The organism is Shewanella sp. Koi 1 (assembly GCF_052907445.1).
Window position 1 is genome coordinate 978,049 of the sequence record NZ_JBREJM010000001.1, and the last position, 57,671, is coordinate 1,035,719.

The following is a 57,671-nucleotide window of genomic DNA, read 5'->3' on the forward strand; positions in this document are numbered from 1 at the left end:
CTTGGCCAACATGAGCCATGAGATCCGTACGCCAATGAATGCCATCATCGGCTTTAGCGATATTCTGTTGGAGTCGGTATTAGATGTTGAGCAGCAAAAACAGCTCTCCACCATCAATCGCTCCGCTAAATCCTTGCTGCATCTACTCAACGATGTGCTCGACAGCGCCAAGCTCGACAAGGGCAAACTCGAGTTAGAAAACCGTGTGTTTTGCTTAACCGATGAAATCGATACTGTGATTTCAACCCTCTGGTTGCAGGCGAAAAAACAGCGCTTATCCCTCGAGGTTAATATTGCGCCGACGATGGCGGCGAACTTTATTGGCTCGCCGGAGCGCATCCGCCAAGTGCTGATCAACTTAATTGGTAATGCGGTTAAATTTACCTGTGAAGGCAAGGTCACGGTCAACGTCTTTCCGCAGGATGAGTCTCTGGTTAGCTTCGAGATTGTCGATACCGGAATTGGTATGTCACCCGAGCAGCTAAATCGGGTCTTTGAGGCATTTGCCCAGGCCGATGTGTCCATGAGCCGAAAATACGGCGGCACAGGGCTTGGCACGACCATCAGTAAACAGTTGGTTGAGTTGATGGGCGGTAAGATTGAGGCGAAAAGTGCCCTCGGCCAAGGCAGTACATTCCGCTTTACTATTCCCTTGCAACCTAGCTTTGAGCCGCTATCGAGCCAGCACGACGATAATTGGTCATTGCCGCCACTGACGATGTTAGTAGTCGATGATATTCAGCAGAATATCGATCTCCTGTCTGTATGGTTAACCCGTCAAGGGCATAAAGTGATCACCGCCCGCGATGGTGAACAGGCGCTGCTGCGGATGCAAAAAGCAGACATCGATATCACGCTGATGGATCTGCAAATGCCAGTCATGGATGGTCTGACGGCGGCGAAGATGCGCCGCGAGCAAGAGGTCGCATCTCAATTACCCCGTATGCCAATCATTGCGTTAACCGCGAGTGTACTCGAACAAGATAAGAGCGCCGCCGAGCAAGCCGGTATGGATGGCTTTGCCAATAAGCCCATCGATTTTGTGCTGCTGACGCGGGAAATTGCCAGAGTGTTGCAGCTTAATCTGCCTCAGGCCGAGTTTGTCTCTTCGCAGCCTGCTAGCACGCTATTAGTCGATGAAGCCAAGGGCGTGAAATTGTGGGGCTCTAAACCGCAATTTATCAAAGAGTTGATGAAGTTTATTGCCCAATGGCCAGAGAAAAATCAAGCGCTACAACAGGCGATAAATACCCAAGATACGGTGACCATTAAGCTCTTAAGCCATAGTTTGAAAGGCGTCAGTGGGAATTTGGGTCTATTGCAGTGGATGGCGCACTTTGGACAGTTAGAGCAGTTAGCGCAAGCTGAGTCGCCCTCGCGTGAAGCCATGGAGGCCATAGTTGCTAAAGTAAGCGACTCCCTCGTCGAGATTGGGGATTATATCGAGGGCACCACAATGCCAACGGCCAGCGCCTCCGCCGCCGTCCATGTGGGGACAAGCGATCCCGCAGAATTATTAGCACATATTGATGCCTTGCTGGCATCGATTGCGCACCATAGTTTTGAAGAGTCTGATCTTGAGGCGCTCACGGCTCGTATTGATGAGCATCTGCGCCTTCATGTGGCCATGATTACCGAAGCCTTAGACAACTTTGATTTTGATATTGTCCATAACGAATTGACCGAGTTACGGCGTTCTATCACCGCGAATAAGGAGTAGCAATGCAGTCTACATCTGAACATAAGAAAACCTTATTGTTGGTGGATGATGAACCCGTTAACTTACGGGTGCTCAAGCAAGTTTTGCATCAGGATTACCATCTTATCTTTGCCAAAAGTGGCGAAGAGGCCCTGCGCCTCGCGCAAACTGAGCTGCCATCGCTGATCCTACTCGATATTATGATGCCCAATATGACGGGGCTAGAAGTCTGTCAGTTGCTGAAAAATATCCCTGAGACCCAGTCGATCCCTGTGATTTTTGTCACCGCTTTGAATGATGAGCATGATGAAGCTGCGGGCTTTGCCGTGGGCGGGGTCGATTATATTGTAAAGCCGATTTCGGCCACCGTAGTCAAAGCGCGAGTGAAAACCCATTTATCCTTAGTGCAGGCCGATGAATTGCGCCGCACTCGCTTGCAAGTGATCCAACGTTTAGGTCGCGCCGCCGAATATAAAGATAATGAAACCGGTACCCATGTGCTGCGCATGAGCCATTATTCTAAAATTTTGGCCTTGGCCTACGGCTTGAGTGAGGCACAGGCGGATGATTTATTACACGCGGCGCCCATGCACGACATAGGTAAAATCGGTATTCCCGATAGCATTATGCTCAAACCGGGTAAGTTGACCGATGAAGAGTTTGCCATTATGAAAACCCATCCCCATATTGGCGCCGAAATTATCGGTGAGGCGGATTCTGAGCTGCTACGGTTAGCGAAATCCGTGTCTTTAACTCACCACGAGAAATGGAACGGCACTGGTTATCCTAATGGATTGAAAGGCGAAGCCATTCCCTTAGAAGGACGCATAGTTGCCCTCGCCGATGTGTTTGACGCCCTGACCAGTAAACGCCCCTATAAAGAGGCTTGGTCAGTCGAGAAGACCATGGACTATATCCATGAGCAGAGCGGGGTGCATTTCGATCCTGAGTTGGTGCGCTTATTTAGCGATAACTTAGATAAAGTGCTAGAGATTAAAAATAAATGGGTAGATAGCTGATATTAGATTAGCGACAAAAGATAAGGCTCTTGCTATGAGCCTTATCACTCGTTTGAATTACAGTTTTAGATAAAAATCTTTTGTCAGGGCAATCATTTTCTCGGTGTAGCGGCCATCTTCCCGGCGTAGAGTGAGCTCTGTGTATTGACGGGATTCATCGTGACTTTTAGTCTGCGCAGTCTTAGCCAACAGCAGTAACACGCGATTGGCGACCTTATTCTCCACACTGCTAACCCTCACTTCCTGCACAAGATAAAGTTCAGTCTGATCTAGGCAAGCCTTAAAGCGCGTCAGGCTTTGGATGGGCAAAATAAGGCTGGCATAACCCTCAAGCGATAGGCACTGATTTATCGCCTCGAGTAAGGGCGTAAAGCCTAAGGTATCAGTGTGGCGCGCCATCGCCCTATGTTGCTCGTTTGCCTTGGGGCCATGCTCAAAGTAGGGCGGGTTGCAGATGATATGGTCGAAATGCCCTTGATACTCAGGTTGTTGGCAAACGTGCTGAATATCGCCATGTATAAGCTGGCAGCGCTGCGCCCACGGACTTTGCGTCATATTGTATCTACAGGCCGCTGCGGCTTTTTCTTCTAATTCGACAGCGGTGATCTGCCCTTGGCTACGCTGCGCCGCCATTAAACTTAACAATCCACTTCCCGCACCAATATCGAGAATATGCTTAGCCTGCGACAGGGGAGCCCATGCGCCTAATATTACGCCGTCGGTGCTGACGGGCATGCCGCAATTAAGGTCGTCAATGTGGAATTGTTTAAAGGTAAATGCCATGGGAATTACATCATTAAGTGAATAATAAAGATATCGCCCATAAGGGCTAGCGTTATTTTAAAGGGCATAACGCATATTCGCTAAGATTTTTGTGCCTGATACAAATAAGTTCATTCTTCCATTTAGATCTAGTTTTTGTGTTTTTTATGCTGTTTTGAGTCGAAGTTCACTTAATTAACGGTTTAATTTATTACCCCGGTAACGCATTGTTAGCAGTTAATTAGCATTGAAGGGCTTTTTTAGGTGAAAACAATCTTGTCTGTTGTATTGGTTTTTAAATTCTGATATTAGTTTCGCCCCCATTTTTAATCAATTTTATGATTAACGGATAGGTGAACGGGTTTTTAGGTGAATAAATCGGCAGTGAAGCCAATTTTTAGTTCATTTTTGTTTATAAACTCAGCAGATATCGCACATATTTACCACGGAATTGTGTAAACATAGATTTGCACTCCGGATGGGCTTTGTTTTAGCTATGGCTAATCGACACATAATCACTTAAGTTTATTAAAAACAATAAGACAAGATGGGGCTTTCCGTGCAAGACAATCAGATGAGTATCGGGGATACATTAGGCTTAGGTTTTATGACCTTCGCATTTTTTTTGGGGGCGGGTAACTTAATTTTTCCACCCTTTGCGGGCATGTTGGCCGGGGAGAATATGCCCCTTGCTATGTTAGGTTTTCTCATCACTGCCGTAGGTTTACCTTTAGTCGGGCTCATTGCTGTTGCTAAGGCTCAAGGTAAGGTTATGGCTATGCTACCAGTGTTTGCGGCAACCGCATTGGCCATCGCGATTTATATCATTATTGGGCCTGCGTTTGCGGCGCCACGTACGGGCCTTGTGGCCTATGAAATCGGCGCTAAGCCCTTTATCGACAACACTAGCGCGACCGTTATGCTCGGCAGTTTGTCGCTTAATTTGTCGCAACTTATCTATACCCTGTGCTTCTTTACTGTGACTATGCTGCTGGCATTGTTCCCCGGTAAATTACTCGACAGCGTCGGTAAAGTATTAACGCCTATCTTGTTGTTATTGCTGGTGGGTTTAGCCCTGTCTGTGGTGTTTTTGCCCGCTGCAGAAGTTGGCGTGGCCGTGGGTGACTACCAAAACCATCCGCTAACCAAAGGTATCCTCGAAGGCTACAACACCATGGATACCCTAGCATCTTTGATGTTTGGTATGTTGATTATCGATCTGCTGCGTAAAAAGGGGATCGACCAACCTAGCGCGCAGACTAAATACTTGATCCGCGCAGCCTTTATTGCGGCGGCAGGTCTGGCATTTGTTTATGTTTCTTTGTTCTTTTTAGGTGCGACGGCGGGTGATATTGCCGTAGGTGCTAAAAACGGTGGCGAGATTTTAACTAACTATGTGACTCGTGAGTTTGGCAGTTTAGGCACGGTATTACTGTCTACCGTTGTGACCTTAGCCTGCTTAACCACGGCGGTCGGTTTAGTGAGTGCCTGCTCTGAGTTTTTCAATGAGCTGATGCCAAAGCTGTCTTACCGTTTCTTAGTGGTTCTGCTGAGTGCCATCTGTGCCTTGATCGCAAACGTGGGCTTGTCTCAGTTAATTGCTATCAGTATTCCAGTGTTAATGGCGGTTTACCCTGTGGCGATTGCCTTAGTGGCGGTGACCTTCTTGACCGAGCACTTCCCGCGTCCACAGTTTGCACACCGTGCAGCACTGTCTGTAGCCCTGCTGTTTGGTATTTTCGATGGCATGAAAGTCGCAGCGAAAGGCCTCACTGGTGAAGACGGTAAAGGCATCACCGAAGCGGCGCAGAGCTTTATCGATCTCGTTAGCGGTATGTCTCCGACACTGTCAATCCTGCCACTGTACGAAGAAGGCATGGCGTGGTTACTGCCCACCTTAGTCGTGATCGTGCTGTGTTTATTGTTTGGCCGCGGCGGTGCGAAAGCGGTCAGCGCGGCATAAACAAGACGCTGCCACAAGCAGAACAATTGAGTTAATATCAACGGCGTATCCTTAGAATACGCCGTTTTTTTATGGAGTTTTTGTGGCTAAAACCTATCAGTGCGATCCGCTTATTGATGCCTTTCTCGATGATCTTTGGTCCAGTAAGGGCTTAAGTGATAACACCTTGAGTGCCTATCGCACCGATTTACGCCATTTTGACCGCTATCAACAGAGCCAAGGCCTGCGGTTAATCGAGGTGGGGCAAGCCGATGTGCGTGCCTATTTAGCCTACCGAGTCGAACAACAATTTGCCCGCACCAGTAGCGCACGCCTACTTAGCAGTTTACGGCGCTTTTACACTTATTTATTGCAGACCAAACAGATTGCTGGCGATCCTATGGCGCTGATCGAATCGCCCAAATTGAGTCGGCAGTTGCCAGACTCCTTAAGTGAGTCACAGGTCGATAGACTGCTGGCCGAGCCTAATGTGGACGACCCCGTCGAGTGCCGTGATAAAGCCATGCTTGAACTCTTATACGCCACAGGATTGCGGGTGAGTGAGCTGGTTGGGCTTACCCTGGAGCAGATGAGTTTGCGCCAAGGTTTAGTGCGGATTGTGGGTAAGGGCGGTAAAGAGCGGTTAGTGCCCATGGGCGAGCTGGCCATTACCGAGGTTGAACGCTACTTAAGCTTTGCGCGTCACGAACTCTTGGGCAATATCCAGTCCGATGTGGTATTTCCTTCGAAGCGAGCACAGATGATGACGAGGCAAACCTTTTGGCATCGGATCAAGCTCTACGCGAGCCGCGCTGGCATCGAAACCGAACTTTCACCCCATACCCTGCGTCATGCCTTTGCCACCCACTTACTCAACCATGGCGCCGACCTTAGGGTGGTACAATTACTCTTAGGTCACAGTGACTTATCGACGACTCAAATTTATACCCATGTGGCGCGAGCGAGATTACAAGAGTTGCACCAACAGCATCATCCTCGTGGTTAAGTTGTAACCTTCACAAAACCGCGAATGGTTGAATTTAGTTACAGTATAAATTTGCATTCTATCTAGCTTGTCTGTAACTTTTTGCCCCCATACAGGGTCTAATAAGATGACCCATATGTCGCAGTAGCGATTTACTTAATAGGAAGTCCCATGAAGTTGACCCGAGCATTATCTTTAGTTTTCGCGCTTGTTGTTGCGCCTCTGGCCAGCGCCGCTACGGCGACCACTCCCGACACCGCTGCGATTAAGCAAAAACTCAGCGAGATGTTAGACGTTGAAGTGATTTCAATGCAGGATTCACCGATCGAAGGTTTATATCAAGCCATGACCAACCGTGGCGTGCTCTATATCAGCCGCGATGGCTCAAAACTGTTCCACGGTAATTTATACGATATTGATAAGGGCATGAAAAACCTGACGGAAGCGGCGCTTGCTGGCCCTCGTCTGGCGATGATGAAGCCGCTTGAAGATCATATGTTGGTATATAAAGCCAAGGATGAAAAACACGTTGTGACTGTGTTTACCGATGTGAGCTGTGGCTACTGCCGTAAGTTACATAGCCAAATGGCCGACTACAACAAGCTTGGCATTACCGTGCGTTACTTAGCCTTCCCACGTGCTGGTGTACCATCTGCCAATGCCGATGAGATGCAGGCTATTTGGTGTGCTAAGGATCCATTAAAGGCCATGACAGAAGCCAAGGCGGGCAAAAAAGTGTCTGCCGCGACTTGTGATGCCAAGATTGCCGAGCAGTATGAGCTAGGTACCAGCTTTGGCGTTAACGGCACGCCTGCAATTGTATTGGAAGACGGTAATATGATCCCCGGATATCAACCACCTGCCGATCTACTGCGTACCTTAGAAGCTCGCAAATAATCCATTTCGGATAAATTTATCCCATTAAAGGTGAGCTTAAGGCTCACCTTTTTGTTATCTTAGCCCCATGATTGCTTAAGAGTTTGCTCCCTTGATCCATAAGATAGTCCGTCGTCCAACCGTTGATGATAGCCATTTACCCGCTCACCTTCCGCCGTTATTAAGACAGCTTTACGCCCGCCGTGGTGTTATGCCCAACGAATGCGAACTGGTGCTCAAAGGCCTGTTAAGACCCGATACAATGAAGGGCTTAGAACAAGCAGCTAAGCTAATTGCCGATGCGATGCAGCAGGATAAGTCGATACTGATCGTCGGCGATTTTGATGCCGACGGCGCTACCTCGACCAGTGTGTGTTTGCTAGCGCTGCGGATGATGGGCGCGAGCAAGGTCGATTATCTGATCCCCAATCGTTTCGATTACGGTTATGGCCTAAGCCCTGAGATTGTCGCCGTGGCGGCATCCAAACAGGCAGAATTACTGATTACTGTTGATAACGGTATTTCCTCTATTGAGGGTGTAGCCGCCGCCAAAGCCTTTGGCATGCAGGTGGTGATAACCGACCATCACTTACCCGGCCATGAGTTACCGGCGGCCGATGCCATAGTGAATCCCAATCAGCCCGGTTGTCAGTTTGCCAGTAAATCGATTGCTGGCGTCGGGGTTGCCTTTTATCTGATGACGGCGCTTAGGGCAGAGCTGCGCGCTCGTCATTGGTATCAAGCCCGCGGTATTGCCGAGCCCAACCTCGGCACTCTGCTGGATATTGTTGCCCTTGGCACTGTGGCCGACGTGGTGTCGCTCGATGCCAACAATCGTATTCTAGTCGAGGCGGGATTGCAGCGGGTACGCAGTGGTCGATGCCGTGTGGGCATTACCGCCTTACTCGAAGTGGCCAAACGTAATCCAGCTCGCATTGTTGCCTCGGACTTTGGCTTTGCCGTAGGGCCAAGGCTTAATGCCGCCGGCAGGCTGGATGAAATGGCGCTTGGCGTTGAAACCCTGTTGTGCGAAGACATCATGTATGCAAGGCGGATGGCGGCAGAACTCGATAGCCTCAACCAAGAGCGACGTGAGCTTGAGGTCGGAATGCAGCAAGAGGCGCTGAAAAGCCTTGAATATCTAAAGCTTAATGAAGAGCAACTTCCGTGGGGTATTGCCCTCTTTCAAGAGGATTGGCACCAAGGGGTTATAGGTATTCTTGCTTCGCGGATTAAAGATAAATACCACAGACCCGTTATCGCCTTTGCCGACGCGGGTAATGGTGAAATTAAAGGCTCGGCGCGTTCTATCAAAGGCTTGCATATGCGCGATCTGCTGGAGTTGGTTAACTCTCGCCATCCTGGGCTTATCAGCAAATTTGGCGGTCATGCAATGGCGGCGGGCTTAACTTTAAAGTCTGGTGGCTTCGCAACCTTTGCTAAAGCCTATGATGATGCGGTGCGTGAACTGTTAAAGCCTGAGCAGCTCACGGGTGAGCTTTGGTCCGATGGCGAATTAACTCCGACGGAACTTACCCTCGAAATCGCCCAGTTACTGCGTAATGCGGGACCTTGGGGTCAGTCCTTCGAGGAGCCATTATTCGATGGTTATTTTAAGATTATCCAGCAGCGGATTGTGGGGGAGCGCCACCTTAAATTAGTGCTTGAAACCCCATGCAGTACCGTGATGTTAGATGCGATTGCCTTTAATGTGGATTTACACACTTGGCCCGATGCGACGATTCAACATGCGCGCATCGTTTATAAGCTGGATGTGAACGAATATCGCGGTAATTTCACCCTGCAGTTGATGGTCGAGCAAATCGAGCCAATGTAGTCAGTGATTGCGTGGAAGTAAGATGAAAAGGAGTTCAGTTGAAGCCGTTATCGGATAAAAAAATTCGTCAGTTACTCAAGCGTTTTGCCTGGATATATGCGGCATGTTTGAGTATTCCCTTTCTGTCAGCACTTTTGACAACCAAGGAACAGGGCCAAATGCTGATTATCGGCATTTGGCCTGCCGCTTCACTGCTTTACTTTTTGGCTTATCGTCATCTCGCCCATTTATTTAAATATGAAATCAATCGCCACTTGGCATTTACTAACCATGGCGGTGGCACTCTGGCGGGAGCCTTGTATTCATTAGCTAAATTAGTGTTATTTGCCATGGCTTTCATGTTATTGGTAAGCGTCAACAACAGCTAAATCGAGGCGAGTGATGGAATACCGGGTCAGCACAGCGCAAACGGAAATGGATTTTGAGCTTATCCATGGTTTTATTTCCAACAGTTATTGGGCGCAGGGTATGCCGCCAGAACTCTTGCGAAAGGCGCTTAGTAACAGTTTATGTTTTGGGGTGTTTGATAAGGATAATCAGCAGCTTGCCTTTGCGCGACTGATTACCGATAAAGCCACCTTTGCCTACCTTGCCGATGTGTTTGTCCTCGAATCTCACCGCGGCTTAGGTTTAAGTAAGATGATGATGGCAGCAATTATGGAACATCCTGATCTACAAGGATTAAGACGCATAATGCTCGCTACCCGCGATGCCCATGGACTCTATGCGCAATTTGGTTTTAAAGCGGTCGATACACCAGAAACCCTAATGCAAATAAGGCTTGAGAACCCATACCCAGATTTATCCAGTAAATAGGCATGGTACTCAATAAATGATTTCCTAGGGGATGTGACGAAGTGGAATGTCCATTTGATAAGTATGGGTGAATCAAGGTGAAAGGATTAAGAGCTTTTATAAGGGTTGCTTATTTATCATTCTTGTATGTCATTTACCTGACTTTAGGGGGCATTCTTTTTGCGCTGCTTCGAACTGTGATGAGTGAGTTTGGAAATTTCACTGAGTTCATTCATATTTTTCTCACTATGACTATCGTAATAGTGATTCCTTTTTGCTTATTCGGTTTGGTTTTAGACTTCTTTAGGATCAGAGCATATTGTGTTTTGGTTCGGAGGTTAAAGATGAAATACAGTTATTTCTTATCTCTGGACACTAAAGAGCAAGAAGCATTAGCGCGTTCTTTGTGAAGAGTGTTATTTCTCTAAGACAGCAAAAAGCCAGCATCAGCTGGCTTTTTAGTGAGGGGATTAATCGTTAACGATTAAGCCGCTTTAGTCGCTGTGGTTTCGGTACTGTCATCGCTATGGCGAATTAAGTAATCAAATGCACCTAGTGAGGCATTGGCACCGCTACCCATGGCGATGATGATTTGCTTGTAAGGTGAGTTCGTCACGTCACCGGCGGCAAATACGCCCGGTACTGAGGTTTGGCCGCGCTCATCGACGATGATTTCGCCGCGAGGAGTCAAATCCACAGTGCCTTTTAACCATTCGGCATTGGGCACTAAACCGATTTGTACGAAGATACCAGCCAACGCGATATGGTGGCTTTCACCTGTTGCACGGTCGGTATAGTTCAAGCCGTTAACACGCGTACCATCACCAGTCACTTCAGTGGTCATCGCCTGAGTAATGATTTTGATGTTACCCATAGAGGCCGCTTTACGTTGCAGCACATCATCGGCGCGCAGTTTGCTATCAAACTCGAGTACTGTGACGTGTTCAACTATGTTCGCTAAGTCGATTGCCGCTTCGATACCTGAGTTACCGCCACCGATTACCGCTACACGTTTACCTTTAAATAATGGACCGTCGCAGTGTGGGCAGTATGCAACGCCTTTACCACGGTATTCTTTCTCGCCAGGGACGTTCATTTCGCGCCAGCGAGCACCGGTTGCCAGTAGTATGGTACGGCTGCGCAGTGTAGCGCCGCTTGCCAGTTCGAGTTCGAACAAGCCATCGCTTGCCAGTTTAACGGCTTTTTGGTTATCCATGATATCGACTTCATAGTCACGTACATGGGCTTCAAGGTTTGCCACCAATTTTGGACCTTCAGTTGCTTTTACCGAAATAAAGTTTTCGATACCAACAGTTTCGGCGACTTGGCCACCGAATTTATCGGCCACCACACCAGTGCGCAGACCTTTACGGGCGGCATAAATCGCTGCCGCAGCACCAGCTGGGCCACCACCGGCGACTAAGACTTCGTATGGGGCTTTTGGGCTGAGTTCTTCGGCTTTACGGCTGGCCGCGCCAGTATCGAGTTTATTTAAGATCTCACCAATGCTGATGCGACCCGCGGCAAAGACTTCACCGTTCAAGTACACAGACGGTACGGCCATGATATTACGGCTGGCAACTTCATCTTGGAACAGGGCACCGTCGATCATCACGTTGGTGATGTTCGGGTTAATCGCCGCCATCATATTCAGCGCCTGAATCACATCAGGGCAGTTTTGGCAGGTGAGTGACACATAGGTTTCAAACTCATATTTGCCTGGCAGATTACGGATCTGCTCAATGACTTCGTCGCTGAGTTTGATAGGGTGTCCACCCGTGTGCAGCAGAGCTAACACGAGTGAGGTAAATTCGTGACCCATAGGCAGACCAGCAAAGCTAATCTGAGTATTGAGTTCTGGGTTAACCACTGTCATCGCTGGCGTGCGGGGGCCTTGAGCTTCTTTGAGGCTCACTAATGTTGAAAGGCTAACGATGTCATTGGCTAAGCTTTTTAATTCTTGAGACTTTCTGCTTTCATCTGCTGACACGACAAGTTCAACTGGTCTCTTGAGGTTTTGCAGATAGGTTTGCAGTTGATTTTTTAAATTCGCATCTAACATGATGACTCCAAAATCAGTATAAAAAATTGAAAAGAGAGAAAAACGCGAGGGTGCCAACCTAGAACCTTGCAGGGGGCGGTTATCTCTTCCTATTTGGCACCGCAGTTGCGTTGGCTGCATTTACTCACCCCAATCACTTAGATACTAAGCTCATGGGGATGCGTGCAATTGCCGTCTTACTGCGCTGCCAACTAGCTTGAGATACTAGGTTGGCGGGGTTGACCTTTAGGCTAGATTAGATTTTGCCTACTAGGTCTAAAGATGGTGCTAAGGTTTCGTCACCTGGTTGCCATTTAGCTGGGCAAACTTCGCCATCGTGAGTTGCAACGTACTGAGCGGCTTGGATCTTACGAACCAGTTCAGACGCGCTACGGCCGATGCCTAGGTCATGGATTTCAGCAACTTTCACTTGGCCTTCAGGGTTGATAACGAAAGTACCACGCAGTGCTAAACCTTCTTCTTCGATCATCACACCGAAGTTACGGCTGATTACGCCAGTAGGGTCAGCCAGCATTGGGAAGTTGATCTTCTTGATGGTGTCAGAAGTATCGTGCCATGCTTTGTGAGTGAAGTGAGTGTCAGTCGATACTGAGTAAACTTCAACGCCCATAGATTGTAACTTAGCGTAGTGATCCGCCATGTCGCCTAATTCAGTTGGGCAAACGAAAGTGAAGTCTGCTGGATAGAAGAATACAACTGACCATTTACCTAACAGATCTTGTTCAGTTACAGGAACGAACTCACCATTGTGGTAAGCAGTGGCTTTGAATGGTTTGATTGTGCTGTTGATAATTGACTGAGTCATTTTATGCTTCCATTTAGTTGATTATGGTGAATTAAGTACGAGTCACTTAACTTGTGTCCCGTTGATGTGAAGCATATTACCCAGTCCAGAATGATAAATATAACGCATAAAAACTATCATCCTAATCGATTTTGTCGAATTTGAAAGATTTGAGAGAGTGGGTTAATCGATTTTGCAGTACTGGCGCGTGTTAGCGGCTAATTGATTGTTTACTTTGGTTAAGTAGACATAAGAAAGGCAATAAAAAAGGGATATCGACGATATCCCTTCAAACATCAAAACGATTACAACAAGCTACTGAGGTTCTAGGTTCTAGGTTCTAGGTTCTAGGTTCTAGGTTCTAGGTTCTAGGTTCTAGGTTCTAGGTTCTAGGTTCTAGTTTTGCGCCTTAGGCTGAGTTAACCAAGTGCTGAGTAGGCGCACACCATAGCCAGTGGCGCCAGCTGGCACCACGGCAGTATCGGTGGCGGTTAAGGCATTGCCAGCGATATCGAGGTGAGCCCAAGGTTGCTCACCCGCAAAGTGTTTGAGGAACATGGCGGCAGATGATGCTCCCGCGCTGCCTTCTTTACCGGTATTCTTCAAATCGGCGATGGTGGATTTCAGCTCATCGTCGTAGGCTTGATCTAACGGCAAGCGCCAAACTTTTTCTCCCACCTGTTGACCCGCAAAGGTGAGCTGCTGCACTAGCGGCTCTGAATCGGTAAATAATCCCGCATACACACTACCCAGCGCGCCCACTTTCGAGCCTGTGAGGGTCGCCACATCGACGATAATCGAAGGACGATAGTTCTCACGGGCATACCAAAGACCGTCGGCTAACACTAAGCGGCCTTCTGCATCGGTGTTGAGCACTTCAACCGTGAGGCCTTGGGCGGTTTTAATCACATCGCCTGGGATCATTGCATGTCCCGATACCATGTTTTCCGCCATCGGCATAATCGCAACTAGGTTTACCGGCGCCTTTTGAATAGCCATGGCCTTGACTGTGCCGAGCACGGTCGCTGCGCCCGCCATATCGGACTTCATTCGCGCGATAGAGGTGCCTGTGGCCTTGATATTGTAGCCGCCAGAGTCGAAGGTAATGCCTTTACCCACCAGAGCAATAGGGGCTTCTTTGCTGCCGGGCCAATGGGCGACAACCAGCTTAGGTGGACGCTCACTGCCTTTACCTACCGCGGCTAACGCACCTAGGTTTAAACGTTCAATATCTTTGGCTTCGAGCACTGTGACTTTTACGCCGAGGGACTTAAGTTTACGCGCCTCGTTGGCGAAGCTTTCGGGATACATAATGCCTGCTGGCGCATTGGTGAGGTCCCGCGCTAAAAACACACCCGCTTCAATAGCTTGCAGATTCTTATGGTGTTTTTGGTTTAGGCTTAAGTCATCAACCCCGATTTGATAGTTCTTCTCAGCGCGATTGCTGGCTTTAAATTGAGTGTAGCGGTAGCTGCGCAGCTCAATGCCATGGGCTAATTCGGAGCCAAACAGCGGCGCGTTACTTAAGCCTTGGGTTAGCACACGCACAGTGGCTTGAGGCACGGTTTCAAGCTTGGCGGCAATATTGCCCCCTAAGATGTTGATTTCACCGGGTGTTAAGGTCTTAGCATCACCAATTCCAACTAATAAAACCCGCTTAGCATCGATTTCGCTCGGGACTAGGATTTCTAAGATTTCACCGCGTTTACCCGAAAAACTGTTGTCGGCGACCGCAAGGTTGAGTTGGTCTTGAGTCGATTGGGGTAAAAAATCGAGACTATAGGTTGTCGAATCAGCGCTTTGGAACAGCACTAATGTGTCGGAATTGAGTGAGTTACGAGTGTCAAAACTAAAGGTTTCGGCGTTAGCATTGAGAGAGTTAAGGCACGCCAGCGCCATAACGCTTAACAAAAATTTATTCTTATTTTTCATGGTGACAACTCAAATCGGTAGAGAGTGAGAAGCATAGCAAAGCTGAGTCTTAGGGTTAACTAATTTAAGTCATTTGACTGAGATTAATCTTAATTCCAAGGGCCAAAGCGTGTCAGTGAACGCTCAAGGGCAAAATCCAGTTGCTGTGACAGGGTTTGCGCCTGACTCTTTAGTGCCGACGCGCCCAAAGATTGCGGTGTTTGGCTGGCAAAAATCACCCAATTGCCACCGCTGGTGAGGCAGGCATGCACGTGGGCAAAATGGCGTTGCAGATCGGCGAGTAACTCGCGATTTTGGCTGTGTTCCTTCCAGCAGTTCAACACTAAATAGCCATTGGGTTTAATGAGTTGTGTGCATTGCTCAAGGAAGATAGGCGAGAGTTGCCCCGTATCGACCCCTTTGGCACTGTAGATATCAGCAAAAATCACATCGACCTTTTTATGCTCAGCCGATGCCATAAAGGCGACGGCATCTTGGTTGATTAGATTAAGCTTTTTGCCAATCGGTAATTGAAAGTAACGCTTGGCAAGTTCAATCACGGCCGGGCGAAGTTCAACTGCGGTAAGTTTAATTGCGGCATCGAAGCGGCGCAGGGCATGTATGAGGGCGCCGCCGCCAAGGCCGAGTACGATGGCGCTTTTGGGTTGGCAAAATAACAACACCAGTAGCATGCCTTGCACATAGGTATGTTGTGGGATGTGCGGGGCGGTTTTAAGAATTTTGCTCTGCTCATCGTTGTCGCCAAAGGACAGCACGCGGGTATCACCATAGTCGAGCACGCGGATTGGCCCTAGGGCATCTTGGGTTTCGTGTAGCAAAGTGGCGTCGGCCATGACTTATTACTCTATTTGCGTTGGGCTGATCTGGGACTCTATAACTGCTGGTGCAAAAAAGTTAGAATTCAGCTGGTTTCGTTTTTTAAGTGGCTATTATGACAAATCAAATCCTGCTTGCCTGTATTTATCTTGCGGTGTTTATCTTTTTGCAGCGTGCTTTAACCCAATGGGTGAAAAAACTCTCACTAATGAAGCAGGTGAGTGCGGCGCGTACCAGCCTTGTTACTCGGTTTATTTCCTATGTGATGTTTTTTATCACTCTGTCTTTGATGGCGGTGTCCCTCGGCTTGGGTTATCAGGACGTGTCGCTGTTTGTCTCATCTGCGTTTGCGGTGATGGGCGTCGCTTTAGTCGCTCAATGGTCGATACTAAGTAATTTAACCGCAGGCGTGCTGATTTTCTTTGTGTTTCCGTATCGGATTGGTGAGCGTATTCGGGTAGTAGATAAGGATGAAGATATTAGTGGCGTGATTATCGAAATCGCGCTGTTTCATGTACTTATCCTTAGGGACAATGGCGATACCATCACCTATCCCAACAATTTGATGCTGCAAAAGGCTGTGTTGAAGCTGGCGGATCAGGCGCCCCTCGCCGAGCGCCAAGCGTTGCTGGATGGCAAAAAGAAACTCGACCTAGAGTAACTATTCTCCTTTATGTGCGCCGCAGCAGTACATTTATTAGCAAACTGTTGTCGGCGCCTCATGAACTGATTAGATTTATTATCTTCCCGTGAGCTTTACTTGCTTGAAGTGTTTTTCATAACAAAATCAGCGTATTTGCTTACATCCATTCCCTTTTCTTTACCTTGGTTTGTGTCACGTCGCACGGTTTAGCTCAGTCTAGTACTTAGAATTCGTGTTTTTGTTTTTACCAAGGGAACGAATCGAATGAAATCTAAACTCTTAGCCGTGACGATTAGCGCGCTGTTAACCACACAACTAACAGGTTGTATGGGACAAATGGGTCTGAGCCAAATGGTGACTAAGGGCAACTTAAGCGCGGTAGATAACCGTTATGGCCGTGCGGGCTTATTTATTCTGTTAAGTCCTGTGTATGGTTTGGCGGCAACGGGCGATCTCTTTATCGTTAACACTATTGAGTTTTGGACGGGTAAGAACCCGATCACCGATAAATCCCCTGCGGTCGTTGATATGCCTGTGGACTCGATTTTTAAGGTGAATCCCCATGTGAGTGATGAGCTGAAATCGGCGCCCGTTAAACTGACTCAGGCACAAATTGCCTATCCCGATGAGCACACTGTGACTATGACCTTAGCCTACGAAGATGGCAGCTCTCAGTTACTGTCGGGCCGTAAATCGGGGGATGATGTGGACTTCTTCCTCGACGAGACTTTTATTGCCCGCGTGAGCAACCAAGAGCTGGTGGCCTATAGCCAAAGCCGTTTAAGAGATTTTTAAATCAACTACTTAAGTTGCTTGAATATGATGTGTGTATTACCACTGTATAATGCCATGGCAGCTTAAGATTGAGATTGGTGCGAAAGAAATGAAGGGCTTAAAGAGTTAAGCCCTTCATTTTTTCATCTTTAGGTGCGCAATATTATTGATAGTTACCTTTAGAGAAGGTGTGTACGCTAAAATTTTTAACTTGTTATCGCTCAATAATTTGAGTGACATCATCTTGTTTTATCATCACTTCTCGTCCATCTTCATCATAATAAAGATACATCCCCGTGGTTTTATCCAGTTTAGGCTTGCTATCGGAGGTGATCATTTTGCCATCCTTAGTACTCATAATGTACTGTGAGCTGCAACCAACGAGTCCCAGTAAACAAGCTAGAAGTAATATGGTTTTGTTCATCTTTTCTTCCCTAGTCTTCATTCTCACCGCGAGAATGCCTAATTAAGCCTAGTTGAAGCCTAATCTTTTCGACAGGGCAGCCAGATTTTTTCTATCGCTGAAGATTAAAGTTGCGATGTTCAGAACCTTATGTTTTCAACAGAACTTAGTATAGATGATGTTAACTATCTGAGGACTCTGCTAAAAAATGCGATTGCTTGCTGATACATTTGCAGCGCCAGTGCGGGATCGTAGCGCTCACCTTCATCACGCATAAAGGCATGCTGAGCATTAACCTCTAACCAACTGAAACTGCGGTTTTTAGCCATCAATTGTTGGTGGATCAATACCCGACCTTCGGGCGATACATGGGGATCTTGCTTGCCAAACACTAACACTAATTCCCCTTGAATATCGCCGCTGCGACTCAGTGAATCATTGCCGTAGGCGCAGGGCAGGGTATTGGAATGAATGTCGGTCGGATATAGGCAAAAGGCGCCTAAAATCTCGGGATTGAGTGCAGCGCGGTAGGCTAAGTGGCCGCCAATACACACGCCCATACTGCCGACCTTACCCGTGCAATAACTCTGCTGACGGGCAAAATCGATAAGGGCTTGGGTGTCGCTGTCGTGTTGCTCTAAGGGTTTGGCAAATTTATCGGCATTGCCTTTATCTTTACCCGCATCATCATAGGCTAGTACAGTGCCTATCGGATTTAGCTCATGGAAGACTTCTGGCACTAACACCACAAAACCATGGCCTGCGAGGATAGTCGCGGTGCGGGCAATGGGCGCGGTTTGCTGAAAAATCTCAGAATAGAAGAGGATACAAGGGAATTGCCCTGGGGCATCTGGGCGATAGACATAAGTGCGCATCGGCCCTGTGGGCGTGTTGATATCCTGAGTTTGCTGAGTCACTAACATATTTAGTTTCCTCTGTGAGGCTTCAATGTTGAAGCCTCACTTTAGCAGTCAGGTATGGTTCTGTCAGTTAAAACAGTTCGTTACCAGAGCGCTCACCCGCGAGTACCGCTTTGACATTGCTCAGGGTTGTGTGGGCAATCGCGCCCAGCGCTTCTTCGGTGAGGAAGGCTTGGTGACCGGTAAAAATCACGTTGTGGCAGGCGGATAAGCGACGGAACACATCGTCTTGAATGATTTGGTTCGACTTGTCCTCGAAAAACAATTCTTTTTCGTTTTCATACACATCAAGCCCTAAGGAGCCAATCTGGCCAAGCTTTAAGGCTTCCATCGCATCGAAGGCGTTGAGCAGACCGCCGCGGCTGGTGTTGATCACCATGACGCCGGGTTTCATCTTGGCAAAGCTTTCTTTATTCAGCAGATGGTGGTTATCGGCGGTTAATGGGCAATGCAGGCTGATAATATCGCTGTTGGCATAAATGGTATCCAGATCCTGATATTCCACATTGAGCGCTTCTACTGCAGGATTTGGGTAGGGGTCAAAGGCAATCACTTTACAGCCAAAACCGAGCAATACCTTAATTGTGGCGACCCCAATCTTACCTGTGCCTATTACGCCGACAGTTTTGCCAAACATATTAAACCCGACCAAGCCTTCGAGGGAGAAGTTCGCATCACGGGTGCGCTGGTAGGCTTTATGGATTTTACGGTTTAAGGTCAGCATTAAGGCGACAGTATGCTCGGCCACAGATTCGGGGGAATAAGCGGGTACGTTGACCACTTGCATGCCTAGGCGTTTGGCGGCGACTAAGTCGACATTGTTAAAACCCGCGCAGCGCATGGCAATGATTTTCGTGCCACCTTTGGCAAGCTCGACCAACACTTCTTCACAGAGGGAGTCGTTAACAAAGGCGCACACCACCTCAAAACCTTCGGCAAGCTTAACGGTTTGCATGCAGAGGCGATAATCGAAATACTCAATTTGCGCACCAAATGCGGCATTTGTACGGTTAAAATGCTGCATGTCATAGTGTTTTGCGCTAAAAAATCCAATTCTCATTTCAATCACCTAAAGGTTACATTGTTACTGGCACTGAGTGTATGTGACTCGGCGACGTTTGTCCTCTGGTGATGAATTTACCCCGTAAAAAGAGTGAGCTTTGTCATCAATTGCACAAAAAATCATAAAAAAAGCGAGCCCCTGACGGCTCGCTTGTACTGATAAGCTTGAAGATTCAAGCTGGGCTCAAATGGGTCGTGCTATGTGAGCCTTAGGTTAGTCCCTTAACCTAGAAACGTTTGATACTAGTGATCTTTCGCGTATTTCGCGGCAGATGCACCCGCGATACGGCCGTAGGTCACGATATCAGAGATGGCGTTACCACCTAAACGGTTAGCACCGTGAACACCACCAGTCACTTCACCTGCAGCGTATAAACCGCTGATAGGTTTACCGGTTTTTTCACTCTTCACTTCGGCTTGAGTATCGATAACGATACCACCCATAGTGTGGTGAACCGCTGGTGCGATTTCTAAGGCATAGAAAGGCGCAGTGGCGATTTCACGTGGCAGGTTTGGACGCTCGAATTGCGTGTCTTTACCTGATTTCACAAAACCGTTGTAAGAAGTGACGGTTTTCGCCAGTTCAGCGGCAGGCACATCGAGTTGTTTCGCTAAATCTTCGATGGTTTTGCCTTCTTTAACGATGTTCAAGTGAACATAGCCTTCGATGGCTTTTAAGCTCTTACGGATAGAGTCATCGAATACGAGGTAAGCGCTTTCGCCTTTCTGTTGGAGAATCGCTGCAGACGCTTTATCACGGGTCGTGATTTCGTTCATGAAGCGGTTACCGTCACGGTTAACCACGATAGCACCGTTACCACGTACCGCTTCGGTGATCATCACACCACCGGCTGGTGAGTAAGTTGGGTGAGCTTGGATGTATTCTAAGTCACGAGTTGCTGCGCCCGCTTGCAGCGCAACGTCTAAGCCGTCACCGGTTGCACCTGGGTGGTTAGTCGCTTTAAAGCCTTTTAACTTAGGATCGTACTTAGCAACGCGGTCGTTGTTTTTCGCAAAACCACCGGCAGCAATCACGACGGCATCGGCCTTGATCACATAGTAGCCAGTGTATTCACCTTTCACTAAAACACCGGTCACTTTGCCGCTTGCATCTTCAAGGATGCGGACAACACGGCTGTTTAAACGAATGTCAGTACCACGTTTAACGGCGTTGTCCCACAGCACTTGAGCAACGTGTGCACCCACACCCGCACCACCGGTTGGACGGTGACTACGGTTCACGCTTGCGCCACCCATACGGCCCACGTCAGTCATGTCGGCACCCATAGAGGTTAACCAATCGATAGAGTCTGAAGAGTTGTTGGCCAGGACTTTCACTAATTCAGGATCGTTAATGTTACGACCACCTTTCATGGTGTCGTCGATCATGATTTGTTTCTTATCTTGGATACCTAACTTAGCTTGTGGCTTAGTTTCTGCGGCGTTCATACCACCAGCAGCCAGTTTAGTGTTACCACCTGGGATATGTTCTTTTTCTAACAGGATCACTTTTGCGCCAGCGTCACGGGCTGAAACGGCGGCAGCAAGACCTGCACCACCCGAACCGATAACTACGACGTCTGTGGTTTCTTTCACGCCAGCGGCAATGGCTTTATCTTGAGCCGCTTTGTCTGCATCAACAGGCACAAACTTACGTTCCCACTTGCCGCCAAATGGCATATCGAAGCCGAAGCTGTGGCAAGCGTCACAGTAAGTCACTGATTTTTCGTGGCCTTTGTGGCAGCTGGTACAAGCGATTTCACCGATTAAGTGAGATTTGTGCGGAGAAACTTTATCTTTTGGCGTTGCAGCAGCCAGTTCTTTTAAATCACCGTGGCAGCTAACGCATTGGGCATTTTCATGGGTCAGGTTGTCGTTAGTCACGCCACCTTTGTCTGATACGTGGCAGCTATCGCAGCCACCCATTTCACCGTGAAAATCGGCTAGTACTTCTGGTGCGGCATAGGCTGTGCCTGCCATTGCACCAGAGATCAGCATGGCTAGTGCTGTTTTTTGAATCTTTCTTGTGAACATAATCGTTCCTCCGCCGTACATTTCATCTACTTAATAAGGGTTATTCATCATGGCGTGATATTTATATTTTACGTGGCTCACGCGCTTTTAGAGTATTCTCCATGAACAAAGTTACCACTATCTAAAGAGGTATATGCGTACTTAGGTCACATAACGATTGTTGCAAAAGGAATTACATATTTGAAATGTGCAACATGGCTGAAAATATTAACGAAATTGAAGTTAATCACTCAGTGAATACGGTATAACTTGCGTGAGTTAACATATTTTGATGGGCTAAATTATCATTGCTGAATTGATGTGAGAAAATAAAGTCTTGTACGGTGGATTTATTTTAACTTTATAATTTTTATGATTTATTTTTTGATTTGATTATTTAGTTTAAATATTCGAATATTTATCCTGTGAGTATTCAGTAAATAATTAAATCTCACCAGTGTTTTTTGAGAAAATAACATGTATTTTTTCAAAAATGTTACTTGAGTGGTGCTAAGGGGTTAAATCTATGGCAAGGCAGCAGATGTCTGAAAGACGTTTTTGGGTACAGCGGCTGAGTAAAACAACCCTAAGAGCCTTACATATATTGGGTATTGCCGGAGCGGGCGGTGGAATATTATTGAGCGTTGATAAATCCCTCTGGTTGAATTATTGGTATCTGGCGATGGGGACCGGCAGCATATTGATGTTGTGGGAAATTATTCGAGATTGGCGTTGGTTAATTCAACTGAAAGGCGTGTTAACTCTTGGGAAATTAGGGCTACTTTGCCTGTTTGTGCCGCTTGCCAACTACAAGCCTGAACTGTTTATCTTAGTGTTATTTTTATCTGTGATAGTATCCCATGGCCCATCGGGGCTGAGGCACTACTCGATAGTGCATCGCAAACAGATAGACACTAAAAAAGAGATAAAGGGATGACACACGCTACACTCAGCACGGCCTCGAGCTTAATTACCCAGTTTTCATGGCCTGAGCTTACAGGGCTTAAGGTATTGGATTTAGCCTGCGGTTCGGGCCGAAATGGTCTGTGGTTTCTCTCCCAAGGTTGTGAAGTGACCTTTATCGACCAGGATTTGAGTGCCTTGGCTAAGCTGACACACGACAAAGCACATCAATGGCAGTGGAATTTAGAAGACGGCAGCGCGCCTCAGTTACCCCAAGAGTCCTTTGATATTGTATTAGTCTTTAATTACTTACATCGACCACTGTTCCCGCAAATCGCTGCGAGCCTAAAGTCCGGCGGACTGATTGTGTATGAGACCTTTACTTGGCAACAGGCGCAAATTGGTCGACCTCGCAACCCCGATTTTTTACTCACAGAGAACGAACTGCAATCCGTATTTGCTAACTGGCAACCTTTGCATTACTTTGAAGGTCGGTTAAGCGATGCTGCTGGTACTGAAAGTGCCAAGGCGCAGCTGATCGCACGAAAACCCTAGACGTCACCCCAACGCGGGGCGACTGACCGTATCAGTATTGAAGAAGTGTAAGAGGCCAAGGATGTTCCCGTATCCAGAGCAGTATCGTGTTGCCACGCCACCTTTAACCACGGCGCTGATGGTGGCTTGGGCGCTGTTGAGTCACAGCCTATTAGCCGATACCAGCCCTTTTGCCTTGTATCCGTTATTTATGTTGTTCCCTGTGGTAATTGGCCTGCATCTGTATTTGATTTGGCTGGCCAAGGGAATGAGTCGGTTGGATCAATGCTTTTACGCCTTAGTGCATATTCCACTCGCGTTTGTGGTGTGGACATTCACCATTATGCATGTCAATGGTAATGCCTTTTCTTAGGGCAGAGCCTGTAGAGCCTTAGGTTAGCCCGTTCAAATGGCTTAACTTCATTAGAATACCTTAAATAAAAAAAGCGCCCCGATGTTCGGGGCGCTTTTTATCAATCTCTTGCGGGTGGGTTAGGCCGTAGTGTTGATATTGTGGCCAGTATTTCCCACGGGTTGAGGTGTGGCTGCGTTAATTAAATCAACGGCAATTTGACCTTCCGCCTTTTGCTGCTCTTTGGCTAACTGCGCCACTTTAACGCCAACGGCACCATTTTCTAAGTTAGGCGTGATAGCTTGGGTGTTCAGTGAAATAGACATAACTAACCTCAATTGTAAGCTGAGTCTTTGTATCGGCAAGCTCAGGTTTTACTTTAGTCCTTTATCCTAAGTTTGCCAATCCAAAACCCTGCTATTGCTTATACCGCTTTATTCGCTTTTGCCGTGAGTAACTTACGACTGAGTACTATGATGGCGGTTAAGCCCAGTGAGCCAAGAATTAATCCCAGTGCCAGCCCAACACTCTGCAGCGCGGTGGGATCTAATACTAGCGCGACACCCATACCAAACATCATCACACCGGACATCAGCTTGAGTGCTTGACCCTCTTTTTCGGTCAGTTTGCGTTTACCTAAGGTAGCGCTAAACACGATCACAATAATCGCGAGAGGGATGACATAGACAATATTGTATAAAACCAAATACATATAGCGCTCAATGTCCGGCAGATTATGCATGGATAGCACGCTGGTATAAATCATCGGGAAGCCCGCAGTACAGAGCAGCTCGTAGGCATTAGCTAAAATGGCCAGCACGGTTGAGCCGACAATCAGCGCGCCTAGGCTGCTGGAGTTCGACAGTTTGCCCATGCGTTTGATAAGGCTAGTGCGGTTTTCCGCCGACATCGACAGGGTGACATCACCTTTTGTGAAGAAGTAATCCTTCACGTTTATCGTGCCTGCGATCAAGGCTAGTATCCCCGCGGCTAGAATGATCATCCCGCCATCACTGCCTGCGCCTAACAGCTGGAAGATGTTTAGCCAGGCCGTCATAAACAGGAAGTAAATAAAGCCTGAGAAGAACACGAAGATACCGCCGACCAACAGCATACGGCTGCGGCTCTTAGCGTTAACCATAATCGACAGTAAAAACAGCAGCACGAAGAAGGCGCAGGGGTTAAAGGCATCGACGCCCGCCAGCACTAAAGTCAGCAGGGGAAGTGACATGCTTTCGGGTGTGACTACACCCACAAGTGGTAACTCAACGGGTTGCACTTCGGCTTGGTCAGCACTTGCAAGGCTGGTGGCATCACAGGTGCCTTCGCCTGAGTCGGTTCCACAGGTGCCAAATAGGGGCTCACTATTGGTCGGTGCGACGGCAGGCGTTCCTGTGGTTGGCATATCCGCTTCACTTAGCTGACCGCCAAGGGATAAGTAACAGTTCTTCAAGCGATTCACTAAAAACTCACCTGTCACTGCCTCGCTGGAATAACCGACAATGGCCTTCTCGCAGCTGGCCATATAAGGCACAGAACGGGCTTCGGTAGTGGTTTTAGCCGCGATACCTTGCCAAATGTCCTGCACGCCAGGAGCCGAAACCATATGGGATTCGAGTTCTATCCAAGGGTATTTCTGCGGCAGCGACTCGATAAAGGGATGGGCCTCGGCGCAGTGTGGGCAGGTTTTCGACCAAAAGAAGTAGAGCTTGATCTTCAGATCACCTTGGGCGTTCACATAATGCCAAGTTTGGTCAGTATTATTGGATTCTTCGGCCCAGCTTGGTGTGCTCAGCATGGCCAATGCAAGGGTGCATAGTAGAGCTAATTTGGTTAAGTATTTAGTCATAGCGCCTCCACAATAGTGGGGTTATAGGTATTAAAACGGTTCTCTGACTACTACTCTACTGAATTCAATCCCCTTGATTAAATTAAGCATTAAGAAATGTTAGTTAACTCGCGATTAGCTGTTTTTTGGGAAGTTAGGCAGGTTTATGGGAAGGGCGATTCGCGGCAGATAACTAAAAAGCACCCTGAGGTGCTTTTTAGACGATAGTGACTGTTGTCTTATGGGCTTAGTTTAACGCCGCGCCATTAACACTCAGTTTTACATCGATATTATTACGTGTGGCATTGGAATAAGGACACACTTGATGGGCATGACGTACTAAAGCTTCAGCCTCAGCTTGAGGAAGGTCAAGATTAACCTCTAGGGCGACGGTTAAGGCGAAGCCACCCGCATCATTGGCGCCAATGCCAACCACAGCGCTGACTGGCGCTTCAGTAATGGCCACTTTGCCGATTTTGGCGACATGTAAAACCGCATTAGAGAAACAGGCCGCATAACCCGCTGCAAACAGTTGCTCTGGGTTGGTTGCTAATCCACTTCCGCCCATCGCCTTTGGATAGGCGAGTGCAACATCGAGTAAACCATCATCTGTACTGACTTGGCCTTGGCGACCGGCTCTGGCGGTAGCTCGAGTTTCATATAATGTTTTCATATTTCGTTCCTCATAGTGTTAAAGGTAATTTAGATTGCGTGCAATTCAATTGTGATAAACTATAATTCGATTTTTACCCTGAATGCAAGTATATTGTGCGCAATATATTTAAGTTTTTTGGATAGACTATGCCTAACTCAGAGTTATCATCCTTAGATAAAACGTCGGATACGGCGGAAAATACTCAAGCAGACAATGCCTTATGTTTAGAGAATCAGGTTTGCTTCTCTCTTTACAGCGCCGCCAATGCCATGGTGCGCGCCTATCGTCCTATGCTCGATAAGTTGGATTTAACCTATCCCCAGTATTTAGTCATGCTGGTGTTGTGGCAGGAGCAGGGGATCAGCGTGAAGACCCTAGGGGATAAATTGTTCCTCGATTCGGGGACGTTGACGCCCTTGTTAAAACGTTTAGAGTCGAAAGGACTGGTGAGTCGTGGACGCAGTGACCAAGATGAAAGGGTGCGGGTATTGTCTCTGACAACTGCTGGACAGGCGCTAAAACTCGAGGCGAGTGAGATCCCGCATCTGATGCGCTGTAAAATCGGTGCTGAGATAGAAGATCTTAAGGCGCTAAAAGCCATGTGTGACAAAGCCTTAAAGCAATTGCACGCCAGTATCGAATAGTGTGAAAGCCAATCTATGATAGCAAGGGAGTGGAACATGGATAAACACACCATCAAGGCGCTGGGATGGATAAAGTCGGTATGAGTTCATACGATATTGCGATTATCGGTGGTGGGATCAGCGGTGTCGGTATCGCCCAATACGCGGCAGCGGCGGGATATTCGACCCTGCTTATCGAAAAAGGCGAGATAGGCGGCCAAACCTCGGCCAATTCCAGCAAGTTGATCCACGGTGGTTTGCGATATCTTGAAAGCGGACAAGTGAACCTAGTGCGCAAATCCTTGCAGGAGCGGCGCCATTTGCTCGACTTCGCGCCTAGCTTAGTCAAGCCAGTGCCTTTTTATATTCCCGTCTATCAAGACAGTCAGCGTAACCCCTGGACGATTCGGGCGGGCTTGAGTCTATATGCGCTTCTTAGTGAATTTGATCCGCTCGGCCGCTTTGTGTCTATTCCCGCCGTACATTGGCATCGTTTTAAAGGGCTTAAACTCTCGGGGTTAAAGGCGGTATTCCAGTATTGGGATGCGCAAACCGATGATAAATTGCTGACCCAAGCGGTGGCCCGTAGTGCCGAGGCATTAGGTGCCTATGTGTATGCCGAGGCGGAGTTTTTACAGCTTAATCATTTGAATGAGCAGATTGACTTAAGCTTTCGCCATCGCGGCGAAGTGCAACATATTGAGGCTAAATTGGTGATTAATGCCGCCGGTCCTTGGGTGAATGAGGTGCTGGCAAAGGTGTCGCCTCCCTTGGCAGGCGTTGAGCTGGATTGGGTGCAGGGCGCGCATTTGCTACTGGATTTACCCGCCCCCGATGGCATCTTATATTTAGAATCTTGCTTCGATAAGCGGGTGATTTTTGTGATGCCTTGGTATGGTCAACTGCTAATTGGCACCACAGAAACCGAGCTGACATCTCTAGATACACCGCCTCATGTGACGGAGTCTGAAATAAATTACCTTTTAGGTATTTATCGGCACTACTTTCCTATGTCACCTTCGATTGATGAACTCAAAACTAAGATAGTGCAGACGTTTTGTGGCGTGAGGGTATTACCTAAACAGGCAAGCTCCGCCTTTGAGCGCCCAAGGGATACCCTAATGCAAACCTCGATTTCTCACCCGAGATTACTGAGTCTCTACGGCGGAAAACTCACAACCTTTAGGAGCACCTCGGCCGAAGTGCTTGAGTGGGTTGAACAAAAACTCGGAAAACGTACTCCCATCGCCGATGTGGATAGCCTGAGATTAAGTTAATCTGGGGCGGATAATCGGCCAAGGCTGCACTTCAAGGTGATTTTTCGGCATAAAAACGCTAAAGTGTGGCGCTTTTTGACTGGAGCCTAAATCGTGTTTGTTATGCTTCAGTTGTCATCCAAATTTCACTCGCCATCTCAATAGATAAGATAGACGGGCACTGCTGTGGGTACGATGCTGTGAGTACATTAGTACAATGTGGGTATTTTGAACGAGGCCAATGCCAATCCTGTCGCCATATTAAGCTCCCTATGGCGCAGCAACTGGCGGCCAAAACCCAAGAATTGCAGCAATTGTTAGCGCCTTTTGTCGATAACGCCGAAGTGCAGTTTTTACCTCCGGTTGTGGGTGACAGCAGCGGTTTTCGTAACAAGGCGAAAATGGTCGCCTTGGGCGCGGCCCACGCCCCTGTACTGGGGATTGTTAGCCCCAGCGGTGAGGCGGTGAGTCTGTGTGACTGCCTCTTGTATCCTGCTGATATGCAAGCCTTACTTCACCGTTTAGAGCGTTTTGTGCAGCAAGCAGGTATTCCGCCTTACCGTGTCGATAAGGCCAAGGGTGAGCTTAAATTTATCCTACTGACGCGCAGCCAAGTGCGTGGCGAGTATATGCTGCGGTTTGTGCTGCGCTCGCGGGATGCCATCGCCCGTATAGAGCGTGAATTACCGGCGCTGATGGCTGAATATCCACAAATCAGCGTCGTATCGGTAAATATTCAGCCCATTCATATGGCGATCCTTGAAGGGGATGAGGAGATTTTCTTAACTGAAAATACTCGTCTTGAAGAGCGCTTTAACAATGTGCCATTATTTATTCGCCCAAAAAGCTTTTTTCAAACGAATCCACAGGTTGCTGCAAAACTGTATCAAACCGCCCGTGAGTGGGTTGGCGAATTTGCGCCAAACTCGCTGTGGGATTTATTTTGTGGTGTGGGCGGTTTTGGTTTGCACTGTGCCTCCAAAGATATCCCATTAACTGGGATTGAAATCGAGGCTGAAGCGATTGCGTGCGCTAAGATGTCAGCGCAAATGATGGGGCTGAATAATGTGCAGTTTATGGCCCTCGACTCTACCGATTTTGCCAAGGGTGATGCGGCGCAAACAAAGCCCGATCTGATTATTGTCAATCCGCCGCGCCGCGGGATTGGTGAGTCCCTGTGTCACGCCTTAAGTGAATTTGCCCCTAGGGCGATTTTGTATTCCAGTTGTAATCCTAAAACCCTTGCTAAAGATCTCGCTCATATGCGTGGCTTTCGATTAACTAAGGTACAGTTATTCGATCTCTTTCCCCATTCGGATCATTTCGAAGTCTTAGCCATGTTGGTAAAAGATTAAGCGATCTAAATGAATGCTCTCCTGAGCAGTAGATCGCTATAGTCAATTTAGAGGTCGATAAAAAGGAATTTTGCTCATTTTACCTTTGTTTGAGTATTTTTGTGTCTTGCGGATTTAGCTTTCATTAAACGGTCTTTTTAGTGACATAATCTTGTTCACTTTATGCATCGAAGGGCAAAGTTTATGCTGCAGATATTCTTACGTTTTTTTTCACTTGGTCTGATGAGCTTTGGTGGGCCAGCGGCGCATATTGGTTATTTTCGCCAGACCTTTGTCAACGAACTCGCCTGGCTTGATGATAAACGCTATGCCAGTTTTGTAGCCTTAAGCCAATTTATGCCGGGGCCGGGATCGAGTCAGGTGGGGTTTGCCATTGGTTATCATCGTGGTGGGCTTTTAGGGGCGATAGCCGCCTTTGCTGGATTTACCTTGCCTTCCTTCGTGCTGATGTATTTACTCGCTGTGACGACTGCCGCTTGGTTAGGTAACGAGTACATGCAAGGCATAGTGCATGGTTTAAAACTGCTGGCCGTCGTGGTTGTCGCAGATGCGGTATTGGCGATGTTTAAGCAATTTTGTCAACGGCAAACGGCGCGTTTACTCATGCTCGGTAGTGCCGCTGCGATACTCATTCTGCCTTTCTTATGGACACAAATCACCTTACTGTTGCTTGCTGCCATTTTAGGTATGTCATTCCTGAGTGCGACTGAGAGCGAGTCCAGTAAAGATGAACCGATTAGGTTAAATTACCTGAGCTTAGGATTATTCATTGTCTTATTTGTGGCGAGTTTTTTTGCCTTAAATCTGGGGATTGAAGCAGGGATTTTTGGTGAGTTTTTTCGTGTCGGGAGTTTAGTCTTTGGTGGCGGCCATGTGGTGCTGCCACTGCTTGAAACCGCTGTGGGTGATACGATGAGCGGCGATCGTTTTCTCACCGGATACGCCTTTGCCCAAGCTGTGCCTGGGCCGATGTTTACCTTTGCCACCTTCCTTGGCGCTGAGATGATGCTAGACAATCCCTTTGTCGGTGCGGCCATCGCAACTGTAGCAATATTCTTACCGGGATTTTTATTGATGCTGGTGGGCTTAAAAAGTTGGCATGCTATTGCCGCAAGGCCCAAGATTGCCGGCATGCTCTCGGGCATAAATGCCTGTGTGGTGGGATTATTGGCGGCGGCGTTGTATCAACCCGTGTTTACCCAAGGCGTGTTATCCGCCGTGGATATGGCGGTGGTGTTGCTCGGTTTTGGTGCGCTAAAACTCTTTAAACCGCAGATGGTACTGCTGGTTCTTGGCTTTAGCGTATGCGGTATCGGATTGATATTACTTGGTTAAACAAAGTTATCGACATGCTAGCTGGTGCAAATTAATACAATATTTGTTAAGTCAAACCCAAAGATGTTGCACCGTTTTGGCTATACTTCAGAAATATAAAAAAATATAAGCTCGATCACCCTGGAGTAAGCAAGCATGTCGAATTTAAGCCTGCGTAATAAATTACTGCTGTTATCTTTGTTTCCCCTCATCTTGACCTTATTAGTGTTAATGACTGTTTCCTACTATGTCGAACAGGAATCTCTCGCGGAAGAGGTTGTGACCTTTAGAACAAAATTAGTGGGCGAACGTAAACAACAAATTAAAGAAGCGACCGAAATTGCCGCGGGAATTGTGCAATACCAATTGTCTTTAAAGGAGCAAGGTAATGTGAATCAAGCATTGCGAGATATTCGTTTTGGCAGTGCGGGTTACTTCTTTATGTATGATTCCCAAGGTAAAAATATATTCCATGCTTTATTACCTAATTTAGAAGGTCAAAACAAAATCGATATGACCGACCCGCGCGGCACCAAGATTATTGTTGGTTTGCTGGATGCGGCGAAACGGGGTGATGGTAACTTTTCTTACTATTATCAGAAGCCTAATACCAATGAGCAAATCGAGAAGATTAGCTACGTGATGATGGTTCCCGGGACCGACTGGATGCTAGGTACTGGGGCCTATATCGACGATATCGAAGCCGTGGTGGAGGATTACCGCCAAACCGTGACCGAACAAATGGCCGATAAATCCTTCATGATCCTGTTAATTGCCCTCGTGCTGACGGGGATCACGGCCTTTATCATTATGGTTGCAGCCCATCGTATGGTGGTGCCGATTAAAAATATGGCGGACAGCCTGAATGATATCGCCAAGGGGGAAGGGGATTTAACTAAACGCTTAAGCGTGAAGGGCGAGGATGAAATTGCTCAGTTAGGTCAAGCCTTTAACTTATTCGTCGATAAGCTACAAACCATTATTGGCGATGTGGCAAACGCCACGGCTAAGGTGAAATCCGCCGCCAATGCGATTCATGACCAAACCAAAGTGATGTCGAGCCAACTGCTGAGCCACAACAACGAGACAGACCAAGTGGTGACGGCCATTACCGAGATGTCGTCTACCGCCAGTGAAGTGGCGCAAAATACCACCCAAGTTGCCGAGGCGACCCAAGCGGCGACTGGGGATGTGGCCAATGCGCAGCGCTGCGTCGATGCCTCACTCGAAGAGATTGCAGGACTGATGGCGCAAATCAATAATGCCGCGGGCAGCATTAAGTCCCTAAGTGAGCAATCGCAAAAGATTAACAGTGTCTTGTCTGTGATTGGCGGCATCGCCGAGCAAACCAACCTGCTGGCCCTTAACGCGGCGATTGAAGCCGCCCGCGCCGGTGAGCAGGGGCGTGGCTTTGCCGTGGTGGCCGATGAAGTGCGTAATCTTGCTAGCCGGACTCAGGCAAGTACCTTAGAAATCAATGAAATGCTTTCAGAACTCCATAAGCTGGTGGCCTTGGCAGTCAAAACCATGGACGAGAGCCAGCAGAGCTGCGTGCGCTCGGTGGATTCTTCCCGCGCTATTTCGGAAAGCTTAGGCTCTGTGACATCGGCGGTGACTGCGATTAACGATATGAGTACCCAGATTGCGACGGCGGCGACCGAGCAAAGCTCTGTGACCGAAGAAATCAATCGTAACGTTTATGCCATCCAAGAGATCGTTAACGAGCTGCTGCACTCCAGTGAAGATGCGGCCAAGGTGAGTCAAACCGTGTCTCAGGAAGGGATTAACCTAGGTAAATTGGTGGGGCAGTTTAAGATTTAACTCGGCTAATTAAGCAAGTTAATTAAGTTAGCGAATAAAAACGGGAGACAGTGTCTCCCGTTTTTTATGTTCATCTTTGGGCTTAATTTTATGCTTGCTATGCAGCCCTAGGCTGGTTCACTCACCTTTACAGTTATCTTCTCAGTCACCTTTTCAGCCCTAACCGCACAGACCTTATATTCGGGAATATAAGCTACAGGGTCGAGCGCATTGATGGTGAGCTTATTGGCCGCTGCTTCCACAAAATGGAACGGCAGGAACAGCACGCCCGCTTGGGCGCGTTTAGTCACAAAGGCATCGATTTCAATCTCTCCGCGGCGGGTGGTAAGGCGAAGTTTATCGCCGTTATGGATCCCCAGTTGCTCCGCATCATAGACAGAAATCATCACCTTAGGCGCGCCGAGTAGATCCAGCCCTGGTGTTTTACGGGTGAGTGTGCCCGTGTGGAATTGCTCCAATAGCCGTCCCGTCGACAGCGTCAGCGGGTACTCGTTGCAGGGCATTTCAGCAGGCAGGCGATAACTAACGGGGGTAAATAAGCCTAAGCCTCGAGTGAATTGGTTTTGGTGCATAATCGGCGTCCCGGGATGGTTTTCATCCGGACAGGGCCATTGAATCCCTTGAGAGATTTGACCTTCGGCATTGGTACTTAATCTGTCCCAGCGAATGCCGCGATACTGCGGAGTCAGTTCGTTGATCTCGCACCAAATGGCTTCTTCGTTGGCATAATTCCAGTTAGCGCCCATGGCGTTAGCGACGGCCTGCACTATCTGCCAATCGGGCAAGGCTTCACCCGGTGAGGCGAGCGCTTGCTCGAGTCGCTGCACCCGACGCTCGGTATTGGTAAAGTGACCGCGTTTTTCTACGAATGCGGCGGCGGGCAAGACCACATGGGCAAGCTCGGCCGTTTCGGTTAAAAAGATATCCTGCACCACCAGAAACTCGATTTTGCTCAATGCATTAAGTACATGGGCTTGGTCGGGGTCGCTGAGCACGGGATTCTCACCCATCACATACAAGGCTTTAATGTTGCCCTTGGTAATATCGTGCATCATATGGGTTGCGGTGACGCCAATCTCCCCCGATAACGGCGTTTGCCAGTGGTCTTCAAAGCGCATTCTGGCATGAATATCCGTGACCTTTTGGTAACCGCTAAAATAGTTGGGCAGTGCGCCCATATCGCAGGCACCTTGGACATTGCTCTGGCCGCGAAGTGGGTTAATCCCTGCGCCTGATACACCAATATTGCCGCAAAGTAGCTGCAAATTAGAGATAGCCGTGACGTTATCGTGCCCCGTCGTATGCTGAGTGATACCCATGGCGTAGTAAACCGCGGTCTTTTGCGCCGTGCCTATGGTGCGCGCGAGGCGGGCAATGTCTTCGGCCTTTACGCCCGTGATGAGCGCTGCGTTTTCGAGGGCGTAATCCTCCTTGGCTAACTCCGCATAGAGGGCCTCAATGCCTTCGGTACGCTGGGCTATATAGGCTTTATCCTGCCAATCGTTACGAATAATTTCCGCCATAATGGCGTTGAGTAGCATTACATCCGTACCCGGTCTGTGGGCGACATACAGCTCGGCCTTTTCGGCAATGCCAACCCGCTTCGGATCGGCAACTAGCAAACGCGCGCCGTGCTGCATCACTGCCTGCTGAATTTTCGAGGCGATAATCGGATGGGCGCAGGTGGTGTCTGAGCCTAAGATAAAGATGACGTCCGAGTCCTTGATGCTCGGAATATCATTGGTCATGGCACCGCTACCAATACTCTGCTGCAAACCCGTTACCGTCGATGAGTGGCATAGGCGGGCGCAGTGATCAATATTGTTGGTGCCAAGAACACTGCGAACAAACTTTTGCAGCACAAAGTTATCTTCGTTGGTGGCCTTAGCTGAGGCGAGACTGGCGAGGGCATTGCTGCCATCTTTTTGTTTTATCTCGGTTAAGCGTTTTGCCACATAGGCGATGGCTTCGGGCCAACTGCTCGGTTGCAGCTTGCCATTTTTACGGATCAGTGGCGTAGTGAGACGTTTGTCGCTGTGAATAAAATCGAAGCCAAAACGTCCCTTAACACATAGCATGCCTTGGTTAACGACCGAGTCCTTATTGCCTTCGATATGACGAATGCGATTGGCGTTGGGGTCGATTTTAAGGTCGAGGCGACAGCCCACGCCGCAGTAAGTACAAATTGTCGAGGCGGTTTTTAACTCTGTGCTATCGCCTTGGCGTTTATCCCGCGCATCGACCAGTGCGCCCGTCGGACAAACCTGTACACAGTTACCACATTGAACACACTGGCTATCGGCCATGCTCGCACTAAAGCCGACTCTCGGCGCACGGCGCTCCATGTGTTGAGTCATTTCCTGCGGCAGTGCCTGATAGGAATCTTGGCTAAATTGGATGGCGCAGTGGCCACTCTGCTGCTGACACACATCGACGCATTTACCGCAGCTAATACAGCGATTAGCATCGAATTGAATAAAGGGCGCACTCTTATCAACACTGAAATGCCGTGCATTTTCAGTGGCTAAGCTTTTGGCCTCGACACCATAATCCGTGGCGTAATCCCTAAGCTTACAGTCAGTATTGGCCTGACAGGCGCACTCGAGGCAACGAGCCGCCTCTAGCATGGCGGCATCTACGGGAAAGCCTAACTCGACTTCACTGTAGTTCAGTAGCCGTTGCAGCGCCGTGAGTTCGGGCATCTTCAAGCGCGGCTGACGCGGCGTATGGGGATAAAGCGTTGACCCTGCTTTTGAGCTTGTTTCGGTTTGCTTAAGGGCGTTTGGAATGAGGGCGCTTGGAATGGTTTTGACCGAGTTAAACTCATGGGCATGTAAATCGCAGCTAAGGCCGATTTTTAGCATCTTATCAATAGCGATTGCCGCTTTACGGCCATCGCCAATCGCGGCTACGGCAGTCGCGGGGCCGCGGCGGGCATCGCCCATCACAAACAGTTTTTCGACTCCCGATGACATGGTTTGCTCGCAGCCTATCAGGGTGTTCCAGCGGCTCAGCGCTAGTTCGCCATGGCTGAGTTGTCCAATAGGATCCTGCATAAAACTCAGATCTGGCGCTTGGGAGACGGCGGCGATAACAGTATCGAAGGCCTCGGTAAAGGTTTCCCCTGTGTCCACGGGCGCGCGTCTGCCCGATGCATCGGCTTCGCCGAGTGCCATTTTGCTGAAGGTGACAGCTTCTACCTGTCCATTGGCATCACTATGATTTTCAATGGGATTGGTTAAGAAATGGAATTTGACGCCTTCAACCTCGGCCTCGTGCACTTCGTAGGCTTCGGCGGGCATTTCGGCGCGGGTACGGCGGTAAATTAAGGTGACATCGCAGCCTTCGCGCACGGCGGTGCGGGCGCAGTCGATGGCGGTGTTGCCGCCACCAATCACGGCGACTTTTTTGCCCAACTTCAATTGTTTGTCGAGGCAATGATCCTTAAGAAAATCCACCCCAAGGTAACAGCCCGCAAGTTCTGAGCCTTTGTAGTTCATCGGCACCGCCTTTTGGGCGCCGATGGCAAGGCACACAGCATCGAAATCGGCAACCAGCTGAGCTAAATGAATTTCATGGCCGAGGCGAGTATCTGTATGAATAGTTAACCCATTGCGGCACAGCAGCGCGATTTCTTTATCGAGAATCGCCTTAGGTAAACGGTATTCGGGGATCCCGTAGCGCAGCCAGCCGCCCGCCTTGGACATAGCTTCAAAAATCTCAACATGATGCCCTTGGTTTGACAGGTAATAACCCGCGCTTAATCCTGCTGGGCCCGCGCCAATAATGGCAATTTTTTTGCCCGTATCCGCGAGGCGTAGTGGTTGATAACTGCCGCTTTGTTCATCGTCGGCCAAGTCTAAATCGGCGGCGTGGCGCTTAAGTTGACGAATAGCAATGGGGTCATCGACGAGGCCGCGGCGGCATTCAGTCTCGCAAAATGCGGGGCAGACTCGACCAATCGACAGCGGCAGCGGCAGGGTGTCTTTAATGACTTTAATCGCTTGGGTATGGTCGCCTTGGGCAATGTGGTACAGGTAACTTTGCACATCGACGCCCGCGGGGCAGGCCTGCTGGCAGGGCGCCTCACAATCAGCAAAGTGGTCACTTAAAATCGTGCTCAGTGCGGCTTGGCGCTGTTTGGTTAAATATGCCGATTGGGTGATGACCTTCATGCCAGACTCGGCGGGCGTTTCACAGGCTTTTACGCAGCGCAGGCTGGCATCGGTGTTTTCGATTTGCACTAGGCAGAGGTTGCAGTCCTGTTTATTGGCGTTAGGCGCTGCGCCTAATTGCCGTGTCGCATCCGTTGGTTCGCACAGACTCGGAATGGCTATACCCGCCTTACGGGCCGCTTGTAATAGGGTTTCGCTCGGCTCGGCCGTGACGCTGTGATTGTCGATGTTAAGTTCTATCATCCCAAGGCCTTTTATATTTGTAGGGTGCTTGCTGCATTGGCGTAAAGCGGCAGGCTTAAGGTGGGTTTGAGTATAACTAGAGCGCTTTAGAAGACGCTTATGGGCGGGGGAAGTTTGACGCTAAATTGCCGTTGTCATCACAAACCCGTGTCAGACTGTGCGCTGATGAAGGTTTGCTGGTGGAAAGTTGTGATTTTGCTTGGTGTTTTGCATTTGATTTATCTGTATCTTGCTTAATCCTTTGAGGTTTTTAGTGATTATCACTGTTTAGCTTGCTCAAATTTATGTTTGATCTAGGCGTTAAACGGGTTATTTCATGTAAGATCACAGTCTTAACTCGGCTTTGTCTGTTAATCTGCTGGCGCCAGCGGTGCTTTTTAGGCTGATAAAATCGCCCTGAAGTGTCAACACGCCCTAGGTTTACAGCCGTTGTTAGGTTAAAATGCGCGGTTGCAAATACTGTTAATCGCCGCCTCCTTTGATGGAAAATCCATTGAAACGGCAAAAATAAAGCGAAGTTGAAAATCCATGTTTGAAGTTAATCCAGTAAAATTCAAAATAAGGAGCTTGCCGAGCGTACGCAGCTTCTTAGGGGGTATCTTTGACTACGATGCTAAGCATGAGCGTCTAGAAGAAGTCAGCCGTGAACTTGAAAGTTCTGAGGTGTGGAACGAGCCAGAACGTGCTCAAGCCCTAGGTAAAGAGCGCGCCAGCCTCGAAGCCGTTGTCAAAACTATCGATGATATGGATGCCGGTCTAGAAGACGTTGAAGGTCTGCTAGAGCTTGCCATCGAAGAAGAAGACGAAGATACCTTCAATGAAACCACCAAAGAGCTGGATTATTTAGAGAGCCGTTTGGCCGAACTCGAATTCCGCCGTATGTTCTCTGGTCAACATGATGCCTCCGATTGTTACTTAGACATTCAATCGGGCAGTGGCGGTACTGAGGCGCAAGACTGGGCCAACATGGTACTGCGTATGTACCTGCGTTGGGGCGAAGCCCACGGATTCAGCCCTGAGCTGATGGAAGTGACCGACGGTGACGTCGCCGGTATTAAGGGCGCGACCATTAAATTCACCGGTGAGTATGCTTTCGGTTGGTTACGTACCGAGACAGGCGTGCATCGTTTAGTGCGTAAATCGCCATTCGACTCATCGGGTCGTCGCCATACCTCTTTCTGCTCGGTATTCGTTTACCCAGAGATTGATGACGATATCACCATCGATATCAATCCTGCTGACTTACGTATCGATGTATACCGCGCCTCGGGTGCGGGTGGTCAGCACGTTAACCGAACCGAATCTGCGGTACGTATTACCCACTTACCGACTAACACGGTAGTGCAGTGCCAGAACGACCGTTCACAGCACAAGAACAAAGATTCGGCGATGAAACAGTTAAAAGCCAAACTGTTCGAATTAGAAATGCATAAGCAAAATGCGGAAAAACAAGCCGCCGAAGATGCCAAATCTGACATCGGTTGGGGCAGCCAGATCCGTTCTTATGTATTGGATGATTCCCGTATTAAAGACTTACGCACTAGCGTGGAGACGCGCAATACCCAAGCGGTACTCGATGGCGATCTGGACAAGTTTATCGAAGCCAGTTTGAAATCAGGGCTGTAATTAATTCAAAGGTATAGACGAGAAATAAGATGACTGAACAAGTACAAGATGAAAACAAACTGATTGCCGAGCGTCGTGCCAAGCTAGAAAGCATTCGCCCGAACTGCAGCGCTAATGCTCACCCTAATACTTTCCGTCGCACCCACAAAGCGGCTGAGTTGCAGGAAAAATACGGTCAAAACACTAAGGAAGAACTCGAAGCCTTAGGTTTTAAAACCAGCATCGCTGGCCGTATCATGGCAAAACGTGGCCCATTCCTGGTGATCCAAGACGTGTCTGGTCGTATCCAAGCTTACGCTGAAAAGGGCGTTCAAGCGGATCTGAAGGATAAATACCAAGGTCTGGATATCGGTGACATCATCGGCGTAACTGGTCAGTTGCACTTGTCTGGTAAAGGCGATCTGTACGTGAACATGGAAGAGTACCAACTGCTGACTAAAGCACTGCGTCCTCTGCCAGAAAAATTCCACGGCCTAACTGACCAAGAAACTCGTTACCGCCAACGTTATGTGGACTTAATCGTTAACGAAGAATCTCGTCAAGCCTTCGTTATGCGTTCTAAAGTGGTTGCAGCTATCCGTAACTTCATGATCAAAAAAGAGTTCATGGAAGTTGAAACCCCAATGATGCACGTGATCCCAGGCGGCGCTTCAGCCCGTCCATTTATCACTCACCACAATGCGCTGGACATGCCAATGTACCTGCGTATCGCGCCAGAGTTATACCTCAAGCGTTTAGTGGTAGGTGGTTTTGAGCGTGTGTTCGAAATCAACCGTAACTTCCGTAACGAAGGTCTGTCGCCACGCCATAACCCAGAATTCACTATGATGGAATTCTATATGGCCTATGCAGACTACAAAGATCTGATGGACTTAACCGAAGAACTGTTAAGCTCTATCGCGATTGAACTGTTAGGCAGCGCGCAAATGCCATACGGCGAGCACACCGTTGATTTCGGTGGCCCATATGCCCGTTTAAGCATGTTAGAAGCGATTCAGAAGTACAATCCTGACAACGCGACTATCCAAGCCATGACTTACGAGCAAGTGAAAGATCTTGAATTCATGCGTGAACTGGCTATCAGCCTAGGCATCAAGATCGAGAAGTTCTGGACCTGCGGTCAGCTATTAGAAGAAATCTTCGGTGAAACTGCTGAATGGCAGTTAATGCAACCGACTTTCATCACTGGCTACCCAGCGGACATTTCGCCACTGGCACGTCGTAACGATGACAATCACTTCATCACTGATCGTTTCGAGTTCTTCATCGGTGGCCGTGAAGTGGCTAACGGTTTCAGCGAGTTAAACGATGCTGAAGACCAAGACAGCCGCTTTAAGGCGCAGGTTGATGCGAAAGACGCGGGGGACGACGAAGCCATGTTCTACGATGCAGACTACATCACTGCACTGGAACACGGTTTACCACCAACAGCGGGTCAAGGTATCGGTATCGACCGTTTAGTGATGCTATTCACTAACACTCACACTATCCGTGACGTGATCCTGTTCCCAGCAATGCGCCCACAGGCCTAAGCCTTATTGGGGTTGTTGATTAAACGTCAGCCCCAACAGCGCATAAAGCAATCATAAAAAAACCAGCCTAATGGCTGGTTTTTTTATGGGTATTATTCAAGAGCCATGACTTATTGATAGGCACCGCTGGCATAATGTAGCTCATAGCTATGGCTATATATTTCGAGGATATTACCAAAGGGATCTTCCATATAGATCATGCGGTACGGCTTTTCGCCTGGATAATAATATCTCGGTTCCTTCATACGTTTCTTACCACCGGCGGCGACAATTTTTTCGGCAAGTTCTTCAAGATTGGGATCTTGCACGCAGAAATGGAATACGCCGGTTTTCCAATATTCAAAGTTGTTCTCTGGGTTCACTTGATTCGCGAATTGGAATAGCTCGACGCCAATTCGGTCGCCCGTCGATAAATGAGCAATCTTAAAAGAGCCCCAATTAGGACCAAATACGTCGGTGCACATCTCACCAATAGCCGAGTTGTCTTCAATAATTTCGGTTGGCGGCATGATCAGATACCAGCCGAGTACCTCAGTGTAAAACTTAACCGCTGCTTCGAGATCCGGGACTGAAATACCAATATGCGAAAATGTGCGTGGATAAGGTGTATTCATATTAACTCCTAGTGCGAATGTTATGTGCCCAAAAGCCGAATCATCACTGCTTCTGAGGCGATGGAGTAAGTCTATGGCGTTCTATTAACAATTAAAAATTATCAAATTTTCTTATTTTGATAATTTTTGTTTATTATTGCTGAGATGAAATTATCGATAGAGAGTGCATATGCTGAATCAACAGTGGCTGCAGACCTTCGTGACCTTGATTGAGGTTGGGCACTTTACTCTGACGGCTAAAAAGCTGTTTATGACTCAACCTGGCGTTAGCCAACATATTAAAAAGTTGGAAGAACAAGTAGGTGTGTCCCTGATACTGCGGCAGGGCAAGCGCTTTGAGTTGACAGAGGCGGGTAGCATTCTCTATCAACATGCCCGTGAATATCGACAAGCCGAAACAGAGCTGTTAGCACGATTGCAAACCGACGATCGCTATATTGGTGAGTGCCGTTTTGGCTGCTCGGGGGCGATAGCAAGTTTGCTCTATCCGCATTTTCTAGAGAGACAAATTCAGCATCCCGGCTTGAATGTGATGCTAGAGGCGGCGCCTAACCAACGTATAGTGTCGGGCATTTTAAATAACCAGCTCGATGTGGGCATTGTCACTAAGCGCACAGATGAAACAGAGCTCAGTTATCAGGCCATAGGCTATGCGGAGTTAGCCTTAGTGCTGCCAAGCCAGTATCAGAGTATGCCGTTAGATAGAGGATGCCTTGAACATATTGGTTTTATTGATCATCCCGATGGGCAATATTATCTGCAGCAAGTCCTCAGGGCCAATTTCGGCGAGACTGACGTTACATTCACTGCCCAAGGGAGTAAGCGACATGCCAGTGGCATCGCCCAGCAGATCCCACGCAGGGGTTATGTTAATCAGCTCAATCAAATCTTACTGCCGGTTGCCAAAGGCATTGGCTTTACTGTGCTTCCCTTGAGCACGATCAACGCCTTTATCCCTAGGGAAAGTCTATGGGCGGTAGAGCTTGAGCAAAAAGTGCAGGAGTCACGGTATTTAGTGCACAAAAACACCCGACCTTTACCTTCCCGCTTTGAGGCATTTATTGAGTTAGCGATTTGCTTGATTGCCAACGAGTAGCGACTAAAAAGTCTCTCCTAATCGCAGTTTTTTGGATTGTCATACTGAAAATGACATTATTTTCAGTATTGATTGTTAATTATTGAATTTTTATTGGTATTAAGTACTTAATTAGCGAAATTTTTAGTAAATGAAAATTCAGAAAGTTTCTGCAAATTTAGGCTAAAAAGTGCTGATATTACTGATAAAAGTCGATGGGGATTCTATTCCTTTTTCCACAGACCTCTTATACTTAGCTTCAACCTTGTGCGTAGCACATTCGACTTATTTAACGACTCAGTGAAACCTACATGAAGATCCCTTCTCTGCTTGGTAGTTTTATCTTGGTATGCAGCAGTTTAACTGTTGCCGCGACAGCGCATTCTGCCGATTCGGCCTCTGTCACTACAAAAAGCACCGCCACGGCGAAAAAAAAACCTGCAAAACAGCAGGAAGTGGCCGCCAATAGTGCGCTGGTGGTGGATCTAAAAACCAACGAAATTCTCTATTCCAGTAATCCCGATGCCGTAAGGCCTATTGCCTCAGTGACTAAACTGATGACCGCTATGGTGACTTTAGATGCTAAGTTGCCTATGGATGAAAAGCTTGCCATCAATATTAATGACACTAAGGAAATGCGCGGTGTCTACTCTCGAGTGCGTATCGGCAGTGAAATTAGCCGTAAAGATATGTTATTGCTGACATTAATGTCATCAGAAAATCGTGCGGCGGCGAGTCTTGCCCACCATTATCCCGGTGGTCATAAGGCCTTTATTAAGGCGATGAACGCTAAGGCAAAAGCCCTAGGCATGAAGAATACTCGTTTTGTGGAGCCGACTGGGCTGTCAGAGAAAAACGTTTCGAGTGCCCGCGATCTAGTGGTGTTACTCAAGGCCAGTGAAGGCTACCCCATGTTAGGTCAGTTAAGCTCGACCGAAAAGAAAACCGTCACCTTTGGCAAACCTAAGTACAGCCTCGACTTTAGAAACACTAACCGTTTGGTTTACAAAGATAACTGGAACATTCACCTCACTAAAACTGGCTTTACCAATGAAGCTGGCCATTGTTTAGTGATGCGTACCGAAATGGCTAAACGCCAAGTGGCCTTTGTGGTGCTCGATGCCTATGGTAAATACACCCATATGGCGGATGCTAACCGTTTACGTAACTGGTTAGAAACAGGCAAAGTGACTCCTATCCCAGCCGAAGCTAAGCAGTATAAAAAGCAGCGTAGCCAGCAGCAGTTTGCCAAAGTCAGCGAGACCTAAGCAGGCATTAATTGCTTATCCACTCAATAAAAAGGCCAGAATCGTTCTGGCCTTTTTGTTGTCATTTTTCTAGCACTTTTGTTGTAGAGGATTGATTGGCTTCATTAAAATTCAAGCAATCATCCCGCTAAGGGTGCGTTGTGTGGCGATACGCCGTATCATTGGCGGGATTTTTCTCTCAAGGATGATATGCGTGTGGCGTTAATCTTAAAAAAAATCCAGTTGATCTATGTGCCCTTGATACTGCTCTGCCTGCTATTTGTCTCAGGTTACAGCTTGCTCCATTGGTTGTTGATTATCGAGTTCCAACTACTGAGCATTGACGAATCGATTATCAATTTCTGGTTGCCGCTGATATTGCCTTGGCCCTTGCTGTTTTTCTATTTAAGGCCGAGGCTCAAGTTATTCCGCTTTACCAAGAGTAATAGCCGTTTTATCTATTTTGTGATTGCCGCGCTGTTGCTGGGCGTGCCTACTATCGTGGCGCAGGAATACCTTAATAGCGCAACGGGCAAGTTGACTCAACTCGAGTCCATCAATGCACTATTGCATCAGCCGCAGACCAAGTATTACCAATTAAATCAGTTTTATATCGACAAAAAACATATAGGGGTGCAGCGCAATATTGAACCCATAGGTAAGGGCAACAGTGAGCTGCGCATGAGCCTGTATATTGCGATGCCAATTTTCGCTAAACGTAACGAGAGTTGGCGGGTCGGTGCTAAGGCCTTGGCATGGTATGGCAAAGTTTATGAGAAAACGATCAGTAATCGACTCGAACAGCGGGAGAAAGAAGCGCTATTTCAAGAGTTTATTCATCATAGCCAACAAGAGTTTAATGCCTTAAACCCTGATGACTTTGTCTATCTTGACCGTATCGGCCCGTCAAGCCGTTACACTCAGTTACTCTCCGCAGCCCAAAAAAGCTCAGTCTACTTCGAGGGTTATCAAACCGTCTTGATGCCAGTGAATCAACCCTTCGAGGCGCGTAATGGCCATAAACTGGCGTGGATTATCACTTGGTTAAGCTTTGGGGCCATTCTGTGGTTGTTGATGAGTCTGATGTTAAAGCTGGATGAGACACAGGCGTCTAAGGCGGCACAGCTAAGCCTAGAAAAACCTAAGGCGGAGCTCTATGGCTTTTTAGCCGAATTTAAACCTCGGCAGGGCTTTGTTATCACGCCTATCTTGCTCTATATCAACAGCTTGATATTTGTATTGATGGCCTTTGCCAGTCAACACTTTATCGCTTTTCCAAACAGCGTGTTACTCGATTGGGGTGCAAACCTTCGGCAGTTGGTGCTTGAGCAGCAAGTTTGGCGTTTACTCAGTAATGTGTTTTTGCATGGCGGCCTGATGCATTTGGTTTTTAATTTATATGGGCTGTTTTTTGCGGGGATGTTTTTGGAGCCGTTGTTGGGTAAATGGCGTTTGCTCGGGGTCTATTTGTGCTGTGGCTTAGTGGCGAGCCTGGCCAGCATAGGCTGGTACGAGGCGACGATCAGTATCGGAGCCTCGGGCGCCATCATGGGGCTATTTGGCGTGTTGATTATCTGGATATGGTTGGGCTTATTGCCTTTGGCGGACAATATGCCACTCGCCCTGAATCTGGCCCTATTCGTCTCTGCCAGTCTTGTGATGGGGCTCTTTGGCGGCGTGGATAATGCCGCGCACCTTGGCGGTTTAGGCTGTGGATTATTGCTTGGGAGCCTGCTACGGCCAACGCGAAAGGCGGCCATACAGCATAAATAACAGCCTAAGGTGATTGCCGAAGTTGACCGTAAACAGGCAGCTTCAGCAATCTTTAAACACTGAGGGTTGAATCGGAACGGTAGAGTAAGCTATTAGAAATGCTCGGTATTAATCAACTTACCGAGCTGATCGTAGTGGCTCCAATCCCCCGCTTGGCGGTCGGCGATATAGCTGCCTTCACTGCGTTTTTCGCCACTGGGCCAAAATTGCTGCCATAAGCCTTCCCTGCGATCCTTAAGATAAGTGCCCTGTTCGGCGAGTTTGCCATTGGTGTGGTAATAGCTGGCATCGCCTTCCTTCTGACCCTTTAACCAAGTTTCACTCAGTTTAGGTTTACCATTTTGGTGGTATTCCCTGCGCTCGCCGTCGAGCTCGCCTTTAGTGTATTGGGCTTCGAGTTTGAGCTGGCCATTGTTGTAATACTCTTTGCTGCTGCCATGCTGTTGGTTATCTAAAAACTCGCTGCTGGCGGCTAAAATGCCATCCTCATACCAGCTTTCCCACAGTCCCGTTTGCTGACCTTTATCCATAGTACCGCTCAGTTTGAGCTGGCCATTATTAGGATAATATTCGGCATAGGTGCCCGTTTTATCATTGTTATCATAGGTTTCTAAACGATAAACCACTTGCTTAAAGCTGTAGTACTCGCTTGTGCCGTTACGCTTATTATCCTTCCAATGGTTTTTCTGGCTGATATTGCCCTCGGGGATTGTGCCGTAGGTTGGGTCTTTGGCTTCGTAGCGATAATCAATCCAGAGACCGGTTTTTTGATTATCCTCATATTGGCCAGTGACGCGGCGTCGACCTTGGTAATACTCGGCATAGTCGCCATTGAGTTTGCCGTTAACAAAGGTCTGTTCTTTTTGTTTTTGCCCCTGCTGATATTGGATCCACAGTCCTTCTTTAACGCCGTTTTGATAATCTCCTTCCTCATTGAGATCGCCATTGTAGTACCAACGGCTAAAGTGGCCATCGCGGGGATAGCTATTGCTGTTATCCGCTTTCGTGCGGGCGTAGTGGGCGAGTTCTCTTGGCTTGCCATTGTCGTAAAAGGATTCGTATTTACCGACCCAGGCGCCTTCGATGCGCTCACCGCGTTCATTCACCGAGCCATCCTCATAGTAGGATTCGGAGCGGCCAGTGAGTTTGCCATCGACATACACATCTAAGCTGCGGAGCTGGCCATTGGTGTGGTAACGACGGAATTCTCCGTCTCTTTGACCTAGCTTCCATACCTCTGCGGTTTGCAGTTTACCGCCGTTATAGCGTTCAAATAATCCATCCTTCAAGCCCATGTTGTAGCTGCTTTTTTCGATAAGATTACCGTCCGCATCATAACGCTCAGAGGGGCCATGCAAGGGATATTGACCATTATCGGCCAGTTGCGAGTTCTGATAGGTACGCAGCTCTTTCAGTTGGCCGTTGGCGTGGAAATACTTTTGCGTGCCGGCGAGCATATCCTGCTTGTAGTTCAAATCGCTGGTCAGCACACCCTCAAGGTTAAAGTATTGCTGGCGCCCCTCTAGCACATCGTTGAGGTATTGCTCCTCCACTTGGAGTTTTCCCAGTTCATTGAATTGTTGGCATTTACCGTGGCGAAGCCCGGCTTGATAGTGGCACAGGCTTGCCAGTTCGCCACTGGGATAAAAGGTGCGTTCTTCACCCTCGAGTTTATCGAGATTAAATTGGCTGGCACTGGCCTTAGTGCCATCGTCGAAAAAGGTTTCCCATAAACCTTGGCGGCGGCCGTCGGCATCGAAGCGGCCACTTACAACGACTTGGCCCTCGGCATTTTGCTCGAGGTAGGGGCCTGAGAGTTGGTTATTAGCGTAGGTTTGGCTTTGGGAGAGGGTGCCGTTTTCATAAAAGCTTTCCCATTTACCGTGGCGAAGGTTATCGAGGTAGCTTTCCTGCGCCTGTAATTTGCCACTCGGGAAGAATCGTTTGACCTGAGACTTTTGGCCATTTTTATATAGGGTGCTTTGGGTAACATTGCCCGTGGCGTTAAATTCCTTCCATTCGCCAACGGGGACTCCCTTGGCAAATTGCTGCTCCTCGGTCATGGCGCCATCTAAGTCGAACAGTCGCCAGGTGCCATCTTGGTAACCGAGTTGATAGTTACCTTCGACAATTCTGCTGTTATTACTATGAAAAACCTGCCATTTCCCATTCGGTATCCCCTGCGAAAATTGCCCTAAGGTATAACCTTGGTTGTCGCGAACGATGGCGATATCACCATTTAAGGGCATGCCCGTGGCGAGATTGTAATAGCTGGGAATACCGTCCTGCTGGCGAATTTCGACCATCATGGAGGAGAGATTTTGCGCCGCCTGTGCATGGACGCCGACTAGGTTGATCCCGGCAATGGCAAGGCTAATAAAGCGAAATGGCGAGTTGTACATGCTGGTCCCTTGCTGTGGATCTTAGGGCCGCGCAATGGGCGGCCAGTATAAGAATCCTACGTTTACACTATGTTGATGCTGTGCACTTTGGCCGAGTGCACGGCGAATTAGTTTACGCGATTGGCGTTAAGCTAAACAGCTTAACGCCACCTGCTTTCGTTAATAAAAAGGAAACACGCTATCTTCAACGGGTAAGACGGGCGGCGGTGTTTCCTGATTTAAAAACTGGCCGTGATTGTAATGATTAATCACCTGTATCGAGCCATTATTCTCAAACTGGTATTGCTTACCATGCAAGTTACCTTGGTCGTCATAGTTAGCAATTTCAAGCACATAATCCTCGACTGTACGCAGTTCCCAGTGGCCGACTTGCTTACCCTTGTCGAAGCGACCATGCCAAGAGCGTCTTTCAGGATTCGGCCTTGGGCGATATTGGAATTCGTTATCGGTGAATACCCAATCGCCTTGGCGCAGTTCATTAAGGTATTCGCCTTTTTCGTACACTTGGCCATTGCTGGCGTAACGCTGGACTAAACCATCGGGTTTGCCATGTTTAAAGTGCATGGATTCAAGCAACTGCCCTGAGTTGGTCCTGTTGAGGTATTCACCGTGGAGCTGGCCATTATCATCGTGACTATAGGTGATGGTGGCGTCATCTTGAAATTTCTTCCAAGTGCCTGCTTGTTTATCCTTGGCATACTGGCCTTGCTCTACCAGCTGACTTTTACCCGTGGCAGGCTCAATTTTCACCGTCTCATAGGCGCCTTCACGCTTACCCGCCTGATAATATTCACGGGTGAGGGTGATGACATCGTTGTAGTCAAAGGATTTGATTTGTAAGCCATTCAATTGCTTATTGAGTAGCTCCTGACGCTCGATTAACAAGCCTTGTTTGAAGGTTTCAGAGAGCGACCCGTTTTTGAGTTTGTCCTCTTCTTGAGTCTCAATCAATTGGCCGTCGCGATAGCGCTGCTGTTTGCGATAAACCCAGCGATTACCTTGGTATTTGCTGTCGGCGGTGCGTTTTATCACACCCTTGTCATCGTATTCGATGGACTGGATGACGTCGCCCTTATCGTTGGTCACTTCCTTTAATTTGAGCTGGCCATTTTCAAAATAAGTAAGCTGCTCACCGACCTTATAATTCTGTTGATACTGGAAGTGGTGCTCTACCTTGCCATTGTCAAAATAGCTAAAATAATCGCCGTGTTTTTTATCTTTAAACCACTCTTGAGTCGAGATGACTTGCCCATTTAGCCCCCAAGTGGTCTCTGTGCCTTGCAGTAGGCCATCAACCTTATGTTCCTCTCGGTTGAGTTTGCCTAGATTAAAATATTGGCTGACGCAGGTGGGGTCATGGCAGATTTTGGCGGTGACTTCACCTTCGGGACTAAAATTTTCGCTGATACCGACGGCTTGGCCATCTTTATAGGTGGTTTTGTTGCGGATATTGCCTCCATTCCAATAACCCGTTTCTTGGCCTTGTTTTACACCATTTTCATAGTGCGACTCTGTATATAACTGACCCGTGGCAATGTACTTTTTGATGACACCATCGAGCTGACCTTGCGCGTTACGAAAGCCCTGTTCGTAGGGGGTTCCATCGTCGAAGTGACATTGATAAGGCCCGCGAAATTGCTCGCTAGTGAGTGCCTTACCAATATTTTTATCGGCGATGGCCGTTGAGCAGAAAAGCCTATTCTTTTCTTTGTAGTAAACCTCGACCTTGTAGTAACCATCAGTCTGATCAACGGGTTGCTCAAAATAGTACAGAGCTTTTTTCTCATCCTTGATGACATTCCAATTGGCATCGAGTAATACCTTTTCCGCATTGGCATGGGTACTGATAAGGGTGAGCGCTCCTAGGAGCAGTTTTACAGTAAATGGACGCATAACCGCTCCTTAAGGCAAAGGTTTAAAGGTGAATTCATAGGGAATATCGACGGCTTCTTGGGAGATAGTCATATAACTCACCTTAGCGGCGGCGCCTGTCACACTTAAATAGCGGCCATCTAACAGCACCTCATCAATCCTATACTCTGTCTCTTCGGGCAAACGAATCGTTAGTGGCTTGCCTTGAGCATTCTCGACTCTGATGTAATTGGGCAGCTCTTTACTCGGCTCCTTGCCATAACCCGTATCGGTCAGCCAGGTTTGTAAATCGATTAACCAAGGGCGCTCGGTGACAGATTGCGGCAAGGTTTGCCAGTGGATATCGCCTTTGCAATGGATAGTGCCTTGAATGCGCTTATCGTAGAAGTACTGGCGCACGCGGTCGGGTGTCATCAAATGGTAAGCCGCGCCTTCGGGCCCATTGGGCACAAACTGCCAAGCCACCGTCTGTGTGCCTTCATTAAAACCTTGTGCTATTTCGGGCTTACAGGCTGTCGCTAACGCGGCAGACATGGGGATAGACAAGTTGTGGCCATTTTCAGTCGCCGTTTTTATATCCTTCACCGCACTGATTTCAGGCTTTGCCTCTGCCAATTTATCCGAGAAGGAGTCGCCGATACTGACGCTACCGAACTCGCTCAGGGGATTGGCAAGATTTTGGTTGTACTCGGCTTCGGGAACAAAACGGATCTGCTTGCTTTGGCTAAGCTCAGGTTGGGGTTGACTCGTCACTAACACTAAGGTTTTAGGGATTTCGTCTAACTTAAGTAGAAGTGCGTTGGTGGTCAGCGGATGACTATCATTGGCACTGGTCAATTCCGTTAGCAGTTCTTTATCGGTCAGGGTGAGCCACTTGGGATATTCTGATTCGGGGCTGGCATAGGCCATTTTGCCTGTTAACTGCTGAAGACCGAGGTGGATCTTGTGGCTGTCGCTCTGCTTGATGACTACTTTAAATAGCTTAGCGTTGGCATCTAGGGGCTGAATCGTGAGGCTGGCATCGCCAAAGGTATAGGGCGTAGCGAGCAGTTCGTCCCAGGATTTATCGATGATGCTATTCGCCTCGGGAACTAAGGTGAGCTTAGCGTTGATATAACTTATCCGCTTGAGTTTATCGGCGGTGTTATCCCAACCCGTGGCGATAATGTTGGTCGACGACTCAATGTTGCGGCTGAAATTGACCGCCGCCCCCGTGCTGTGTTGCCAGAAGTTGAGATCTAACGCTTTTCCGCTCTCATCAAAGGCGGTGATGTCCTCATAGCGCATATTACCGACCACATATTGCGGACTCATGGCATGCACAAAGCGCAGTTGGATCTCCTCGGGAGTATCGCTGCCCCAGTCGCCAATATTATCAATAATCCCTTGATGATCAGCTAATAAGGATTGGATAAATGCCTTGTCGATAGGCTTGTATTCCCGCGGCACATCGCTGATGTGATAAAGCTCTTTTTGCTTATCATCTATATCCCGCTCGGCATCGTAGTTGTCATCGGCATACCAAAGCAGGCTCATCACATCGGGGCGATCCTTAGGTGCCATAACGATACGCTGGACAAAGGTTTTACCCCTCTGTTCATCCTGTTTAAACAGCGCCATGCTCTCTAACCAACCGGTTTTACGGTTAAGCTCGAACTTGCCGTAGACCTTAAGATGACTGTTTTCGCCCTGTTGCTGTTTAGTCTGTAATACGGCCAGCAAGCTATCGTCGCTCACTTGCTCAACCGTCCAGATTAACCGCTCATCCATGGGGGCGCTGGCGCTATAACCCACGCGGGGCTCAAGCTGCACGGGCAGGGTAGGCGATTGCTCAAGTAGGGACTTAAGGCTCGCCCAGCGGTTAAACAGCTCGGCGATATCCTTCTTTCCTATCTTGGTAACGGGCGTAAGCCGATTGTTGTCACCATTTTTCAGCTCGAGATTAAAGCCCGCTTGAATGATGGAGGTGAGTTCTTTGCCGCTGTTTTTCGGATCGATATTACTGATCGGAATAGGCAGGCCGCGATCGCTTAATTGCATCAGGCTCGGCTGAACGAAGAAGTGGGCATTATTGGTTAACGGTGTAGTTAAGCTAGTCGCTTTACCCTGAGCATCCTGCAACTGGTAATTCAGTAGCACGCGTCCCTGCATGTGCTTTTGGGTTTCGATACCGTCATTGATGCTGAGGGTCGAAATCACCTGATATTCGCGCGCGCTGGGGATGCTCCCCGATTTATTGGAGCCAGCGCTATCGCACGCCGTTAATCCCAAGGTGAGCGTGAGACTGGTACAAATTACCCTGCATATCCCTATAGCCATTTGAACTCCATTGGCAACTTATGTTGTTGAAATGTAAATCTATTAATCTAGAAATTGGCGACATTATACACAAAAATGCCCCTAGGGAATAAAAAGCTCATGCCAATTTGGGGGCAAGATCAGTCGTAAGTTTGCATGATGAATAGTGGTATAAGGTGAGAAAGCCGATTGCCCTGATAAGGCTTCATACTTTACTCTTGTTAACGCCGCTAGATAACTCACAAGCTAGGGAAGATAAACCTGTGGTAGCTTGTTCAATGGAGAAAGAACGATGAGCCCACAACCCAAGTCCGACAATAACGCGCATGCTTCGCAGCCTATCCCGCAGGAGGCCTTTGATTGGTATGATGAATATGCCCACGGCATCATCGACCGCCGCGAGTTTATGGCTCGCCTCGCGGGTCTTGTGGCACTGGGGTTTACCATGACAACGCTCACTGGCGCACTCATGCCCAACTATGCCTTAGCCGAACAAGTCTCCTTTAACGATCCCAGCATTCAAGCCAGTTATGTGAAGTTTCCCTCCCCCGAGGGCTATGGCGAAGGCCGCGGTTATTTAGTGATGCCAGCTTCTATGCTTATTCCCGGTAAAGAGGCGGGCGATCCTAAGACCTTGGACCCCACTAAAAAGGCCGCCGTGGTGTTAGTGGTACATGAAAACCGTGGCCTGAATCCCTATATCGAAGATGTGGCCCGCCGCTTAGCGGCCAAGGGTTATATCGCCTTCGCCCCCGACGCCCTTTATAGCCTCGGCGGCTATCCCGGTAATGACGATGCGGGCCGCGCCATGCAAGCCAGCCTCGACAGATCCAAAATCGAGCAGGACTTTATCGCCGCCGCGCGTTTTTTAAAGGCGCATCCCCAGAGTAATGGCAAACTCGGCGCCGTCGGTTTCTGCTTTGGTGGCTACATAGTCAATATGCTCGCCGCCAGTATTCCCGACGAACTCGCTGCTGGCGTGTCTTTTTATGGCACCCCAGCGGCAACAGAGCTACGCAGCCGAGTCACAGGCCCGCTGATGTTGCAATTTGCCGCTTTAGATCAACGGATTAACGACACTTGGGCCGAGTACGAAACCCAATTAAAGGCTAACAAGGCCGAGTATATTGCCTACCTCTATCCCAATGTGAACCATGGTTTCCATAATGATTCCACCGCTCGCTACGATGAGCCAACCGCCGAGCTCGCATGGGCAAGAACCTTGGATTTTTTTGGGAAGCATCTACAAGGTTAGGGATTGCCGAATTGCAAAAGGGAATTTTGTGATGCGGGGGCACATTTGCTGTGGCCTTACGGCCGAGAAAAATCAAAGTCGTGGGGCTTCACCCCACAGCCGATGATATTGCTGGTTTGCTTGGTGTGAATTAGCAATGTTATTGCTGTGATCTGTTTATTGCGGCCTATCGGCCGAGATATGTTTAAAGTCGTGGGGCTTCAACCCACACCCGACCAAGGAGGACTGCTCGTCCTATCCTCCTTGGATGCTCCAAGACGCCCCAACGGAGTTGAAAGCCCCTTGTGCTCATTGCCAAATTTGCTATCGCTTCCGAAGGATGCGTCCCTGCACCTGCGAAAGCTAGCTCGCCATCCATAGCGAGACTCACGCAATTTGTCTATTCGCCCTGCGGCAACTCCGAGGGGATGGTGTATTCCTTAGGCTATGGAGTTGTAAGCTTGTTTTTAAAAGTTAAGTACCCAAATTAGGTATTACTTAACTACTTAATTTGTAATGTGAAAGTGGTAGACAGATATTAAACAGAACGTTATCTTAGGTTTTTAACAAGGATGAAACTTAATCGTGACCTCGATTCAGTTCACTTGCATCAGGAAGATGTATCTTGTTCTTAACTTAGATACTTAAAATTCTCCTGCGACCTGTTACTTATGATTTATGTTGTTCAACTAGTAATTATACTGATGTTAGGAGAGGTATCTGTATGTATAGAAGTGTATTAGTTATTTTATCTATTATTTCAGTATCAGCTATAGCGGTTGAAAGTCCTTATTCAATTGATAAGACGTATGAAAATAACCTGCCTAAATCATTCTTAAAGGTGGCTTTCTCTGAGGCTAAAAACGAAATAATAATATCTGGTACTGCTGGTGATGAATTTTCTGCTGATAAAAGAATTTACTTATGGAAGTATAATGTTGATAATAATGGAGTGGATTATATTAGCTCAGCCAGTTTTGGTATAGCATCAGATCTCGTTGGTTATATTAATGTGGAACCTATAGGTGAATATAATAAAAACTATTACGCCTTATCTGAGTCAAATTATGATGGAGCTAGAAAATTAGTTAGATTTACTCTTGAAGGTAATGATTTATCATTGTCTCAAGAAGTAGAATTTTCATCTAGTTCAGGTCAGTACGGTTCATATGTAGAACAGGTTGAATTTGTAAATAATAATACCATTGTTGCTTTGCATCCAAATCATGATGATACTCTGAGTGGAAAAGTCAGTTACGATTACAGTGTTTGTAATTTAAGTGGAAATGGTGAGATAGATTCTTGCGATCGAAAAAAAATCTTAGCTGATAAATCGCTCATATCAAATAGTACCTACAAGCTATATCGATTAGAGGGCCGTGATGAAATTATCTTCTATCCAGAAAGGGTCGGGATTAATGAAACGAAGGTAGAGCCAAAGTTGTATGTCCTTAAATGGCAATCTGACATTAATGATTTTGTAGTTTTTCAAGAAATTGTTATCCCAGAAAGAGTTGATTCATCTAGATTTAGTGGTGTTGAAGCTATATATACAATTAATGATGGGAAAGAGCTTATAGTAGGTAGTGATATGCTTCTGCATTATCAATACTCACCAGATGATAATAAATTTGTTCTGTCAAAAATGAAGAATAGTGTTAGTTATCCCAAAGAAGCTATTTATTTAAAGAGTGAAAATTATTTTATTGAACGCTCTGGAAGAAATTCTTATGTGTTTGATGATGAAGAAAAGTATTTTTATAAGTCTTCCCAGGTGTATGCTATTGCAGATGGTTGGTTTCAGCTCACTGATGACAAGAAAGGTTTTTTCGTTAACCTAATGTCACCTAATATTACAACGTTTACCCTCTCTAACCCTAACCCTCTTATATATAAAGGTGGTTTACCTAAAGGCTCTATTCCAGCTGTTCAAGATGTTCCTTTGGCGATAAATATTAAGAAGCATTTTCTAAATGGAAACAATCTTGTGGTTACCGGTTTTCAAGCTGAATATATACATGAAAGATTGATTTGGGATGGTGAATATATTCGTGGGACTTTTACTAATGAAGATATGTTTGCCTCAAAAAATTTAATTGATCCAACACCAGCCAGTCCCATTCAAGTGAGAGTGAATATTCCTCCATTATCTACAGAGATCTTTTATATTACTCCGACTAACGTTAACGATGCTCCTATGTTAACTGCGGAGATTGGTATTCAGTATCTTGAGAAGGATCAACAGTATTACGGTGTGCTTTCAGGAATTGTTGTCGATCCTGATAGAGAGGCTGTGACTTATACATATAAGAATGTACCTAATGGATTAATAGCTAGTGAGGATGGAATATTCCACGGTGCAGTTAAGACTAAAGGTCAATACTTGATGACGGTCACCGCAACAGACCCTTCAGGTGCAGAGTTGACGTTTGATGTGACATTTATCGTTAATGATACTGGTGAACCTGAAAAATCATCCGAAGGCGGTGGTGGGACTATGGATTTCACATTGTTGATGCTATTGATTACGTTGTTTTTTAGGCGTTTAAAGCATAATTAAATACTTAATATCGGAATGGGGCATTTTTGACTTAAGGCGATGTTGTTGGATTAATCTCGCCTTGTCGAACTAGTTTAGGCAAGGGAGGCTTCCCTCAGGTTTCATGAGCCATCCTAGTTAAATTTCTAAAATTGGTAGTAAAGATTACTCGATTTGCTTTGCATGGCTAGAGGCAACACTAAAGCAGCAGAAGTTCACCTATCCCCTGCGAAGTTGCCGCTGGGCGTTGGAATAAATTGCGTGAGTCTCGGCATGGATGCCGAGCTAGCTTTCGGACTCTCTGTTTTACGTCAAGGGGATGCCCTAGCGGAAGCGTTAGCGATTTTCGAATAAGTACGAAGCCACTCTTTTTGTGGCTAATATTTTAATTAATTAGCCCACAAAATATATGCTGAAACTGATAGGTACACCAGATAGGGCACTGTTGCACCAGTGACCTTCTAAAACATGGATGTTTTAGTAGAGCCTACAAGGATGTATTTACGGCGTGTCACTGGGGTAACAGTGCGAAAGCCTGCGGCAGGCAATGAGTTGCACCATTACTTTACAGCGATATGGTTGCTAGTTCGCAATGCAAAACGAACCAGCAACATCGGGTGTGGGGTGAAGCCCCACGACTTTGATTTTGATTTAAAATTTCAAACGAAGTTTGAATCAGCTTTTCAAACCGCGTTAGCGTAAGCTCGATCCTGATTACTCAGGGTCATAATCCAACACTGGCGCCAGCCACTTCTCCGTCTCTGCAACAGTCATCCCCTTACGCTTCGCGTAATCCTCCACCTGATCGCGGCCAATATTGGTCACGCCAAAGTAGCGGGATTTCGGGTGGGCAAAGTACCAGCCTGATACCGCGGCGGTCGGGAACATGGCGTAACTTTCAGTAATGTTTAAGTCGATGGTTTCATTCGGCTTTAACAGTTCCCACAACAGGCCTTTTTCTGTGTGATCCGGGCAAGCGGGGTAACCCGGTGCGGGGCGGATCCCTTTGTATTTCTCACGAATTAAGGCTTCGTTATCGAGCTGTTCATCGGCGGCATAACCCCAGAATTCCTTACGCACACGCTCGTGCATCCGCTCGGCAAAGGCTTCGGCTAAACGGTCGGCTAAACACTTGAGCATAATGGCATTGTAGTCATCATGGTTCGCCTCAAAGCGGGCGATATGCTCATCGATACCATGGCCAGCGGTCACGGCAAAGCCGCCCATATAGTCGGCTACGCCGCTGTCTTTTGGCGCCACAAAGTCGGCCAGACAGAAGTTATCGTTACCCACACGCTCAAGCTGCATCCGCAGGTGATGGGTGGTCATTTCGACTTCGGTGCGAGTCTCGTCGGTATATAGCTCAATATCATCGAAGCCGACGGTATTGGCGGGGAATAACCCAATCACGCCCTTGGCGGTGAGCCATTTTTCATCGATGATTTTTTGAAGCATCGCCTGACCATCGGCGAACAGCTTCTGCGCCTCAACCCCCACTACGTTGTCGGTTAAGATCTCGGGGAAATGGCCGTGCAGCTCCCAGGCGCGGAAGAAAGGCGTCCAGTCGATACGGTCGACTAAATCGGTTAATGGATAGTCTTCAAATACTTGGCGACCCAGCACATTGGGCTTGAACGGGGTGTAGTTTGCCCAGTCGTGCTGGCAGCGGTTTTCGCGGGCGGCTTCCAGCGAGACAATTTCCTTACGCTTGGTTTGCGATAAACGCTTAACGCGCATCTCTTCGTATTCGGCGTAGGTCTCATCGATAGTGGCTTGGCGAGTTTCATTGCTGATTAGCTTGCTGACCATAGGCACGGCGCGTGAGGCGTCGGCAATGTAAATCGCGCCATGGGGATAATGGGGCGCAATCTTCACCGCGGTATGGATTTTCGAGCAGGTCGCGCCGCCGATAATCGCTGGAATGGTAAGACCTTCACGGTGGAAGGTTTTCACATTGTGCACCATCTCATCAAGGCTTGGGGTAATCAGCCCCGACATGCCGATAATATCGATATTGTGTTCTTTAACCGCCTCGAGAATGCGCTCTACCGACACCATTACGCCTAAATCGAACACCTCAAAACCGTTACAGGCGAGCACCACGCCGACAATATTTTTGCCGATATCGTGCACATCGCCTTTTACGGTCACCATCAAAATCTTACCGTTAGATTGGCCTTCGACCTTCTCTTGCTCGATAAAGGGGTTGAGGTAGGCCACGGCTTTTTTCATCACCCGCGCCGACTTCACCACCTGTGGCAGGAACATTTTGCCCGAGCCAAACAGGTCGCCGACGATATTCATACCGTCCATCAGCGGGCCTTCAATCACATCCAAAGGCCGTGAGGCAAGTTGGCGCGCCGCTTCGGTATCTTCGTCGATAAATTCGGTGATACCTTTGACCAGCGCATGGGCGAGACGTTGATTAACCGGCCATGAGCGCCATTCTAAATCTTCTTTTTTCGCACTACTTGAGCCATCGCCCCGGAATTTTTCAGCAATCTCAAGCAATTGTTCGGTATTGTTTGAGTCTTCAACTGGACAGGGCAGGTTGAGCACCACGTTCTCGACCTTATCCTTAAGCTCGGGGTCGATATCATCGTAAATCGCTAGCTGACCCGCGTTGACGATACCCATGTCCATGCCGACTTTAATCGCGTGGTACAGGAATACCGCGTGAATCGCCTCACGCACTGGGTTGTTACCGCGGAAGGAGAACGACACGTTCGACACCCCGCCGGAAATCATCGCGTGGGGCAGGGTGGCCTTAATCTCTTTAATGGCTTCAATAAAATCGACGGCATAGTTATCGTGCTCATTGATACCCGTGGCAATGGCGAAGATATTTTTGGTCGAAGATAATGTCTTCGGGCGGAAAGCCGACCTTATCGACTAGCACGCGGTAGGCGCGGGTACAGATCTCGACTTTGCGCGCCTTAGTGTCGGCCTGACCTTGCTCGTCGAACGCCATAATAATGGCCGCGGCGCCGTAGCGTTTTACTAGGGTTGCCTGCTCGATAAACTTCTCTTCGCCTTCCTTCAAGGAGATAGAGTTCACAATTCCCTTGCCTTGAAT

At 48.0% G+C, this 57,671-nt stretch carries 42 protein-coding genes and 1 pseudogene (2 of these 43 only partly in view); 25 read left to right on the plus strand and 18 right to left on the minus strand.

Going from position 1 to position 57,671, the window contains the following annotated elements:
- Both ACUZ8J_RS04370 and ACUZ8J_RS04375 read left to right on the plus strand, forming a co-directional pair.
- Positions 1-1,720, plus strand: the 3' portion of a protein-coding gene (locus ACUZ8J_RS04370) for an MHYT domain-containing protein (RefSeq protein WP_446693181.1). 1,637 nt of this gene lie to the left of the window's left edge; only the last 1,720 of its 3,357 coding nucleotides appear in the window; its start codon lies off the left edge, out of view; it ends in the stop codon at positions 1,718-1,720.
- A 2-nt stretch (positions 1,721-1,722) separates the two neighbouring features.
- Positions 1,723-2,718 carry a response regulator gene (locus tag ACUZ8J_RS04375; protein WP_109286510.1) on the plus strand — a complete coding sequence of 332 codons (996 nt, stop codon included), beginning with the start codon at positions 1,723-1,725 and terminating at the stop codon, positions 2,716-2,718.
- 57 nt (positions 2,719-2,775) lie between these two features.
- Here ACUZ8J_RS04375 and ACUZ8J_RS04380 read toward each other — a convergent pair whose 3' ends face one another.
- Complete coding sequence (locus ACUZ8J_RS04380; RefSeq protein WP_446693182.1) at positions 2,776-3,501, minus strand: tRNA1(Val) (adenine(37)-N6)-methyltransferase; 726 nt, start codon at positions 3,499-3,501, stop codon at positions 2,776-2,778.
- A 526-nt stretch (positions 3,502-4,027) separates the two neighbouring features.
- Between ACUZ8J_RS04380 and brnQ the strand changes: the two genes are divergently transcribed.
- From brnQ to ACUZ8J_RS04410, 6 genes are all read left to right on the plus strand, one after another.
- Positions 4,028-5,443, plus strand: a complete 1,416-nt coding sequence (brnQ, locus tag ACUZ8J_RS04385) for a branched-chain amino acid transport system II carrier protein (protein WP_167373550.1) — start codon at positions 4,028-4,030, stop codon at positions 5,441-5,443.
- Between the two features lie 82 nt (positions 5,444-5,525).
- On the plus strand, positions 5,526-6,428 hold the full coding sequence (xerD, locus tag ACUZ8J_RS04390; protein ID WP_089067073.1) for a site-specific tyrosine recombinase XerD: 903 nt from the start codon (positions 5,526-5,528) through the stop codon (positions 6,426-6,428).
- Positions 6,429-6,578: 150 nt separating this feature from the next.
- Complete coding sequence (gene dsbC, locus ACUZ8J_RS04395) at positions 6,579-7,304, plus strand: bifunctional protein-disulfide isomerase/oxidoreductase DsbC (protein WP_011621591.1); 726 nt, start codon at positions 6,579-6,581, stop codon at positions 7,302-7,304.
- Between the two features lie 91 nt (positions 7,305-7,395).
- Positions 7,396-9,120: a single-stranded-DNA-specific exonuclease RecJ gene (gene recJ, locus ACUZ8J_RS04400; protein ID WP_086902656.1), complete on the plus strand. Its 1,725-nt coding sequence runs from the start codon at positions 7,396-7,398 to the stop codon at positions 9,118-9,120.
- A 38-nt stretch (positions 9,121-9,158) separates the two neighbouring features.
- Positions 9,159-9,488, plus strand: coding sequence for a hypothetical protein (locus ACUZ8J_RS04405; protein ID WP_011718131.1), 330 nt, complete (start codon positions 9,159-9,161; stop codon positions 9,486-9,488).
- 13 nt (positions 9,489-9,501) lie between these two features.
- Positions 9,502-9,936: a GNAT family N-acetyltransferase gene (locus ACUZ8J_RS04410; RefSeq protein ID WP_446693183.1), complete on the plus strand. Its 435-nt coding sequence runs from the start codon at positions 9,502-9,504 to the stop codon at positions 9,934-9,936.
- A gap of 463 nt (positions 9,937-10,399) precedes the next feature.
- Here ACUZ8J_RS04410 and ahpF read toward each other — a convergent pair whose 3' ends face one another.
- The 4 genes from ahpF to ACUZ8J_RS04430 form a co-directional block, all read right to left on the minus strand.
- The gene (gene ahpF / locus ACUZ8J_RS04415; RefSeq protein WP_446693184.1) at positions 10,400-11,977 is read right to left on the minus strand and encodes an alkyl hydroperoxide reductase subunit F; all 1,578 of its coding nucleotides are present in this window, start codon (positions 11,975-11,977) and stop codon (positions 10,400-10,402) included.
- Between the two features lie 235 nt (positions 11,978-12,212).
- The gene (gene ahpC, locus ACUZ8J_RS04420) at positions 12,213-12,782 is read right to left on the minus strand and encodes an alkyl hydroperoxide reductase subunit C (protein ID WP_011718128.1); all 570 of its coding nucleotides are present in this window, start codon (positions 12,780-12,782) and stop codon (positions 12,213-12,215) included.
- Positions 12,783-13,157: 375 nt separating this feature from the next.
- The gene (locus ACUZ8J_RS04425) at positions 13,158-14,693 is read right to left on the minus strand and encodes a leucyl aminopeptidase (RefSeq protein ID WP_023266587.1); all 1,536 of its coding nucleotides are present in this window, start codon (positions 14,691-14,693) and stop codon (positions 13,158-13,160) included.
- 89 nt (positions 14,694-14,782) lie between these two features.
- Complete coding sequence (locus ACUZ8J_RS04430; protein WP_023266586.1) at positions 14,783-15,526, minus strand: spermidine synthase; 744 nt, start codon at positions 15,524-15,526, stop codon at positions 14,783-14,785.
- A 98-nt stretch (positions 15,527-15,624) separates the two neighbouring features.
- Between ACUZ8J_RS04430 and ACUZ8J_RS04435 the strand changes: the two genes are divergently transcribed.
- A complete protein-coding gene (locus tag ACUZ8J_RS04435) occupies positions 15,625-16,170 on the plus strand; it encodes a mechanosensitive ion channel family protein (RefSeq protein WP_133180034.1) in 546 nt (181 codons plus the stop codon).
- A gap of 246 nt (positions 16,171-16,416) precedes the next feature.
- Positions 16,417-16,947: a DUF3332 domain-containing protein gene (locus ACUZ8J_RS04440; protein WP_446693185.1), complete on the plus strand. Its 531-nt coding sequence runs from the start codon at positions 16,417-16,419 to the stop codon at positions 16,945-16,947.
- 193 nt (positions 16,948-17,140) lie between these two features.
- Here ACUZ8J_RS04440 and ACUZ8J_RS04445 read toward each other — a convergent pair whose 3' ends face one another.
- The 4 genes from ACUZ8J_RS04445 to fccA all read right to left on the minus strand — a co-directional run bounded on the left by ACUZ8J_RS04445 (position 17,141) and on the right by fccA (position 21,345).
- The gene (locus ACUZ8J_RS04445) at positions 17,141-17,371 is read right to left on the minus strand and encodes a YgdI/YgdR family lipoprotein (protein WP_446693186.1); all 231 of its coding nucleotides are present in this window, start codon (positions 17,369-17,371) and stop codon (positions 17,141-17,143) included.
- A 143-nt stretch (positions 17,372-17,514) separates the two neighbouring features.
- Entirely contained in the window at positions 17,515-18,252 is a 738-nt protein-coding gene (locus tag ACUZ8J_RS04450) for a dienelactone hydrolase family protein (protein ID WP_446693187.1), read from the minus strand.
- Between the two features lie 67 nt (positions 18,253-18,319).
- Entirely contained in the window at positions 18,320-19,309 is a 990-nt protein-coding gene (gene ldhA / locus ACUZ8J_RS04455; protein WP_088210283.1) for a lactate dehydrogenase LdhA, read from the minus strand.
- A 245-nt stretch (positions 19,310-19,554) separates the two neighbouring features.
- Positions 19,555-21,345, minus strand: coding sequence for a fumarate reductase flavoprotein subunit FccA (fccA, locus tag ACUZ8J_RS04460; protein ID WP_446693188.1), 1,791 nt, complete (start codon positions 21,343-21,345; stop codon positions 19,555-19,557).
- Between the two features lie 505 nt (positions 21,346-21,850).
- Between fccA and ACUZ8J_RS04465 the strand changes: the two genes are divergently transcribed.
- The 3 genes from ACUZ8J_RS04465 to ACUZ8J_RS04475 all read left to right on the plus strand — a co-directional run bounded on the left by ACUZ8J_RS04465 (position 21,851) and on the right by ACUZ8J_RS04475 (position 23,134).
- Complete coding sequence (locus ACUZ8J_RS04465; RefSeq protein WP_126511826.1) at positions 21,851-22,261, plus strand: hypothetical protein; 411 nt, start codon at positions 21,851-21,853, stop codon at positions 22,259-22,261.
- Complete coding sequence (locus ACUZ8J_RS04470) at positions 22,258-22,782, plus strand: class I SAM-dependent methyltransferase (RefSeq protein ID WP_109286502.1); 525 nt, start codon at positions 22,258-22,260, stop codon at positions 22,780-22,782. Before ACUZ8J_RS04465 ends, ACUZ8J_RS04470 begins: the two co-directional genes overlap by 4 nt.
- A 61-nt stretch (positions 22,783-22,843) precedes the next feature.
- Positions 22,844-23,134, plus strand: coding sequence for a hypothetical protein (locus ACUZ8J_RS04475; RefSeq protein ID WP_446693189.1), 291 nt, complete (start codon positions 22,844-22,846; stop codon positions 23,132-23,134).
- Between the two features lie 119 nt (positions 23,135-23,253).
- On the opposite strand, the gene ACUZ8J_RS04480 is transcribed toward ACUZ8J_RS04475, so the two are convergent.
- The 3 genes from ACUZ8J_RS04480 to ACUZ8J_RS04490 all read right to left on the minus strand — a co-directional run bounded on the left by ACUZ8J_RS04480 (position 23,254) and on the right by ACUZ8J_RS04490 (position 25,614).
- On the minus strand, positions 23,254-23,439 hold the full coding sequence (locus ACUZ8J_RS04480) for a hypothetical protein (RefSeq protein ID WP_011621607.1): 186 nt from the start codon (positions 23,437-23,439) through the stop codon (positions 23,254-23,256).
- 98 nt (positions 23,440-23,537) lie between these two features.
- The gene (locus ACUZ8J_RS04485; RefSeq protein WP_446693190.1) at positions 23,538-24,962 is read right to left on the minus strand and encodes a cytochrome C biosynthesis protein; all 1,425 of its coding nucleotides are present in this window, start codon (positions 24,960-24,962) and stop codon (positions 23,538-23,540) included.
- A 226-nt stretch (positions 24,963-25,188) separates the two neighbouring features.
- Positions 25,189-25,614 carry an organic hydroperoxide resistance protein gene (locus tag ACUZ8J_RS04490; protein ID WP_011627089.1) on the minus strand — a complete coding sequence of 142 codons (426 nt, stop codon included), beginning with the start codon at positions 25,612-25,614 and terminating at the stop codon, positions 25,189-25,191.
- A 128-nt stretch (positions 25,615-25,742) separates the two neighbouring features.
- On the opposite strand from ACUZ8J_RS04490, the gene ohrR reads away from it, so the two are divergent.
- The 5 genes from ohrR to ACUZ8J_RS04515 all read left to right on the plus strand — a co-directional run bounded on the left by ohrR (position 25,743) and on the right by ACUZ8J_RS04515 (position 31,965).
- Positions 25,743-26,240 carry a hydroperoxide resistance transcriptional regulator OhrR gene (ohrR, locus tag ACUZ8J_RS04495; protein ID WP_089067084.1) on the plus strand — a complete coding sequence of 166 codons (498 nt, stop codon included), beginning with the start codon at positions 25,743-25,745 and terminating at the stop codon, positions 26,238-26,240.
- An 80-nt stretch (positions 26,241-26,320) separates the two neighbouring features.
- Positions 26,321-27,496: a glycerol-3-phosphate dehydrogenase/oxidase gene (locus ACUZ8J_RS04500; protein WP_446694904.1), complete on the plus strand. Its 1,176-nt coding sequence runs from the start codon at positions 26,321-26,323 to the stop codon at positions 27,494-27,496.
- Between the two features lie 179 nt (positions 27,497-27,675).
- On the plus strand, positions 27,676-28,830 hold the full coding sequence (gene rlmC, locus ACUZ8J_RS04505) for a 23S rRNA (uracil(747)-C(5))-methyltransferase RlmC (protein WP_446693191.1): 1,155 nt from the start codon (positions 27,676-27,678) through the stop codon (positions 28,828-28,830).
- Positions 28,831-29,013: 183 nt separating this feature from the next.
- Complete coding sequence (chrA, locus tag ACUZ8J_RS04510; protein WP_446693192.1) at positions 29,014-30,165, plus strand: chromate efflux transporter; 1,152 nt, start codon at positions 29,014-29,016, stop codon at positions 30,163-30,165.
- 135 nt (positions 30,166-30,300) lie between these two features.
- On the plus strand, positions 30,301-31,965 hold the full coding sequence (locus ACUZ8J_RS04515) for a methyl-accepting chemotaxis protein (RefSeq protein WP_446693193.1): 1,665 nt from the start codon (positions 30,301-30,303) through the stop codon (positions 31,963-31,965).
- 107 nt (positions 31,966-32,072) lie between these two features.
- On the opposite strand, the gene fdhF is transcribed toward ACUZ8J_RS04515, so the two are convergent.
- Positions 32,073-36,383: a formate dehydrogenase subunit alpha gene (gene fdhF / locus ACUZ8J_RS04520; RefSeq protein ID WP_446693194.1), complete on the minus strand. Its 4,311-nt coding sequence runs from the start codon at positions 36,381-36,383 to the stop codon at positions 32,073-32,075.
- Between the two features lie 528 nt (positions 36,384-36,911).
- Between fdhF and prfB the strand changes: the two genes are divergently transcribed.
- Together prfB and lysS are read left to right on the plus strand one after the other, a co-directional pair.
- A complete protein-coding gene (gene prfB, locus ACUZ8J_RS04525; protein ID WP_446693195.1) occupies positions 36,912-38,009 on the plus strand; it encodes a peptide chain release factor 2 in 1,098 nt (365 codons plus the stop codon).
- Between the two features lie 29 nt (positions 38,010-38,038).
- A complete protein-coding gene (lysS, locus tag ACUZ8J_RS04530) occupies positions 38,039-39,541 on the plus strand; it encodes a lysine--tRNA ligase (protein WP_086902673.1) in 1,503 nt (500 codons plus the stop codon).
- Positions 39,542-39,651: 110 nt separating this feature from the next.
- On the opposite strand, the gene ACUZ8J_RS04535 is transcribed toward lysS, so the two are convergent.
- The gene (locus ACUZ8J_RS04535) at positions 39,652-40,155 is read right to left on the minus strand and encodes a lactoylglutathione lyase family protein (RefSeq protein ID WP_099456919.1); all 504 of its coding nucleotides are present in this window, start codon (positions 40,153-40,155) and stop codon (positions 39,652-39,654) included.
- A 169-nt stretch (positions 40,156-40,324) separates the two neighbouring features.
- On the opposite strand from ACUZ8J_RS04535, the gene ACUZ8J_RS04540 reads away from it, so the two are divergent.
- The 3 genes from ACUZ8J_RS04540 (at position 40,325) to ACUZ8J_RS04550 (ending at position 44,250) form a co-directional block, all read left to right on the plus strand.
- Positions 40,325-41,251 carry a LysR family transcriptional regulator gene (locus tag ACUZ8J_RS04540; protein ID WP_446693196.1) on the plus strand — a complete coding sequence of 309 codons (927 nt, stop codon included), beginning with the start codon at positions 40,325-40,327 and terminating at the stop codon, positions 41,249-41,251.
- Positions 41,252-41,541: 290 nt separating this feature from the next.
- Positions 41,542-42,498: a D-alanyl-D-alanine endopeptidase gene (pbpG, locus tag ACUZ8J_RS04545; protein ID WP_446693197.1), complete on the plus strand. Its 957-nt coding sequence runs from the start codon at positions 41,542-41,544 to the stop codon at positions 42,496-42,498.
- A 189-nt stretch (positions 42,499-42,687) separates the two neighbouring features.
- The gene (locus ACUZ8J_RS04550) at positions 42,688-44,250 is read left to right on the plus strand and encodes a rhomboid family intramembrane serine protease (protein ID WP_446693198.1); all 1,563 of its coding nucleotides are present in this window, start codon (positions 42,688-42,690) and stop codon (positions 44,248-44,250) included.
- Positions 44,251-44,342: 92 nt separating this feature from the next.
- On the opposite strand, the gene ACUZ8J_RS04555 is transcribed toward ACUZ8J_RS04550, so the two are convergent.
- From ACUZ8J_RS04555 to ACUZ8J_RS04565, 3 genes are all read right to left on the minus strand, one after another.
- Positions 44,343-46,652, minus strand: a complete 2,310-nt coding sequence (locus ACUZ8J_RS04555; RefSeq protein WP_446693199.1) for a toxin-antitoxin system YwqK family antitoxin — start codon at positions 46,650-46,652, stop codon at positions 44,343-44,345.
- 159 nt (positions 46,653-46,811) lie between these two features.
- Complete coding sequence (locus tag ACUZ8J_RS04560; RefSeq protein ID WP_446693200.1) at positions 46,812-48,545, minus strand: toxin-antitoxin system YwqK family antitoxin; 1,734 nt, start codon at positions 48,543-48,545, stop codon at positions 46,812-46,814.
- A 9-nt stretch (positions 48,546-48,554) separates the two neighbouring features.
- The gene (locus ACUZ8J_RS04565) at positions 48,555-50,843 is read right to left on the minus strand and encodes a hypothetical protein (protein ID WP_446693201.1); all 2,289 of its coding nucleotides are present in this window, start codon (positions 50,841-50,843) and stop codon (positions 48,555-48,557) included.
- A gap of 271 nt (positions 50,844-51,114) precedes the next feature.
- Between ACUZ8J_RS04565 and ACUZ8J_RS04570 the strand changes: the two genes are divergently transcribed.
- Positions 51,115-52,077 (plus strand): dienelactone hydrolase family protein, encoded by a 963-nt coding sequence (locus tag ACUZ8J_RS04570; RefSeq protein ID WP_446693202.1) that lies wholly within the window; start codon positions 51,115-51,117, stop codon positions 52,075-52,077.
- A gap of 703 nt (positions 52,078-52,780) precedes the next feature.
- On the plus strand, positions 52,781-54,616 hold the full coding sequence (locus ACUZ8J_RS04575) for a putative Ig domain-containing protein (RefSeq protein ID WP_446693203.1): 1,836 nt from the start codon (positions 52,781-52,783) through the stop codon (positions 54,614-54,616).
- 693 nt (positions 54,617-55,309) lie between these two features.
- Here the strand turns inward: ACUZ8J_RS04575 and metH are convergent.
- A pseudogene (metH, locus tag ACUZ8J_RS04580) lies at positions 55,310-57,671 on the minus strand (methionine synthase); it runs 1,374 nt beyond the window's last position.

What these genes read in the sequence shown, in the direction of transcription:
- ACUZ8J_RS04375 (WP_109286510.1), top strand. Translation starts at nt 1,723, where the DNA reads ATGCAGTCTACATCTGAACATAAGAAAACCTTATTGTTGGTGGATGAT.
- ACUZ8J_RS04380 (WP_446693182.1), bottom strand. Translation starts at nt 3,501, where the DNA reads ATGGCATTTACCTTTAAACAATTCCACATTGACGACCTTAATTGCGGC.
- brnQ (WP_167373550.1), top strand. Translation starts at nt 4,028, where the DNA reads ATGGGGCTTTCCGTGCAAGACAATCAGATGAGTATCGGGGATACATTA.
- dsbC (WP_011621591.1), top strand. Translation starts at nt 6,579, where the DNA reads ATGAAGTTGACCCGAGCATTATCTTTAGTTTTCGCGCTTGTTGTTGCG.
- ACUZ8J_RS04410 (WP_446693183.1), top strand. Translation starts at nt 9,502, where the DNA reads ATGGAATACCGGGTCAGCACAGCGCAAACGGAAATGGATTTTGAGCTT.
- ahpF (WP_446693184.1), bottom strand. Translation starts at nt 11,977, where the DNA reads ATGTTAGATGCGAATTTAAAAAATCAACTGCAAACCTATCTGCAAAAC.
- ahpC (WP_011718128.1), bottom strand. Translation starts at nt 12,782, where the DNA reads ATGACTCAGTCAATTATCAACAGCACAATCAAACCATTCAAAGCCACT.
- ACUZ8J_RS04425 (WP_023266587.1), bottom strand. Translation starts at nt 14,693, where the DNA reads ATGAAAAATAAGAATAAATTTTTGTTAAGCGTTATGGCGCTGGCGTGC.
- ACUZ8J_RS04430 (WP_023266586.1), bottom strand. Translation starts at nt 15,526, where the DNA reads ATGGCCGACGCCACTTTGCTACACGAAACCCAAGATGCCCTAGGGCCA.
- ACUZ8J_RS04435 (WP_133180034.1), top strand. Translation starts at nt 15,625, where the DNA reads ATGACAAATCAAATCCTGCTTGCCTGTATTTATCTTGCGGTGTTTATC.
- ACUZ8J_RS04440 (WP_446693185.1), top strand. Translation starts at nt 16,417, where the DNA reads ATGAAATCTAAACTCTTAGCCGTGACGATTAGCGCGCTGTTAACCACA.
- ACUZ8J_RS04445 (WP_446693186.1), bottom strand. Translation starts at nt 17,371, where the DNA reads ATGAAGACTAGGGAAGAAAAGATGAACAAAACCATATTACTTCTAGCT.
- ACUZ8J_RS04450 (WP_446693187.1), bottom strand. Translation starts at nt 18,252, where the DNA reads ATGTTAGTGACTCAGCAAACTCAGGATATCAACACGCCCACAGGGCCG.
- ldhA (WP_088210283.1), bottom strand. Translation starts at nt 19,309, where the DNA reads ATGAGAATTGGATTTTTTAGCGCAAAACACTATGACATGCAGCATTTT.
- fccA (WP_446693188.1), bottom strand. Translation starts at nt 21,345, where the DNA reads ATGTTCACAAGAAAGATTCAAAAAACAGCACTAGCCATGCTGATCTCT.
- ACUZ8J_RS04465 (WP_126511826.1), top strand. Translation starts at nt 21,851, where the DNA reads ATGGCAAGGCAGCAGATGTCTGAAAGACGTTTTTGGGTACAGCGGCTG.
- ACUZ8J_RS04470 (WP_109286502.1), top strand. Translation starts at nt 22,258, where the DNA reads ATGACACACGCTACACTCAGCACGGCCTCGAGCTTAATTACCCAGTTT.
- ACUZ8J_RS04475 (WP_446693189.1), top strand. Translation starts at nt 22,844, where the DNA reads ATGTTCCCGTATCCAGAGCAGTATCGTGTTGCCACGCCACCTTTAACC.
- ACUZ8J_RS04480 (WP_011621607.1), bottom strand. Translation starts at nt 23,439, where the DNA reads ATGTCTATTTCACTGAACACCCAAGCTATCACGCCTAACTTAGAAAAT.
- ACUZ8J_RS04485 (WP_446693190.1), bottom strand. Translation starts at nt 24,962, where the DNA reads ATGACTAAATACTTAACCAAATTAGCTCTACTATGCACCCTTGCATTG.
- ACUZ8J_RS04490 (WP_011627089.1), bottom strand. Translation starts at nt 25,614, where the DNA reads ATGAAAACATTATATGAAACTCGAGCTACCGCCAGAGCCGGTCGCCAA.
- ohrR (WP_089067084.1), top strand. Translation starts at nt 25,743, where the DNA reads ATGCCTAACTCAGAGTTATCATCCTTAGATAAAACGTCGGATACGGCG.
- ACUZ8J_RS04500 (WP_446694904.1), top strand. Translation starts at nt 26,321, where the DNA reads ATGAGTTCATACGATATTGCGATTATCGGTGGTGGGATCAGCGGTGTC.
- chrA (WP_446693192.1), top strand. Translation starts at nt 29,014, where the DNA reads ATGCTGCAGATATTCTTACGTTTTTTTTCACTTGGTCTGATGAGCTTT.
- ACUZ8J_RS04515 (WP_446693193.1), top strand. Translation starts at nt 30,301, where the DNA reads ATGTCGAATTTAAGCCTGCGTAATAAATTACTGCTGTTATCTTTGTTT.
- fdhF (WP_446693194.1), bottom strand. Translation starts at nt 36,383, where the DNA reads ATGATAGAACTTAACATCGACAATCACAGCGTCACGGCCGAGCCGAGC.
- prfB (WP_446693195.1), top strand. Translation starts at nt 36,912, where the DNA reads ATGTTTGAAGTTAATCCAGTAAAATTCAAAATAAGGAGCTTGCCGAGC.
- lysS (WP_086902673.1), top strand. Translation starts at nt 38,039, where the DNA reads ATGACTGAACAAGTACAAGATGAAAACAAACTGATTGCCGAGCGTCGT.
- ACUZ8J_RS04535 (WP_099456919.1), bottom strand. Translation starts at nt 40,155, where the DNA reads ATGAATACACCTTATCCACGCACATTTTCGCATATTGGTATTTCAGTC.
- ACUZ8J_RS04540 (WP_446693196.1), top strand. Translation starts at nt 40,325, where the DNA reads ATGCTGAATCAACAGTGGCTGCAGACCTTCGTGACCTTGATTGAGGTT.
- pbpG (WP_446693197.1), top strand. Translation starts at nt 41,542, where the DNA reads ATGAAGATCCCTTCTCTGCTTGGTAGTTTTATCTTGGTATGCAGCAGT.
- ACUZ8J_RS04550 (WP_446693198.1), top strand. Translation starts at nt 42,688, where the DNA reads ATGCGTGTGGCGTTAATCTTAAAAAAAATCCAGTTGATCTATGTGCCC.
- ACUZ8J_RS04555 (WP_446693199.1), bottom strand. Translation starts at nt 46,652, where the DNA reads ATGTACAACTCGCCATTTCGCTTTATTAGCCTTGCCATTGCCGGGATC.
- ACUZ8J_RS04560 (WP_446693200.1), bottom strand. Translation starts at nt 48,545, where the DNA reads ATGCGTCCATTTACTGTAAAACTGCTCCTAGGAGCGCTCACCCTTATC.
- ACUZ8J_RS04565 (WP_446693201.1), bottom strand. Translation starts at nt 50,843, where the DNA reads ATGGCTATAGGGATATGCAGGGTAATTTGTACCAGTCTCACGCTCACC.
- ACUZ8J_RS04570 (WP_446693202.1), top strand. Translation starts at nt 51,115, where the DNA reads ATGAGCCCACAACCCAAGTCCGACAATAACGCGCATGCTTCGCAGCCT.
- ACUZ8J_RS04575 (WP_446693203.1), top strand. Translation starts at nt 52,781, where the DNA reads ATGTATAGAAGTGTATTAGTTATTTTATCTATTATTTCAGTATCAGCT.